This window comes from Spirochaeta cellobiosiphila DSM 17781, from assembly GCF_000426705.1.
GTDB classification, from domain to species: Bacteria; Spirochaetota; Spirochaetia; order DSM-17781; family DSM-17781; genus Spirochaeta_E; species Spirochaeta_E cellobiosiphila.
The window spans coordinates 172,219-229,889 of sequence record NZ_KE384556.1 but is presented as its reverse complement, the minus strand read 5'-3'; the positions used below and the strand labels follow the sequence as shown (position 1 = coordinate 229,889).

Sequence of the window (57,671 nt, the reverse complement as noted above, 5' to 3'; positions counted from 1 at the left end):
TTGAGATTGTCCATCCCACACTTCCAGTTGACTACTGGCTTTTAAAATTTCACTGGGACCTCTTTTGGTTCCCCCACCGTAGCTTACGGATTTTTCAAAGGGGACAGGGATAACATGGAAGAGGGCTTCTTCAGCGGGCGTATTTTTTATTTCTGAACTTAGGAAATGGGGATATTTGTTAAACATTAACTTAGTCTTCCTTTAAAATCTTGGTACCCAAACTTTTTAATGAGGGTGAATTCTTTATTCTCAGGTTTGTACACACCTATGGAGGGGAGTTTTACACCATTGAAAGTGGTTGTTTTAACCATTGAATAGTGGCCCATATCGGTAAACACGATTCGATCCCCTCTCCTAAGGGGCTGATCAAAACTGTAATCTCCTATAACGTCTCCAGCCAGGCAACTCTGTCCTCCTAAACGGTAGGTATAGCTTTTCTGCCCTGGCTCACCACTATCCCATATATCTGGTCTGTAGGGCATCTCCAGAACATCCGGCATATGAGTCGTGGCGCTAGTGTCCAGTATGGCAATGTCCATTCCATTATTCATCACATCCAGAACAGAAGTCACAAGTATTCCCGTGTTAAGGGCTACCGCTTCTCCAGGCTCAAGGTAAATATCTACCCCATAACGATTACGGAAATCCTTAATGAGTTGTATGAGTTTATCCACTTTGTAATCTGCTCTGGTAATATGATGACCTCCACCAAAATTAACCCACTTCATTTCTTTTAAGTAAGAACCGAAGTTTGCTTCAACAACCTTCAGGGTTTCCTCAAGGGCATCAACATTTTGTTCACATAAGGTATGAAAGTGAAGTCCTTCAATGCCTTCTATGTCTGTACCCTCAAGTTGGGATAAGGTTGTCCCTAAACGGCTATGAGGGCCACAGGGATCATAGATGGGAACTTCGCCTGTAGAATATTCTGGATTAATGCGTAGTCCTATCGAGCCTCTAAAGTCATTTTTCTCTATGACCGGTTTAAAATACTGGTATTGTCCTGGTGTATTAAACACAATGTGATTGGATAATCCTAAAATCTCCTTAAAGTCTTCATCACTATAAGCAGGGGCATAAGTGTGAACCTCTTTATTAAACTCTTGTCTTCCCAGAAGAGCTTCATGAAGGCCTGAAGCACATACTCCTGCCAGGTATTCCCTTAGCATGGGGTATAAACTCCACATGGCAAAACCCTTTTGGGCCAAGAGGATCTTGGCTCCTGATTCCTCTTGGACTCGCTTTAGTAACTCCAGGTTTTGTCTTAATCTTGCTTGGTCGATGACAAAACAGGGAGAAGGAACTGTATTTAGAGGAAAATCTATAAAACTTCTATCTTCCATGGTAATCCATATTTATTTAGGTCATCCATAAAGGGATCGGGATTCATTTGTTCCATATTGAACACACCTTTACCGGTCCATTTACCTTCTAACAACATCTTGGCCCCTATCATAGCTGGTACACCTGTTGTATAGCTAATGGCTTGAGAATTCACTTCTTCATAAGCTTTCTCGTGGCTACAGATATTATAGATATAAATCTTTTTCTTTTGTCCGTCTTTGATTCCTTCCATAATATTACCTATACAGGTATTCCCTTTTGTTTTAGGTCCGAGACTACTTGGTTCTGGAAGGACTGCTTTAAGAAATTGAAGAGGGATGATCTTTTGTCCCTGATACAAGACAGGATCGATTCTTGTCATACCTACGTTTTGCAGTACTTCAAGGTGATTGAGATAATTCTGGCTAAAGCTCATCCAAAACTGGGCCTTCCTTATCGTAGGAAAATGTTTAACTAAGGATTCCAATTCTTCATGGTACATCCTATATATTTCATAAGTTCCTACTCCTTCCGGACAGGTGTAACTCTTATGTTCACTCATAGGTTCTGTTGTTTTAAAAGCTCCTTCTTCCCAGTGGCGACATTCTGCTGTTACTTCACGTATGTTTATTTCAGGATTGAAGTTAGTAGCAAAAGGCTGACCATGATCCCCTCCATTTACATCCACAATATCCAGGCTATGAATTTCGTCAAAGTAGTGTTTTGCACCATAAGCTGTGTATACATTGGTGACGCCTGGATCGAAGCCGCTTCCCAACAGGGCAATCAGTCCGGCTTTTTCAAACTTTTCCTGATAGGCCCATTGCCAGCTATATTCAAATTTAGCTTCCTCTTTAGGTTCATAATTGGCTGTATCCATATAGTTAACACCTGTTTTAAGACAGGCATCCATAATGGTAAGATCCTGGTAGGGGAGGGCAACGTTTATAATAAGATCCGGTTTATGTTTTTTAATCAGAGCTACCAGTTCATCAACATTATCTGCATCTACTTGATCAGTGGTAATCGGATAATTGATTTCACCTGCAATCTGATCACATTTGGATTTTGTTCGACTGGCTAATACTATCTGTTCAAAAACTTCTGGAACTTGAGCGCATTTGTGAGCAACAACTCTTCCCACGCCTCCGGCTCCAATAATAACTACTTTACCCATAGATACCTCCTCTTATGGTCTTACTTATTATGTTTAACTATTATAAGTAAAAGTATATTGACAATATGTACAACATCTATTTATCTTAGATCAAGCTGTTTTGAGTTTACCCCCCAGTAAACTGTTACTCAGCTAACTTTGTGAAGAGTTATAAGGGGGATTTATCAATTATGATTATCAGAATGGGATTACTGCACATCTAACAACCTATCAGGTTTAACAGACTTCGGGCTCCGCCCAGTGTGTTAATTGTCTTTTGAGTACCTACGTGCTCAATTATCACGTTTTTTAGCAATCTAATATGGATTGCACGATTGAACTATACATACTTAAATACTGAGGATTAAAAGTCATGGTACATCTATTTTCTCTGCCTGAGAATACTTTGGCGGGAATGTGGAGGATCCTCAAAGGTTACCGGTTGGCATTTTTGACAGCAATGCTGTGCTCACTTGCCGCCATAATAGCCCAAACTAGTGGGCAATTTCTCATTAAAACCTTTGTAGATTCTGCATTGGACAAAGTCCAATTCTATCAATTGGCCGGGTATGCCCTTGGGTATATCGGAATTGCAGTTATTCAGGGAGTTTCCAGTTTTGGAACTGGTAAACTTATAGCCTATAGTGCCGAAGGCAGCATTCGTATTGTACGTAATGCTCTCTATGATCATCTCCAAAAGCTGTCATTTACTTATCATGACAACAATAAAACAGGAGAACTGATCCAAAGAGCAACGAGTGATGTTGATTCGGTACGTAAATTTTTTGGTGAACAGATACCTCAGATTCTGAGAGTAATCTTACAGACCTCTATCAACTTCGGGGCCATCCTTATACTGGATAAGAAGTTAGGTTTGATATCTGTTGCATTTGTTCCCATTATCCTGGCCTTGTCCTGGATCTTCTTTGGAAGAATCCATAAAGCCTTTATGGCATTTCAGGACCAGGAAGGGGCTGTTAGCGCTGTTCTTCAGGAAAATCTATCTGGAGTTCGTGTCGTTAGAGCCTTTGCCCGTAAAGATCATGAGATACAGAAGTTCCATAAAGAAAATGAAACCCAGTATCTTCTTGGTAAAACATTCAATATGAGTCATGCCATCTATTGGCCTTTCAGTCATATTGTATGCTCCTTGCAGACTTTATTAGGTCTAGGTTACGGAGCGTGGCTAGCTTATCAGGGGGAGATAAGCTTAGGAACCTTTATTGCTTATATGGGTATCGTTGATCTTGTCATATGGCCTTTTCAACATCTCGGTCGTCAGATAGCGCAGTTATCAACTTCCGCCGTATCCTATAAGAGAATCAAATCCATATTGGACAATCGTCCAGAAGATTTGTTCAGTGGACGTGAAGAGGGAACTGTTAAAGGGCATATCATCTTTAACAAAGTAGGGTTTCACTATGAAGAAGAACCAGTCCTTAAGAATATCGATCTTGATATAGCACCGGGAATGACTGTGGCTATCATGGGAGAAGCTGGTTCGGGTAAGACTTCCTTGGTGAATCTATTACCCAGGTTTTACAACTACAATGAAGGACAAATCCTTTTAGATGGTATTCCGTTGGAAGAATATAGCCGTCACTTTTTGAGGCGTCATATAGGAATGGTAGAACAGGAGCCTTTTTTGTTCAGTGCTTCCATTCATGAAAATATCGCCTATGGTGTATCAAGGGATGTGTCACGTGATGAGGTGATTAAAGCAGCAAAATTAGCCTGTATTCATCATAATATTGAGGCTTTCCCTGAAGGATACGATACCATGGTGGGGGAACGTGGGGTAACCCTCTCGGGTGGCCAAAAACAGCGAATAGCTATAGCTAGAACGATTTTAAAGAATCCTTCTGTGCTAATTCTAGATGATTCCACATCTGCCGTAGATGCAGAAACGGAAGAACTAATAAGAGGAGCTATTAAGGATTTAAGGGCTGGACGGACTTCTTTCATCATTGCTCACAGACTGCAATCTCTTAGGACTGCAGATCTGATATTAGTAATGAAGGAAGGACGGATCATACAACAGGGAACTCATGAAGAACTTATAGATCAAAAAGGTTTTTACCAGGATGTCTATAATCTTCAGAATGAGATCGAAGTTGAACTGCAAAAGGAGATGCAGTAATGGATTACGAACAGAATGAATCAGTAAGGAATCAGTCCATGGGTACACTCCTTAAAAAGATTTTTAAGGAATCTGGACAATATCCTTTTTTATTATCGAGTTTTATAATTTTTATTAGTGTGACAGCCTTGTTGGAAGCCTTAGGACCTATGGTCTTAAGGTGGACCATTGATCATGGTGTCGTTGCTGGTAGTGTTGATAACATCAAAATGGGTCTGATCTATTTTGGTGGACTACAGCTTTTACTATCTATTAGTATCTTTATGTTTATATGGGCTGCAGGCCTTTTGGGGGAAAGACTTCAGTACATATTACGAAAGAAGACCTTTAACAAGCTGCAGGATTTGAGTTTTTCCTTCTTTGATAAACATCAAGTAGGGAGAATCATGAGCCGGGTCACTAGTGATACTTTACGAATTAGTGATTTAGCAACATGGCACTTATTGGATACCCTTTGGGGGTCTCTTCATATAGTGACATCATTGATCTTTATGCTTCTTATTAATTGGAAGTTGGCTCTTATTATATTTGCGTCTATGCCTTTCCTTGTATGGATTGCTATGAAGTTTAAAGGTCATATTATCAGAGAGTTCCGAAAGGTTCGTTCTTTGAATAGTCGTATGACCGGAGCTTATAATGAGACCATATCAGGGGTCAAGATCATCAAATCCCTTGTAAGGGAAGATGAAAACCTAAAAGATTTCAGTGCTGTAAGTTCCGATATGAATAAAGCAGCATATCGAGCTTCTTGGCTATCAGCCATGTTCTTGCCTGCTGTCCAATTGATGACAGCTGTAGCCCTGGGGGCTGTCTTCCTTGTAGGAGGACATGAAATCCAAGTGGGGGGCTTGTCCTTGGGAAGTCTCCAAGCTTTCATCGGATACATTACTTTTATGATGTATCCCATACAGGATATCGCCCGGGTATTTAGTGAAATGCAAAGAGGATTGGCCAGTGCAGAGAGGGTCTTTGATCTTATTGAACAAGAACCTTCTATTAAGGATTTGACCAATGATTCCTTGCCTCCTATCGAGGGAAGTATTGAGTTTGATAACGTAGGATTTCATTATTCCCCTGATAAACCTATCCTTGAGAACTTCAACCTCAAGGTGAAACCTGGGGAGACTATTGCCCTGGTAGGGCCAACAGGGGGAGGCAAAAGCACCATTGTTAACTTAGTAGGGCGCTTCTATGAACCAACCTCTGGTATATTGAAGATTGATGGACGGGATTATAAGGACTATACACAGCTTAGTTTGCAATCTCAGTTAGGTATTGTTCTGCAAACACCTCATCTGTTTTCAGGGACCATAGAAGACAACATAAGGTATGGAAGACTTGATGCCACTCGAGAGGAAATCGAAGAGGCGGCGCGTCTCGCTTGTGCTCATGATTTTATTCAGCAATTCCCTAAAGGATATGAAGAAGACGTGGGTGAAGGGGGGAATCTCCTGTCTGTAGGACAAAAACAGTTGATATCCCTGGCAAGAGCGATTCTGGCAAGACCTAAAATCATCATTCTCGATGAAGCTACTAGTTCCGTGGATACCTTGACCGAAGCTAATATTCAGGAAGGTATGGATAATCTTATGGCAGGTACAACAAGTTTTGTTGTTGCTCACCGCCTTAGTACCATTCGAAAAGCCAATCGGATATTGGTTGTTGAGAAAGGCCAAATTATAGAAGCAGGAACTCACAAAGAGCTTCTTAAGGCTGGAGGTCATTATCATGATCTTTATATTAGACAATACCGGGTGGATAGGATGTCTACTGTTATCTAATCTTAAATAAACGTAAAAAGGCTGCCCCTGACAGAGGCAGCCTTAAGCGTGTTTTGGCTCATGGTCTTAACAAGACTATGAGTTATATAACATCACCTCACACATAGCGATAACTATGACAAACTCAACAGCCGGGCGGAGAAGGCCAGCTTTAAACGTGAGGCGATATATACCTAGTTCTATTATAGTCCCCCATACCCTCAACCACTAGGGCAAGTTGAACTATTTCTCAATATAGCGTATGAATTGCACATAGTGTGTAAAGTTACGCCATAGTGAAGTATATACTACACTTTTATAAAGTTTTGACTAGTCATTTTAGATATTTTTATCGAATAACTCTTAAGAATTTCTTTCTCAAGAGTCATTGTTTATTTACTTTTCTCCAGGTAATCCTTAGTGAACATACTAGGGTCAAAGTTTTCATCGTAAATGATTTTTAATTGGGATATAACCGTCATATGCCCAGTGTTGTGATTCACAATATTACTATCAATAGCCGTCCAATAGCCTGATATCTGTTCGAGATTATTAACGCTAAAGGTCTTTAAAAGGTTATTCTCTTTATCATAGAATTCTCTATACACAGGATAAAAGGACCTTTTATCATACCAGGTCATAACCAGGGAGTAGGGACTTGTGATCTGGTCTATAGGTATTTCCTTAACAACATAGCAAGTCCAGTCTTGATGAACTTCCTCGCGCATTAATTCATAAGTTTTACTGTTCAATTCCTGGTCTTCCCAGTCATAGTAAGAATAATCTGTTCCCATAAAAGATTTTCCCCGAGTGCTTTTATCAAGAGCACTTACTCTTTCAATGATAGGTTGAAACAGCCACAGATCATCCAGACCCGGTTTTGGTATTTGAAGAAATTTTGTGTTTGCCAGACTTATAGGAGTATGAAAAATCATCAGAGTTGAAGCACCGGATTTCGAGTTTTGTACCCACTTTTCCAGGGTCGTAGATTCTACACTGGCATCTGGCTTTATGATTTCCATCTGGAGAGCCTCATAACTAGATATTCGCGGTCCTGCTTTAAGGGATTGTCTTGCAATTTCCTCTCCATTGAGAGCAAATAAAGGCCCCTTCAAACAAATAAGTCCTATGAGGAAGACACTCTTGATATATTGATACATGTATATGAGCTCCTAAAATGTTTATGAGTTCCATCATAAATCAATCTCCTTGTTGGGCCTAGTATAGAAGAATGAGAACTAGCCCTTCGCCTTGACAGAACTCTCCTTCCAAGGTTATAGCTAGTAGGATGGGAATAGCCGAAAGAAAGCAAAGAGACAAAGAACGACGAATACAAGAGATCATTAATGCCGCAAGATATCTCTTTAGTACTAAGGGCCTTCATAACACCACTATGATGGACATCGCAGAACAGGCAGAATTGAGTCGTCGAACACTTTATCATTACTTTGCCAGTAAAGAAGATATCTCCTATGTTATTATGCTCCAATCCTATCAGCTTATGAAAAACCTAATATTGAAATCCTGGGAGGGGTATAACAGAACAGCCTATGAGAAAATGGAATTTCTCAAAGGGGCATTAGTAGACTTCTATCATAAGCATTTTGATGAATTTACCTTTACCCTTTTTCTGGACTTTTCTATTGACGAAGAGGTTCCTCCCACAGAAGAGGCCAGCAAGTGTTATCAAATAATCGACAGTTTGGTATCAGATATAGCGCGCATACTCAAAGAAGGTGTTGAGGATGGATCCCTACGCCCTCTAGGGGAGCCAGAACATGTAGCCCTAACTATATTAACCATGTTGCAAGGAACCATGCAGAAAATTGCCCTCATGAAGGATTGGGTAAAAGAGCGTTATATTAAAAGTAATGATATTATGATCAACACCATGTTTGATATCTATCTTTCAGCCATTAAAGCATAATATATATATTCTTTTCTTTGAAAATCCCTATCTCCTCTATTAGTCTTTTACTTAGATATCTATAGCAAAGGCCCTTGTCACAGGAGAAAGAAATGAAAATAAGATCCAAGTTTATCATCCTCGGAGGTGTCCCCTTAGCTGCCATTATTCTGCTTTTTCTGATGGGGGTCTTAGGGTTCCGGGATATACAAAGTAGTGTTGTACAAGCCAATTCTATTCAACAAGATCAAACCATGATGGTTGATTCTGATAGAGATGGATACCAGGCTCTCTTAGCCTTAACAGAAGCTATCAAAGATGAAAATCGTGATAAAATATCACAATATAAAGCGGATTATCTGGAAAATAGTGAACAAACACTAAAGCGTATTCAGGAACCTGGACAGAGATTCTCGCCGGATATGCTGACTGGACTAAATGATTTCCTTGAACACTATAGCTTATGGGATAACCTTAGTAAGGAAGTCTTAACACTGGTAGAAGAAACGGCCCAAAGCAATACTGAGCGGGAAAAAGCTATGGCTTCTTCCTCTCAAGCCTTCCTGACCATGCGGGATGTGATAGACAGGGTAGGAGAGACACTGGATAATCAATTGGATACAGCTCTTCTTAGACAAGCTTCAAACCTCATCATCAATGGAGATCGGGATGCTTATCAAGCTTATCTAGCCCAAATTCAAACAGATGCTATAAGTACGGATCAAGAATTGAAGGAGTTGGAAAAAGTCTGGATGAGCAACTCCGCTCAAACCAAAGAACGGATAACAGAAGGTTTTCGTCTGGTGGGATTAGCTAATTCCATAGAGATGTCAACCTTTAATGATCAGTATGACTTGTGGCAGTCCGAAGGCCTTAGGTCTTTTCAATTACTGGAATCCACTTTGAACAAGAATCAAAAGATAGCTTCTCTCTTAATAGATGTACAAGAAAGCTTCTCATTACTTCACGATACAGTTGATCAGCTTAGAGGCTATCAGGATACTAGGGTTGAGGAAGTATTAGCCGGTTTATATAAGAATATTGCCGGTACCTCCACCTTATATCTTTTTATCTCTTTACTTGCTTTGGGTATCACAGTCTCATTGGTTTTCATCACATCCCAGAACATAATCAAGGCCGCAGTTAAAAGCATGGAGTTTGCTGATTCTATTGCCGAGGGAGATCTGGATGTCGAACTTCATATCACTCAAAAAGACGAGTTAGGCCAACTGGCCAACTCCTTAACCCAAATGATCAAGGAACTAAAGTATAAATCCCAAATTCTGGATCAAATAGCAGAAGGAGATTTACGTTCCCATGTCGAGTTAGCCTCAGAACGGGATGCTCTGGGGCAATCTTTGAGCTTTATGAGTGATTCCCTCAATAAACTTATGAAAAACATCCGGACAGTTGCGTCTCAAGTAAGTTCCGGAGCGAATCAGATAGCACAGGCCAGTCAAAACTTAAGCCAGGGCGCTACTGAGCAAGCTAGTGCCTTAGAGGATATCAATGGATCTGTTCATGAATTAGAAAGTCATGCAATAGAAAATGTCTCAAATGCAGAGCAAGCCCGATCCAAAGCCTCTGGGGCTTCCCATAATGCAGTAAATGGGAAGGAACATATGGCAGGATTAATCGCTGTTATGACCAAAATCAATGAATCTGCTGATGCCATCGATGGCGTTGTAAAGATCGTTGACGACATCGCTTTTCAAATCAATCTATTGGCCCTCAATGCCAATGTGGAGGCTGCTCGTGCCGGTAAATATGGAAAAGGTTTTGGTGTTGTCGCTGATGAGGTTGGTCGTCTAGCAGAAAGAAGTGCCCAGTCTGTAAAAGAAATCTCTGAGATGGTCAGACAAACTGTAGAAAAAATCAAACAAGGGGATGAAGCCGCCCAAATCACAGCCAAACATCTGGATTCCATTGTTGATGACACTCTCTTCATGTCAGATCTCATGGATCGTATTGTTGAAATGAGTAAAGATCAATCAGAAAAGATTAGGGATATCACTAAGGGTATCAGTCAGATAGATCAAGTAACCCAGGGGAATACAGCCAGTGCAGAAGAATCGGCCGCTGCCTCTGAAGAGTTGGCGTCTCAAGCTGAGGAACTAACCAATGTTGTTAAGCAGTTTCAGCTACGCACCAATCAACAGGAACAGCTTTTATTGGCACAGTCAAAATACTAGTTATTAACCTTTAAGCAGGGATAACATACGTTTAAGAGGTTCTGCCGCACCCCACAATAATTGATCTCCTACTGTGAATGTTGACAGGAACTCAGGCCCCATATTCATTTTACGTAATCGTCCTACAGGAACTTCCAGGGTTCCTGATACGGCTGTGGGTGTTAGATATTTAAGAGAATCTTCTTTAGTGTTAGGAATCACCTTTGACCAAGGATTAGCTTCCTCTATAATAGATTCGATCTCATCAAGGGGATAATCCTTCCTTAGCTTCAGGGTTATCGCCTGAGAATGGCATCGCATGGAGCCAATACGGGCACATATCCCGTCTACAGGGATAATAGGACTTCGTCCCAGAATCTTATTCGTTTCTGCCTGCCCTTTCCATTCTTCCTTACTTTGGCCATTTTCCATTTCCTTGTCGATCCAGGGGAGGACACTTCCCGCTAAAGGGGCACCAAATTGTTCTATTGGAAAATCCTTACTGCGCATAGTCTGGGTAATGACCTTATCTAGTTCCAAAATGGCACTGGAAGGATCCAGAAGATCACCTGCCACCTGGCCAAGGGTCTTCATTTGGCTGATAAGTTCCTTCATGTTCCTGGCTCCTGCACCACTGGCCGCTTGATAGGTCATACTAGTGACCCATTCAATCATGTCCTTTTGGAACAATCCCCCCAAGCCCATAAGCATCAAACTTACGGTGCAATTCCCGCCAATATAGTCTTTAACGCCCTTTTGAAGGCCTTCTTTAATCACATTTAAATTAACAGGATCTAAAATAATGAGGGAATTATCCTTCATTCTTAGGGTAGATGCCGCATCAATCCAATATCCCTGCCAGCCTGACTGACGAAGTTGGGGATGAACTTTTTCCGTATAACTTCCCCCCTGGCAGACCACCAAAACATCCATCTTTGCTAAAGCTTCAATACTATGAGCATCAATCAAGGTATCAGGTCCTGTTTGTCCATATTCGGGAGCTTTTTGCCCTGTTTGAGATGTGGTAAAGAAATAACTCTCTATACCTTCAAAATCCCTCTCTTCCTGCATTCTATTCATAAGAACAGAACCGACCATTCCTCGCCAGCCTATGAACCCAACCTTCAGCATACCTTTATCCTCTTTAGCATTAGTTTAAACATACAAGTATACCATGTGGCCAAAATTGTAAAGAGGGGCTAAAGTTAGGGAAAAAGATAATGACATTTTTACGATTATTTTCTAATCTAGTTCCTTTGCAAAATTAGCCCCATATGGAGAGACCAATGAAAATCGGAATCGGACTTGATTTTGGTAATTCTAATTCAACCTTAGCCCTCTATGATGGCAAGGATATTACTTATATACCCTTAGATGGGGATAAAAGCGTTATGCCTTCAGCCTTATATCTAAGCCGAGAATATGTACCCACTGTCGGATCCAAAGCTTTATCAACCTACTTAGATGACAACAGAGGCCGTCGGATTCAATTAAAAAAGAAGAATATCGGTATCATACAAGTACACATGGGAGAGATGGACCGGGATCATTTTGAAGAAAGGGAACGGACCATCACTACAGATATCCATGCCTATGTGGATGCCAATCAGCCGGGAAGGCTCTTTGCCAGTTTAAAGGGATACCTGGGAATGAAAGGGGAACAACGTTTTCAAGTCTTCGAAAAGAACTTCCGTCTGGAAGCCCTTCTTACTCTCATATTCAATTATATACAGGAATGTACAGAACATCAGATTCATGAAGCTACAAGCTTTACTGTAGGACGACCCGTTGTCTATGCCGGTGATCATGAAGATAGTAATACCACTGCCATAGAACGTATGAACTATGCCTGGTCTAATGTGCGGGAAGGAAAACAGGAATATGTTTATGAACCGCTGGGCGCTGCCGCCAGCTACTTCCATACTAATAAAGTCAAAGAAGGGGAAAGGGTATTCGTCTTTGATTTTGGAGGAGGGACTTTAGACCTCTGTGTACTCCAAATGGATCAGGACAAACCTAGAGTTTTAGGATCCGCTGGTTTGCCTAAAGCAGGGGATTATATTGATCATGAACTCTTCAAAACCATCGTATTCCCCCATATTGGACAGGGGCTGGAACTGCGCTTGTCAAAGGGAAGTGACAAGATGTATCCCTTTCCCTTTGGTGAATACACCGATAATATTCTCAACTGGCAAAGCACTCACCTTTTGACACTCCCCAAGTATATGGAGCCGATCAATGAAGGGGCCATGACCACACCGGAAGCTGTGGAACCTTTGACCCGTTTAACCAAATTGATCAGGAATAATGGATCCTTTTCCCTGTTAAAGCGAATAGAGCAAGCCAAAGTGGCCTTATCTAAACAGGACTCTGTTCAGTTGGAGATGGAAGAGATTGATCTGAACATAACCCTGACCAAGGAGGACTTTAAGAAAATTCTGGAACCACTAAGTAACGAGATACAGACTCTCATAGTGGATTTCCTAAAGGATGTAAATGTAAGGGCAGATCAGATCGATCGTGTGGTCTGTACAGGCGGATCAAGTCAAATCCCTATGATACAAGACCTTCTGGATTCAAATTTTCCTGGCAAGATAGAATCCTATTCCCCCTTCAATAGTATAGCTTCCGGCTTGGCTATTATGGATTACAACAGGAAAAGCTCTTAACGTTTTCCTGAGTAGATTTCCAATTCAAGCTCCTGGGTATGCAGACTAATCCCTTTATTCCAGAGAGCTTGTTTATTCCCTAACTCGGGATTATTGAAGGCATCCTCCCGGATGTGCTTATAGGTTTTGTAGGCCTTTTCTGTCTTTTTGTAGATTTCCCTGACCCTAACAGGAAGGATGAATTCAATCTTATCTTCTAGTATCTCCTCTAAAGAGGCTCGGAAATGCTGGCCAAGCATGAGATATTTGGGCAGAATTTCCCTGGTGTATTCCCGAACCGTTCCATCAAAGGTCTCAATACTATCCATGATTTCCGCTATCTCCTGTAATTGTTCGATAGCCAGTATGAATTGCTTCCTGGACATAAATAAGAGCATAGCCTCTTCGCATTTATAGATGAGGTCGGTATATTTGAATTTTAATCCTGATCGGGGATCTGTATAGTTAAAAGGACCTTGCGCGCGGACAGTACGGGATATTAGACTCAAAAGGGAGATGAAGATCTTGCCTTCCCATTGTTCCTTCTTGAGTGAAAGCAGGAGTTCATCAATGGATTCCTTTAACTTCCGTTTATACTGACCTTCTTCTGATAGTACCATTTCATAGACCCATACTCTGGTTCCTTTAAAGCTGACCTGACCGGCATTCCAGAAGAAGATATCCGAACTCCATTCTGGTTTGTGACCAGCTTCTATTTCTTTCTTTAAAGCCATATGAACATGGCTGGACAGTAAAATATTCGTTGTATGGGGAGCTTGCTTGTTAGCCCTGGTCTGGAGACGGGCTGCGGAGTTTAAAAGATGACCTGATACATCCCCATCGGCTGTGATAATAAGGGGAGTATACTTTTGGCCCCCAGTTACTCCGGCGGATATAGCCAGCTTGGGGAGAACTAACCTCTGACCCATACGAGCCTCTGAAAGGGATTTTGGATTAATGACTTTTTTCTTCTGAAAATAATCGGCGATATCCAGAACTGTTTTCAAAACAGAACCTGCCCGTGATCCAATAAGGATGATTTCATCACCCCGGGCTCTTTGGGTTATCACATCATTCGTCTGAGCTATTTTACTAATATCATGTTGAATTACTTCATCAAGTAATTTGAGTAGACTAATGTTCTTTCCCGCCTTCTGACAAAAACTGGTGTATCCATGAATGTCAATAAGACCGCAGAATAAACTGGTTATGGTCATGTTTCGTTTAAGCATTCCTGTTCCGGGATATTCCTTTGAGGGAATGACCAGCATCTGCCACATACGTGGATAATGAACAGGATCTAGTTCCTTGAAAAATCCCCAACTATGACTTTTGAGTATCGCAAATGCCTTTTGAGCGGCAAAAGTACGTCTCTTATCATGGGGGAGAGTGGCAATATGGTTTTCTATCTGCTTAAAGTTTTCTACTTTTCCTGATATAATCAGATCACAAAGGTAGGTAAAGAGTTCGTAAGCACTGGTTTTAACTGTATACATGGCTAAGGATTTCATTCATGTCACCTCTTCTTCGTTGAGACCTAGTATAAACGATTTCAACTCTCTTGGCTAACCTTCCTTTAGGAATTACAATAATACCCTGGAAAGGAGCAGAAATGAGGATCGGATGCGTTAGAGAAATCAAAACTCATGAATACCGTGTAGGATTAACTCCCTCCTGTGTTAAGGATTATATCCGACATGGACATCAGGTCTTAATGGAGGCTGGTGCTGGTAGGGGAGCTGGATATACTGATCAGGAATACATTGAAGCAGGAGCTTCCATTGCAGAAGCAAGGGAAAATGTTTTTCATAATAGCGATATGATTATTAAAGTCAAAGAACCCCAGGCTGATGAGATCGCCATGTTGGAAAAAGGACAGATTCTGTTTACTTACCTTCACTTGGCGGCAGATCTTGAGCAGACTCAAGGACTCATTAACTCAGGAGCTAAGGCTATCGCCTATGAGACTATCGAAGGGCCTGATGGATCCCTTCCCTGTCTACGGCCTATGAGTGAGATCGCTGGAAGACTTAGTGTTCAGGAAGGGGCTAAGTACCTGGAAAAACATTTTGGAGGACGAGGGGTTCTCTTGGGTGGTGTCCCTGGTGTCCCTAGAGGTGATATCGTTATCTTAGGTGGTGGTGTGGTAGGGACAAATGCCGCTCAGATTGCCATGGGTCTCGGAGCTAATGTTACCATACTGGACATTAATGCCAAACGTTTGGCCTATCTGGATCAATTATATTTTGGTCGTATTAATACCCTGTATTCCACAGAAGCAACCATTGAAGAAATGATTCAAAAGGCTGATGTCCTGATTGGGGCTGTATTGATTCCCGGAGCGAAAGCTCCCCGTCTTGTGACAAAGGATCAGTTAAAGCTCATGAAAAAAGGGGCTGTTATCGTTGATGTGGACGTCGATCAAGGGGGCTGTATTGAAACAGCAAAACCAACCACACATGATGAACCTACTTATAAAGTGGAAAACATCATTCATTACTGTGTAACGAATATGCCAGGTGGTGTCGCCCGAACTGCTACTCAGGCTTTAACTTCTTCTACCTTACATTATGGTTTAGAGATAGCTGATAAGGGATTTGAAAAAGCCCTATTGGATAATCCCGGATTAATGAAGGGGCTTAATATCTATAAGGGACAGGTTACTTATCCTGATGTAGCTGAAGTCTTTGACTTACCTTATGTGGATCCTTATACGGTCATCAAATAGTAATATTCCATCCCTGAGTCCTTCAGGGATGGCCTTTGAGGTCTCTAATAGGCCCTTTTTCCCCTCAAAAGCAAAAAAAATCACATTTTTTTAATTTTTTTTCAAAAAACTTCTCGATATTCCGGAAACAGGTGAGAAGGAGATAGTAAGGAGATTAAAATGAGAAAAATCAATTACTATCTAGAACCTAACAACCTGCAAAACAAAGAACTTAAGAAGTATGTTGCCCGTGTCATTGCCAAGGACAGTCTAAGCCAGGAAGATATCCTCAATATCATGGCTTCGAAGAACACCACCGTATCCCGGCAAGATATTATGGTTGTGTTAGACCTATTAACGGAAGTCATCAAAGCTGAGCTCTTGGTTGGTAATCGTATTAATATGGATTTGTTCAAAGCTTCTACCAGTATTGGTGGCGGTTTCCCTGAAGAGAACAGTGAATTTGATCCTGATGAGCATAAGGTGCGGGTGAATTTGAATCCGTCCAAGGAGCTGAAGAGCTATATCCTTAAGGGCGCTTCTTTTCAAAAGTGCCATCCTAATCAGAAGTATCCCAAGATCAATCTTATCTATAACTTTGAAGCCAACAACTATGGTCCCGACTACAGTCCTGGCCAGGTGATAGAACTACAAGGAAGAAGTTTTGACTTGTCCGATGATGTTCAGTTAGTGCTTACGAATGAAACTGATGGTTCCTACTGGGATATTACAAAAGTCCTGCGACGAACTCCCACTATTATTCTCTGTACTCTTCCCCAAGATCTCCCCCTTGGGAATTATCACCTTAGCTTGACCTTTGGTAAGGACCTTGATCGGATTCAAACCTGCTTCAGTAATATCTTAAGTATCAAATTGTAAATTTGCTTGTAAGCAAATAAGAGAAATGCTTAGACCATTTGACTGATTTCCTTAGACCAACTTAGTGCTTTGGTCTAAGGAAAGTATTGGTTTGCTTACAAGCAAAGGAGCGCTTTGGTTGTAGTGATTATTTAGTAGGAGATGAACGTTCCATCATGGTAATAAGCCCAAAAGTTTGCTAAAAAGCTGTATCCTGTTCCAGAGTTCAGGTCTTCTAGTTCTAAGACTCTGTAATTTTCTCGACTAATATCTTCCGGTTTTACCCCTGAGGGCCAGTTCTTAATGACATTTTCAGGATGACTTATGGTACTAAGGGCGTAATATTTTATTGTTCTTGATTCCTTTCTTAGCTCTAATAAGGAAGTTTGAGCTCATAGCCCGTATCAGTTTCAAAAGCATAGCCATCGGTATTAAATCCACCGTAAGGAGAAGTAAAGTAGTTTAACTCCTCACTTGTAAGTTTGGGTATTTCTATGGCTCGAAAGTCATCTCTAACATGAGTTATCAGTATTGTATCTTCAGTCCAGCCATACCCCACTTTACTACCTGGATCATCGAATGTACTGACACCATAACGCAGGAGGGTATCCTTTCCTACTCTTAACATGTAAATAATCATAATGTCTTCGAACCTCTGTGTATTTCTCACTATTTCATACCAAAAGAAATCACCAATATGCATGGTAGGGATATCTGTATCATAATTCTTGATAGAAAAGGACATAGGATCCGTTTGTAAGTCTATTGGTTGCCCTTTAGGGGCAATGTAGAATTGCGTGTATTGCTCTGAAGGGGCAGTACCCCAAAAAGACTCTCTAGCTCTGTCATATATCTTATCTTGAACAACTAGTTGAACATAATATAGTCCTCTAGCTATAGATAATTTTTCTTTCCATACTTTTTCTGTTCCATGGAGTTTATCGCTTAAAACTTCCCTAGCTTCTCGTGGGGTTTGGTACCTCATAAAGGTATCTAGGCTAATTGGCATTAAGTTCCAACGGTAACGTAGTTCTTCTACGGTATCTGCATCATCCTTACTCCCTACAGCATCAATATGTATCTGTTTATCATTCCTATCTGGCAGCTTATGTATATTGAGTTTTGCTGTAGGTGGGGCACTGTTATCGAAGGGATTTCTGGTCACAATAAAACGTCCAATAGCAACTTTAACACCCTCTCTATATAAAGATATTCGATAGTAGCCTGAAGCTGGAGGTGTGTAATCAAAAGAGGAATAAGTAACAACTTCTTTCTCCACTTGAGATTCTTCTCCAAACTTTCCTATTGCAGCATTATAGTCTTGCTCATATTTGATATTCCATGTTAGTGGTTCATTGTTCGGGTTAAAGGTTCTTCCGTCAAAGGTTATGGATTCCTCAAATACAAGATGATTCGGTGTTTGAATGGCTACTTCAGGCTTATATAGGGTTAACTTCTTTATCTCTTTAGGTCTATTAGGATGGGAAGGTGTAGATGGAGTCGTTGGAGTCGTTGGAGTCTTTGGATTCATAAGATCACAGGATAATAAGAAAGTAGATATAAAGATTAATGCCATAGTTGTAATTGATTTAATTATATACATTATAAAAATAGTCCTTTAAATCCTTGGTTAGTAGGAAGTTTAATACACAAGGAATATAAAACCTATATATTTTTTATATAATTCTTTATTGTCTTTGTATATATGAAATAATATATTTAGAAGAGTGATGAGTATAATAAGGAGTGTTTTTATGAAAAATATTGGTTCATTAGACAGGTTAATTCGATTTGTTCTTGGCGCTGTATTCGTTGTAGTATCGATCATCATGCAAGTAAGCATGGGAGGTCTCTGGTTCCTGGGGGCTGTACTCGGGGCTGTATTTATTGTGACCGCTTTCTTTTCATTCTGCCCTCTGTATTTGCCTTTTCACATAAATACGCGACCTAAGGAATAAACTTTTGATAACCGGTAGCCTGTACACTGGCTACCGGCTGGACTCCTTTTGGTTATATATAACATTTAAATTAAAATGCCTTGTGATATTTCTCCCTGTTTTTTCTCACAACACATATCCTATTCTTAGTTCTTAAAGGACAAAGAAAAAAGAAAATCCTGACAGTACATATGGACCAAGCTTTATAAGCATTTTTTTGACAACAGACTTCCCATGAACTAGTCTTTTTTATAAGGGCTCCTCCAGGCGCCAAATATAAAAAGGAGAATTTTAATGAAAAGAATCTTAACTCTTATTCTGGCTTTAATGGTGTTCTTGATGATTCTAGGCACTACTAGCTGTCAGAAAAAAGATGACATGTCAAAAGGATCAGACAAGAAAGTTGTTACCATGGCTGGTCCCTTTACTGACAATGATGCTGTTAAGTTTGAGGAAAGTATCAAAGCCTTCGAAGAAGAAACAGGCATTGATATCCAATATGAAGGTTCAAAAGAATTTGAAGCCTCCATATCTGTGCGTATTGAAGGAGGGAATCCTCCTGATATAGCTGACTTTCCCCAACCGGGTCTACTGGAAAACTTTGTAAAGACAGGTAAGGTTATTGACTTAAGCAAGACTCTGGACATGACTAAAGTAAGAAATAATTACATTCAGAGCTGGCTTGATATGGGAACTATGACAGGTCCTGATGGTCCCATTATGGCGGGGTTATGGGCCAGAGTTAATCTTAAAGGAATAGTGTGGTATAACAAAAAAGCTTTTGATGCTGCAGGATATAAAGTGCCTACTACATGGGCCGAGCTAGAGTCTTTGATGGAACAAATCAAGAGTGACGGAGACGCTCCCTGGGCCATCGGTATAGAATCCGGCGCCGCTACTGGCTGGACTGCCACCGATTGGACAGAACAGTTAATGCTTAGAACCACATCCTTGGAAAATTATGACAGATGGTTAACTGGGGATTTGAAGTTTGATTCCCCTGAAGTCAGAACAGCGATTCAGACCTGGTCTGATATATGGTTCCCTGAAGGAAATGTGTATGGTGGTAGAAAGTCTATTCCAACCACATCTTTTGGTGATTCTGCCAAAGTATTATTCGAAGAACCACCTAAAGCCTGGTTGCATGATCAAGGGAACTTCATTGTGTCATTCTTCCCTGAAGGCTTACAGCCCGGGGTAGATTACGACTTCTTTAATCTTCCTCCTGTTAATGATACTTATGGGGCTCCATTGCTTGTTGGTGGGGATATTTACGCTATGTTTAATGACCGTCCTGAAGTAAGACAAGTGATGCAGTATTTTGCTTCGGCCCAATCTATTAAAACATGGCTTGCCTCTGGTGGGGTTCTGGCTCCTCAGAAGGATGTTGATCCTAATTGGCTGACTAATCCTGTTGATAGAAGATTACAGGAATTGCTTAAGAATGCCAAAGCCTTGCGCTTTGATGGTTCTGACTTAATGCCTGGAGCCGTAGGTGCCGGTTCTTTCTGGAAAGAAATGACAGGTTATGTCTCAGGTTCCAGAACTTTGGATCAAGCTGTTAAGGCTATTGATGCTTCGTGGCCGAATTAGGTTAATTGTTATTCCTAGGGGGCTTTTGCCCCCTTTTTTCGCTTTTTAACAAGGGAGGTCTTTGTTGAAATCAATATCAATTCAAAAATATTTTTTTCTACTATTAGAAGTAATAGTAGCCTTGGCTATCCTTATATTGGGATATGTATTTCTCAAATCATGGGAAGGGTCCAAATTATTTATGGTTATAGTGGCCATCATATGGGGTGTTGGATCTGTGGCTATATTGTTCTATGTTCTTAACAGCATTGCTGAGACATTACCCCGTAAGACACGTTCTATTGTCTTACCGGTTGTTTTTGCAGGTCCCGCTTTACTTCTTTTATTATGGTTTCTCATTCTTCCCACCATTAGAACCTTTAGTTTAAGTTTCTTTAATGATACGGGAAGACAATTTATCGGTTTGACAAATTATGGGAATGTCTTTACTGACGGTGTGTTCTGGGAAAGCTTTCGCAATAATATATATTGGCTTGTTTTTGGTACATCCGGTAGCGTGGGGATCGGCCTTCTCATTGCTGTATTGGCTGATAAGAGCCGGTTTGAGAATATCTATAAAGCATTGATCTTCTTACCTATGGCCATTTCTTTTGTTGGAGCTGGTGTTATCTGGAAGTTTATTTATGCCTATAAAGGGGAAGGGGCTAATATCGTAGAGATAGGACTTCTTAATGCCATTATCACTGGACTTGGTTTTAAAGCCCAGGCTTGGTTACAGCTTCCTTTTTGGAACAATCTCCTGCTTATCATTATCATGGTTTGGCTTCAAACTGGGTACGCCATGGTCATTCTATCATCGGCAATAAAAGGTATCCCTTCTTCTTTGATAGAAGCTGCCAAGGTTGATGGTGCGACTGAGTTCCAGGTCTTTAGGCATATTATGATTCCAGAAATCATGGGGACTCTTATCACTGTATCTACCACCATTGTTATCTTTAGTCTTAAACTTTTTGATATTGTTAGGGTTATGACAGGTGGTAACTTTGGTACAAATGTTATAGCCAATGAGTTTTATTTGAGACAATTTACCCAGGGAAGAACGGGAGAGGCTTCAGCTTTGGCCATATTACTTTTGGTTGCTGTTGTACCAGTCCTTCTCTATAACCTGAGACAATTCCAGGGAAGGAAGGCTTTCAAATGAGTGAACCCACTAAATTTAAACGAAAACAAAAGTTAAAAAGAACAGCCCGTAATGTGTGGGTTAATATCGTTCTTATTTTTATCACTCTTCTTTGGACCATCCCGACTTTAGGTATCTTTGTGACTTCCTTTCGACGTTCTGAAGATATTTTTTCTTCCGGTTGGTGGTCCATTCTTCCTCACCGGGATTGGGTGAAAACAGAAGAACTAACCCTGTCTGAAGATATCGATGTGGATGGAACCTTCATTATTGAAGATATTGAGGGAGACTTTGAGAGTTTTCGTGAAGGTATTGTCAGTGAAGATGGTACGCAGTATCGATGGTATGGTAATAAGAGAACCTTGCGTGTTGATAAATTTGAAAGGGAATGGGTCGGCTTTGGTGCCAATCTGACTTTATCTAATTATAGGGATGTTTTGGCCAGTGGTAAGATACAGTTTACCGATGGTAACGGTCGTACTATCACAAGGGATGGGAGTAATTTCTATGATGCTGTTTTGAATTCTCTCGCAGTAGCCATACCTTCCACGGTTATTCCGATTCTTATAGCTGCTTTTGCGGCTTATGCTTTTGCCTGGATGGACTTTCCTGGGCGTAAACCGTTGTTTGTCATTGTTGTGGCCTTATTGGTTGTTCCCTTGCAGATAGCCCTTATTCCTATTCTTCAAGATTATACTAGTTTGGATTTGAATGGATCTTTTCTGGGAATGTGGTTGGCTCATACGGGTTTTGGATTGCCATTAGCTGTGTATCTTTTGTTTAATTATATATCCACTCTTCCAAGGGATATCTTTGAATCAGCCTTTTTAGATGGGGCTACTCCTTTTAATATCTTTGCCCGTTTGGTGATTCCCTTATCCGTTCCTGCTTTAGCTAGCTTTGCTATATTCCAATTTTTATGGGTTTGGAATGATTATTTGATAGCCTTAATATTTCTTGGAGACAAGAATAGGGTAGTCACTTCTGCTCTGGCCGCTATGGTTGGGGAAAAAGGACAGGATTGGCACCTTTTAACTTCAGGTGCCTTCCTGAGTATGATCCTGCCTCTAGTCGTCTTCTTCTCTCTCCAACGATTCTTCGTCAGAGGACTCATGGCTGGTTCCATTAAGGGATAAGCTATAGCTTTGAAGACTGCCAAATGTCTTGGATAATTGAGGATGGTGAGTTATGGATGCCTTTTGGGATTCTGTAACTTCACCGATTATCCTATTGATTCTGTCATTAAGATCGGGGTGGGTGCTTAGCCAACTTGGCCCAGTGTAATGGTCTTGTTCCTTAAGCTTGGTAAAGAGATCTGCCATGGCCTGGGGGGATATTCCTTCTTTCCTAAGGAGCTCTACACCTCTTTCATCGGCTTCCGTCTCAAAATCTCTACTGTATTTTAGCGTTCTGAAGGAGTCTGCATTTTGGAGTATGACTGCCGTTGTTCCGCTATAATCATTGATCAGTAAGGAAATGATAAGGTAGTTGGATAACATCCGGAAGATCAAACGGGCACTATGCTTCTTTTCTATATGTGAATATTCATGCGCTAAGAGAGCCGCTAATTCCTCTGGAGTGTCTAAAGTAACGAGCAAATCCTTATAGACCACAATGTGTCCTCCCATAATAGCGAAGGCATTCATTTCTTCTTTGTTAGATAGATAAAGATTTACAGGATGCTCTCCCCAATCTAAATCATCCCAGAATTTTTGAAGTTTTTGTGATCCTGTCTCATCAATAGCCAAGTCTTTTGACATATTTTTGAAGATGAGATCCCCCATTTGTTTTTCTTGTTCATAGGGAAGGATTCTTGCAATACCATCCGCCATGAGGGGAACGCCATAGATATAAACTCCAACTAAGACTCCGATTGTTAACACAAATCCCAGAATGATCTTTGTATAATTGGTGAAGAACCATTTATAGATCTTACGGGAGAGGCTTCCTGATTCCAGTTTTTGATCGATTTCACCTTTGAAGAAGGGATCTTCTACTGATATATGGACCTTGGGGTATTGTCCACACAGGAGGGATACTCTCTTTTCCCCTGGCATCTCTTCACGGAAGACATCAGTATAAGGCCAAGTTAGCTTACGGGTATAACGGTCCTCTTCATATTCCAGGACTAATTGTGTTTCTCCCACTGTTACTTGGCCTAGTTGTTGTTTAGAGGTTTTCCCATCATTAAAGCGGCATGAGTACCAAGGCATTAGAACAGTCCGTCACCGATATCAAAGGCATCCAAAAAGCCTTCCCCAGTAGCATCAGAATAATCTTCTTCTGTTTGTCTAATAATGTCAGGATCAAAGTCCCCTTCGACTATGAGATTCTCTAAATACATCTTGATGATTCTAATAACAGCCCAAGGATAGCCTAATCCGAGAGTGAATAAAATAGTAAAATAATTAGCAACACCGACCATGAATATTTCTCCTGCTGAGAAATGGGGAATCATGATCAGTTTAGTCTCATCCTGATAGGCTACTACATGGCCAAAGTGATAATTCATTAGGTGTTTTTGATACCAAAATGTATAAATGCCAAAGGTAATAAAGGTGAGTAAGATTCCTTTCAAATGGATTTTAAATAATTCACCCCCTGTCCCAGTCCACTCAACTTTTATATTGCCAAATCGGATATGAGAGATGATGTATTTCTGTAAATTGGCCTGTAACCAAGGGAAATATATACCAAGAGTTATAATCGTTAGACCTACATTTTTAAGATAAAGTTTGAGTAGTGTTTTCTTGTCGCCTCTATATCCAAAATGGATACCATTCCAGGATGTTCTGGACATTCGGTATTTCATTCCGCCATGAATAGCTAAGGGGATCACAGTAATAAACCCAAGTGTCCATATGATCGATCCCAGGGCTATGATAGTGTTATCTTCTAAGAACACTCCTACTAAATACACTAAGTATATAACTACCAGTACCGCCAGAAACTTTAGGAATCCTTTGAATATTTCAATTCCTTCTCCGTGATATCTGAATCGCCCATTGGCAAATTCCGTGTTGGAATAGATGTATTTTAAACGCTTGGATTTGGCCCAGGCCGCATAAATACCTAAGGTTAAAACGGTTAGGACCATATTGATAACATAAATACCAAATAATTCTTTTCCATTTCCTTGGAATCTTAAAACGCTTCTTTTTTCCATTATGTCTCCTTTCATTAATTATAGTAATACATTATGGTCAATTGTAGACATCCTATGCTTATATGAAAGGATTAGTGGCCATTTGTCAATTGTAATGGTATTTTATTCTAATATAAAGGTATGAACCTTACCTGAGGAGGAACCTTGGATACAATGACAATCGGCGGAGGCTGTTTTTGGTGTGTTGAAGCAGTATTCGAACGTCAGAAGGGTGTTATAGAAGCAATATCTGGTTATTCTGGAGGATATAAAGATAATCCTACTTATCAAGAAGTTTGTACAGGCGATACTGGTCATGCGGAAGTTGTACAGATTCGTTTTGATCCTGAAGTGATCAGTTATGATAAGTTGCTCCAGTTATTCTGGATCGCTCATGATCCTACCACTTTAAACCGTCAAGGAGCAGATGTAGGCACTCAGTACCGCTCTGTGATTTTTTATCACAATGATGAACAGCGGGTGAAAGCAGAAGCCTCACTGGAGAATGCTCAGAAAGATTTTGCAGACCCTATTGTTACGGAGATCGCACCATTAGAGAATTTCTTTCCTGCTGAAGATTATCATCAGGAATATTTTGACAACAACCGTAATGCTAGTTTCTGTAGGGTGATTATAGCCCCCAAGCTGAAGAAGCTCGGTTTCGATTAAAATACCCATTCCCCCCGGATTTGCCTTTAGATGGCGATCCGGGGGCTTTTCTTAATTTGATATCAAAGTTTTCCATTATCTATATTATTTTTGACATTGTACTTGAGAACTTTTACACTATGGAAATGATTCCTGTTGAACGTGTTTATGTTGACCCATTAGTTATTCCCTTTGCAGAGGCTTATATCAAAGGGTTGACTGCCGATTGTGATAAGTTATTAAGTGATAAAAAGGATAAGGATGATGATCGTCTGCTTAATTGGGCGCATAAGGTAAAAGGGAATGGGGGTATATTCGGGATTCAATATATCAGTGATCTTGGTAGGATTATTGAACATTACTTAAAGATGGGAGAAACTGATCAAGCTTTCCTCCATATTCAATTACTTAATAGTTATATACATTCCTTAGTTCTTCTCCCTGATAACCTGGAGGAAGAGGATCAACCCTGAGTGAACAATTCGTAGTTTCGGTAGAGAGTGCTTAACTCTAGCTTTGAATGGGTTTCTGTTTTCTTATAAATGCTAAGAATATGATGCTTTGCTGTCCCCGGTGATACACAGAGAGCTTCTGCTATGGTTGTTCCTGATTTCCCATCTAATAGATAGAATAACACTTCTGCTTCCCTTTTGCTTAATCCATAATGATCAGCAAAGCTCTCCCTGTTTTCTTTGGATTCGTGAATCAGTGTTCGGCTAAAATCAGGTCCATCATTGAGCTGACGCTTTGTTATTTTAAACAAATTGTCACCTATTTGGAGAACATCTCCACTGGTTAAGACGATTTCCCCCTGTGTTTGTTTGTTGTTCACAAAGGTTCCGTTTGTGCTGTCCATATCTTCAATGGATAGGGTGTCTTTCCATACACTTAACTGTGCATGAACGCGGCTAATCTTTGGTGATGACAGTGTTAAATCACAATCTTCACTTCTTCCAATTTTGTAGGGGCTTTTATCTATGGATATAATCAAGGACTCCCCATCATACATCTTCCCTTCTAGATACCATAGTAGATGTTCTGCCATGGGGTAAAATTAAAACCCTATCCTTTATTTTGTCAAGTTATGTAAAATTTTTGTCATATTCTATTTATTTCATTGAGAATATCTTACACTAATTATGGGAGAGGGGGACTAACGCGTTTCTATGTGTAAGTATTATGATATTTGTCTATTTATACACTGTAAACTACAGGGGAAGCCTGAACTTGCCGAAGAGGTAACTAAAGCCTTTTGTTTGACTGATCCGTTAGGATGTGCCAGATATAAAGTTGCTGATTCCTTGGGAAAGGAATCTGTATCCGCTAATCTCTATCCTTCAGAGACTGCGAGAGCAGAAGCAGAGATTGCAGCAAAACGTTAGACTTTATGGTCTACAGAGGATGAAAAAAACAATTTTATCATGACCATTAAAAAACGAGTTTACATAGGTATCCTTTTGATAGCGTTTAGTTTCTTATTCGCTTTGATCGTGCCTTTTCATGTTGTAAACACCTTAAGAAGCAATTATGACTCTGAAAAAAAGATGACCAGTCTTAATCAGGAACTGGAGTCTTTTACTTTTGACTTAATATTGGCATCCTATAAACCATCTGATTGGAAAACTTCTATCAAGCCTCTGGAAGATAAACAGGAATACATTAGGAGGCAGTTACAGGATTTTGAACTTGAATCACAGCATAACTCTGAATATACACGTCTTCTAGCCCTCTGGGATTATTTCCTTTCCTATTCTCAAAGCTGTTTTCAGATCATAAGGGATATTCAGAAGAATCCTTTATATGAAGATGCCTTAAAATCTGGTTCTATAGATTTAAAGGTCCTGGATCCTGAGGGGGTTCATGGAAGTCTATATTTTTCCTTCTATCAATTAAGAAAGAAAGCTGTTCAAACTGTTGAAGCTTTTAGACAATTTCGTGATGTGTTTTCCAATATATCAAATCGCTATGCCCGTGGATTCACTTATACCTATCGTACTTTGTTCACCGCTTTTGTGGCAATCTTTATTGGATTAATTCTTCTTTCCGGATTGTATCTGATGGATCAAGTCGCTTTAATTCTGTATTGGAAAGATATTATTTTGATAGACACAAAGAGAGTTGCAGAGGGTTTAAACTTTACCCCCCTGGAAACAGGTGTGAAGGAAGTTCAGGATTTCTATGACAACCTTATTAATATGACACAGACCTTATCTGATCAGAATCGCTTATTGGGCAAGCAATTCCGTGAATTAGTAGATAGTCAAAACCGATTATTAACCCAAGAAAAATTTAACAGTTTGGCTCAATTTATCCTTCGACTTAATCATGAACTCAATTCTCATTTGTCCGTGTCAAAAATGGCTTTAGATATCCTTCAACCTAGTTTAAATCAACATGATCGGGAAAGTTTCAATATAGCCAAGAATTCCATTAATGATTCCATCAAGGTTATGAATAAAATAAAAACCATTGCTTTAGAATTACCGGAAAGCAACCATACCCTGGACCTAAAAGAAACCATTAAATGGATTGTGGCAGATGTTATGTTTCGCTATAGTAATCCAGCTATTGAATGGGATTTTCACTTTCCCCAGGAAGAGGTATCTCTCTTCTCCCATAATGAAACAATGTATCGTATCCTGTCTCCTTTTATTGAAAATGTTATCGTTCATGCCTACGATAATGGCTCTGGCGAGGGAATCATAAGTGTCTTCTGCGAAGAATCCTTTATTCATATCAAAGTGGATGATCATGGAAAGGGAGGTAATCAAGATGAATTATTGCCATTATTTAAGCCTCTTTTGGAAAGAGATTGGTCTACAGGATTGTCCTTAGGTATATCTGTTGCCAATTCTGCTATTAATTATATATTTCATGGAGAACTGGCTATCTATACAGAACCTGATAGGGGTTTTTTTGTAGAAGTGATCATTCCGAAGAAATCTTTTGAATCTTAACTTTTACAAGAGGGGAATACTAATTTGAAATAGACTCCCTTTTTGCTTTCAATATCTATCGTACCTTCTAGTTGCTTTGATAACAGAGTAATGAGCTGTAATCCCAAAGTGTCTAATTGATTAGTATCAAATCCTTCCGGGAACCCAACTCCATTATCCCACAACTCTAAAGTTGTTTCCCCGCAGGTAGAATGAAGTCTGACTGAGATTACCCCTTGTTCTTGAGATTTGAAGGCATATTTTATAGCATTTGTAATGATTTCATTAACGATAAGTCCACAAGGGATAGCCGCATCTACTCCTAATATAAGTGGTTCTGCCTGTATATCCACATCAATATTCCCATATTGATCATAGCTATAAAGTAATTCATGGATAATCGTAATCAGGTAGTCCTTGAAATCTACTCCCGCCAAGTCTGGTGCTTGATAGAGCTTTTCATGGACAAGAGCCATTGATAATATACGACTCTTGCTTTCATGGAATAACTCTTTATCATTATCATTTTTGAGTTTGTCAGTCTGCATATTCAGAAGACTTGAGATAATTTGAAGGTTATTCTTTACCCTGTGATGTATCTCTTTCAGCATGATCTGCTTTTCTTTTAAGGACTTTTCCAGCTCACTGACTAGGTTGAGATTGTCCAAATTTAATTTTAAAGAGGAGGAGAATGTTTTGAGAATCTCCTGTTCTGTAGAGGTTAATACTTCACTTGTTTCAAAATAATAACATAGATAATCTGTGTCATTGACTGCAAGACGATCCCAATAGGTATTATCCTTGAAGAAGGGAAATGACATAGGTTGTGTTTGAGCTAATACCATTGGATTGGGAAGGGAGTCTTGTGCTACCTGGGGGACCCCATTGATGTAATGGATAACACTGGAGTGGACAATCCTATGACCTTCTTTTTCAGTTAGATACCTAAGGATCCCTTGATAGGAGATTTGTGAGAAATCTTCAAGAGTTTTACATTTGAGAAGATTGTTGCCTTCACTGATTATATAGGCTAGACCTTGCCGGCTCTTTTCGATTGTCAAAATGTCTCTATAAGACCTCAGGGCGCTTGTTATGGTTGTGAATAATTTTTGGGCTGTTAACTCTGTTTTTTCTCGATAATCGTTAATATCATACTCAATAATCACTTTTCGTTCTGGTGCAAAGCCCGGCTGCCCTGTTCTGAGTATGATCCGGATATGATGATTGTCCAACTGTTCCCGGATGTTCTTAACCACTTCCAGTCCAGTGTTTTCATGTTCCATGACCACGTCTAGCAGTATTAGCGCTGTGTCAGGATTCTTTTTGATCAAATCTATGGTCTCAGATCCACTGTACGCACTGAGAAATCGAATGGGTTTGTCTTCAAAGGTGAAATTCTTCAAGGCTAACTTTGTCACAGCATGGACTTCCGGTGTATCATCAGAAATCATAACCTTCCAAAAAGAGGAATCCGGTTGAGTAGGAAAGAGAGTCTCATCTGTATAAGTTAAGTTACCATTCACTTATACAGGTTAACCTGTATATTCTGTACTTCGCAAGGGATTTATTCAAAGTTGAACTTAGGTTATATTATTTGTATGTTAAAAGCAAATTATCATTCCCATAGTCATTATTGTGATGGACAGGGGGAATTAGAAGATTATATTGAATCGGCAATTCAAAGAGATTTTGATGCCATAGGATTTACTAGTCATGGTCCAGTCCCTTTTCATACAGATTGGACCATGCCAGAAGATAAACTTGGCTCTTATTTGAAGGAAATTGAAGAACTTCAGGTGAAGTATAAAGGTCAGATTGAGTTATACAAAGGGCTTGAGATCGATTACATTCCTGGAATCACAGGGCCGGCACTTTCAAAGTTTCAAGAATTGAATCTTGATGTTATAGTAGGTTCTGTTCACTACTTACCGGCAGATTCTCATCATTTATTGACGATAGATGGTCCACAAGAAGAAGTGGATTTTCTATACACACAGATTTTTAAAAAAGATAGTAAGGCCTTTGTTCAAAGCTATTATCAGAATATTGTCCAAATGGTTAAAGAAGGAGGATTCTCCATCATAGGCCATTTTGATCTGATCAAGAAACGTAATAAAAAAGGTCATTATTTTGATGAAACTCAGGATTGGTATGAGCAAATCGTTGCTGATACCCTCGTTCAGATAGGACAGTACAGAGAATCTCATGTTGCTATGGAAGTGAATACCGGGGGGATTAGCCGAGGTGCCGTAGATACTGTCTACCCAGATCCTAAATGGTTACCTGAAATGCGAAAAGCAGGAATCCCTGTCTTGGTAAACTCTGATGCACACCATCCTGATCATTTGGATTTCTACTTTACTGAAGGTTTAGACTTCATCCGCAAGGGAGGATATTCTTCTGTGCGCCTTTATTACAATAATAAGTGGCAGGATATGGATCTAGGCTAGAGTTCTTTTAACTTAAGTTCTGACAAAGTTCTCTGAATAAGTCACCCCGGTGAAACTCATTTTTGAACATTTCAAAGGAAGCACAGCCTGGACTGAGGACAAGAATGTCCGATGTCTCAGCTCTTTCCCATGCTTTATGTATAGCTTTTTCCAGATCATCAAAAGGTCCTTCGTAGGGAAGTTCCCAATTATTCAGTAGGGGAATGAGCTTGTTTGTCCCACTTCCTTTGAGAAGGATGATAGCTTTACAGTTCTCTAATCCCTCCTGTATGACAGAAAAATCCAGATCCTTATCTGTACCGCCTGTGATCGCTATCACTTTCTTATGGGGAAAGCTTAGAAAAGCGGCGTTCGCTGCTTCTGGAATAGTTGCCGCTGAATCGTTATAACATTTGATTCCCTCAGGCTGGGCCACAAGCTCTAAACGATGGGGTACCCCATCAAAGCCGGCGATCCTCTTGCGTATAGCCTCAGCTTCTATGCCAAATAATCTCAGACACAAAGCAGCACATAGTAAGTTGAGTCTCATATGATTACCAGGTAGTTGATGGGGAAGGTCTAGTAATATCTCATCCTTTTCTTCGATCAGACATCTCCCCTGTTCCTTCTCAATCCAAGCTACTGCTTTCAGGTGTTCAAGTTCTGATTGGGGACGCTTTTCTCCATATAAACCTAGATGACAAGGACTTTCCCTGATGAATTGATCTGAATATTCTCCTTTACTCTGAAAAACGCTGAAGGATTCAGGATTTTGTTCTTTGTAAATAAGCTTTTTGTCCTCAACGTATAAGTCCATCGAGCCATTATAGGTGTTAAGATGATCAGGATAAATATTGGTAATAACAGATACTTTGGGATGTAACAGACCACGGGATTTTAAATCTCCTAATTGCCAACTGGAGAGCTCCAGTATGACTGGCGTTGTATCATCTATACTATTAAGGAAGGTAAGGGGACTGACTGTAATATTTCCCCCTAATTGGGTACGAGGGTCTATTTGTTTTAGTACATGATAGATAGCACTAACTGTTGTGGATTTGCCCTTTGATCCTGTTACGGCAATAAGCGGGCCTTGATAGAATGTGAGAAAGGTGGAAATATCTGTCTCGACTCTTTTGGCCATAGCCAAATAGGGATTATTCATACGGACTGCAGGATTTTTGACAACAATATCAGCTTCTGTAAAGTCTGATTCCTTGTGTCCTCCCAATTCATATTTGATAGAAAGATCTGATAATTTGTTGATACTAGGTTCTAACTCTGCTGGGCTTTTAAAATCAGTGACCGTAACGAATGCTCCTTGTTCTGCAAAGAATCGGGCGGACGCTAATCCTCCTCCATGTAAGCCCAGGCCCATGATGGTTACTCTCTTATTCTGTAGATTCCAATCCTTCATCAATTAAAAATTCCCTCTGGCTGTTTTCGTTCAAATAGATTTTTACTTTAAGTGATCTATACAGATTATTCCAGTACTCAGGAAGGGCTTTCTTTAGTTTATAAAGTACAGGATTATCGTTGTTAAATCCTTTTGATTTCATTGATTTTTGTATTAGTTCCATATGAGGTTCCAGGTACTCTATTAAGTGGGATAAATAGGGTAGTAACTGTCTTCGTCTATCAGGAGTGGGATGAACGAGTGATAAGGCAATGGTTTGATAGATACATTGAAAAGGATAATAGGGATAGAATTTTACAGGGGAGGGAATCACTAACTTTGAGAAGAACTTAGTTAGCTCATTGTCAATCCATATTCCTTGTACAAAGTATCCTCCTCCTGTTTCTCCTATCCATGTATCTTTAATGAGCTTGATAATATCAAATCCTGAAACCTTGTTCCCTGTCTTATGAACTGTCTTGAGAGGTATGATATAAGCATCCAGAAATAGTTTATTTGTCAAATAAACAGATGTCTTATCATTTTCTTCCCTTGTTAATAGTTCCCCGAAGCCTGGATGATAATGTAGATCTATTTTGAGCAGGTAGAGAAATAGCTTTGTTCCTTGTCTATAAAGTTGAAAAAAGCAAGGTCGTAAGATATCTGTAGGATCAAAGAAATAGGTTAGGCCCTGGAAAATCGCCGGTTCTAAATCAACTAATTCTTTGATGATTGATCGCAATGTCTCCAGGTAGGTCTTACTTGGTATCTTCTGGGCTACGTCATGATGAATGGGAAAGGAAGGAACTTGATAATATTCATTTAAAAGAAGAAAAAAATCTTCATTATGTGTGTAGTGTTTGACTCCTCTCAAAGAGGATGTTTGAACCTCTTTGAGAGTATCATTGATTACTGGATCCGTATAATTAAGGGATATATCTGGTACTTTTTCACTCATAGTTCCTTAATAATAGAATTTGCTTTAAAGGTAAATCAATCAAAAATTGTCCGGTAAGGGAATCTCATCTCCAATAGTTTCGGTTAATTCACTAATAGCCCAGGCTTGCTTTCCTTTAGTGAGAACGAGAGTATCTTTTCTCATGTATCCTTCTACATGGACTTTCTCATCATCAAAGTCTCCTCCACCAGGACCCCATATTTCATAAGTAGCTTCAAAGGTATTTGGTTCTATTTCTTTGATCTTCAGATTAGCAACACCGAATAAAACATTTCCGTCTGGTAGAACAGGTCTGCCTTGGGTTACCCAGGTCTGGGCATCATAAAAATCATCCTTACCAGCTGCCGCCATCTGAGCTTTACTGCTGACAAACAAATATTGAAGCATTGTTGATAACTGACTTTTGACTCCCTTTGCCATGGTGTCATCATACAAAGTGGGATCAAGGGCATTAATGGCTTTATAATGAGCAATGACAACAGCCTTAGGAGTCATCCCTGCTGTCTGGGGAGGTTCCAGGGCTGACTTAATGATAGTTCCTGTGATACTCCCTAGAATAAGAACAACAATGGATATTATTACCATTGGTAGTTTATACTTGCGAAAGAATAATTTCCTACTCCAACGCTTTTCCCGTTGAATTTTACGTTGCTCTCCCTTAGTTCTGAGAACATGAGCTTTTTCCTCTTCAAGGGGAGTAACCAGTTCTTTACCCTTCAAACTATCTAGTAGTTCTTGCCATTCCAAAACAGTTGGTCTTACAGGGCCTGACAAACTCCTATCCACAAATTGGGCTAGTTGTGGGTCAACTCCTGGAACCAGGTAGGATAGGGGTACTAATTTGGATTCCCTCATTCGTGCTCTCAGATCTTCCAAATCTTTACCTGGGTAGGGGGACTCTCCACTAAGCAGTTCGTAAGCAAGGATACCTAAGGAAAAACTAAGGTTGTTTTCCTTCTCCAGATCAGGATGATTGTAAGGAGCCTTGTGTTTAAAATCAAATTCTTCAGTATTGGTAATCACCTCACTATAAGCGGGGGAAGGAAGTAGTATCCCTGTTGTTGTAGGATAATACATTCCCTGATTCCATATATCATTCAAATGGTGTGACTTGCTTTTGACCATTTGTAGAGAACAATAGAACTGAAGCTTATCCCCTATATTCCGGGGTTCTTCCCATTCTGTTAATTCCAAGTCAGCAAACTCAACCAGTATCTTGCCGTTCTCTTCTACTAATTTTGTTGGTTTGATTTTACTGGCTCCCTTATCTGTTATAAGGGTGAAGGGTTCTTTTGTTACTTGGGTTAAGCTTCTAGCCGCAAAACCGGATGCATCAACATTTGTTGGTAATCTCATCATCTAACTCCCATTATTAAGAACAGTCGGCTACCTAAAAGGTAACCATAACTTAGGTATAATCAAACCAAAAGGATTGATACCAGACTTCCAGTCCCCGTTTACTGTCACCTGTTGAACATGTCATATTAGTGCATGTCTTCCAGTGGCCACTGGGCAGAAGCTCTTTGACAAAGAGAAGGGGCCCAAGACCACAGGGTTGCTTTTTGCTTTTCCTGCTTATCTCCATAAGTGATTGATAATCACCCTTGGTAATCCATGCACTATTATTAAGAGCCCATTCCTCTGTTTGTCTATCATGAGGGCTTAGGTTTGACGATATAATATATAGAGTCTTTTCTGGTAGCTTTTGTTGAAGTTGCTTCTTTCCTTCTTTCACCAGCTTCATTGAGTCCTTACCCATCAATAAAGGAAGAACGGGCTTATCAGGAAAATACTCCCTAACAAATGGCAAGAGTATTTCCAGGGAGAATTCTTCCATATGATTCATCTTGTCCCTTGTGAATGGCTTCTTAAGTTGACTGGTTAATTCTGAGGCCACAGGTACTAAACCCAGGGGCGATTCAAAATTAACATAATCAGGATAGAAGATGTGATCTTCCGGTTCTCTATGGGTGGGGCCTATAAGAATGATCAGTTCCGGTTTCTGGTCTACAACGTGGCTGAAGGCCTCTTGCAGATGCTTTAAAACATGAGTATAGCCTCCATGGGGAACTATAATGGCCGAACTCTGCTCTAGGGCAGGGTCAAGGGATAATGCTTGTTTTAGCTCTTCTTCTTGGGAAGGATAAAAAAGACCATCCACAAGGGGATGTCTATCAGAACCTGGCTTGTACATGGGCCTAGTATGGTCTATTTGGTGCCTTGATTCAACCTATCTAATCGGCTTTGATCTTTCTTGATATGAAGGTTTTTTTCCTGTGTAGGAAGAACCGTTCCTAATTTGGCATTTTTAGCTCTTCTTAAGTATTTTACCTGAGTATAATAGAGATCTGCCTGGCCTGAGGCTTTTGCTTTTGAATATAGGAGAGCCAGGTTCCCTCCGTCTAAAAGTACTTCGAGAGGAATAGTTTTCCCTTTCTGATTTTTGATAAAAACATATCCCCCAGGGTAATCTCTGGTATGCATCCATAGATCATTACCCTTTACCCATTTTCTTAGAAGCTGGTCATTTTCTTTCGCTGTACGACCTACAAGTATATGATAGCCATGGGATGAGAAACTTAGTCCGGGTGTTTGGTTGTCTTCTTTATGTGTTTTTCTTTGGAAGGAGGACAGTTCTTTGAGTAATCCTGACAGGTCCTCCTGTTTTTCCAGATGATTAAGAACCTCTTCATAGTGATGAATCTGATTGTGGCAATTGTCTAGTTCTTCCTGTAGAAGCAGCAAACCTTGCCGACCTTTGCGGTATTTTTTATAGTAATTCTCTCCATTCTCCTGAGGACTTCGGCTGGGATCAAGGTGAATCGTTATATTGACTTCCGGGTCTTCATAGCTGGGAGCCACCAAAAAGGGATCCCCTGCTTTGAGCTTATAGAGGTTAGCCATGATGATATCCCCATAGGTTTTATACATTTCGTGATTTTGATAATCCCTTAAACGTTCACTATTCTTTTGAATACGGTTCTCCAGAACCATGATTCTTGTTTTTAACGCCTTGCGGGCCTGGTCTATTAGTTTGTTCTGGGTAAGTTCTTCATTCTTCTGCTGATAGAATTGATCCAGCTTGTCATTATAGTCTCCCTCTCCGGGTAGGTCCTTTAGGGTAAAGCTTTTCTTGCCGGGATCCTTAGGCGGGGGGAGGGTAAAAATTTCCCCTGAGTTTTCCCCTTTTCCAGGACGTCTATAATAACTGTCCAGGATCCTATTATTCTCATCAACGGCTATGACATTAGCCGCATTGGCCCATAAACGAATATAGAGTGTGGTCTGCCATTCTCCTTTGGTAATTACCAGACAGATAATTCGGTCTGTGAACCATTGTGACGCTTTAACAATACGTCCACCACCTACACGGGATCGAAGGAATTGAAGGAATCTCTGATTTTTTATTTGAGAAGGATAATTGCCACTGGTTCTATGAAACCGGATTTGACCAGGAGTAAAGGCTATCAAAAGCTTTTGAGCCTTTCCCGGTTTGTACACTTCCAATACAAGATGAGATAAGTCTGGTTGCTTTACTTTCTGTAAAAAAGAACCTTCCAGATCCAGTTCTTCCAGTACTTGGTTTATTTCTACCCAATTCATTAGCTTGCCACCTTATAGATAATAAAACAGACATACGCGATCAACAGGAAGACTCCATTCATAAAGGGAAGAAAAAAGGGATGTCTCTTCTTAAAACTTCTAAAAAGAGCCAGGCCAAAGAAGCTCAGTCCAGGCAGTATGATAAACAGAGCATGTAAGGCAAACCAGATATCAATCTTCAGGCTTGTTCTTCCTACCACTATGAGAAGTATATAGAGGGGGACTAAACCAAACTGACTAAAGCCTCTGGCCTGGGCTGCTCTCTGACTGGGCTTAATCCCATGATGATAGAATCGCCAACCGGACAGAACAAACCAGACATGAGAAATGACAAGAGCCGTAAGAAGCAGAAAATAAAGAATCGTAATGATTTGATTAAACAAAAGGATAGATCTCCCCAATAAGATGGAAGGATCCTGTTACTAAAACAGCCCCTTCCTTTCCTGCTAAATCTAATGCTTTTTCCAGCGCTTGTCTCGGTTCTCCTTCCACAATAACCTCATAATTATGATGAAAAAAAGCCTTCCCTAGCTGATGAGGATCCTGTGGCCGGAAGGTTCCTGCCCTTGTTACAATAATATGATCAAAACCTCTAGCTACCAAGGGTGCCAATTGGAGAGCATCCTTACCTTCTGATAGGCCGAAGACTAATACCTTTGGTTTCATTTCCTGAAAGCCGGAATGAAAGGCCTCTGATGCAAAGCCTAAACTATCTTCTGTATGGGAGCCATCAACGACAATATAGGGATGATGACTCTTAATCTCCATTCGTCCTGGCAGTCTGGTTCTCTGTATGATATCTAATGCTTGCTCAGGTAGTTCCCCTGTAATGTGAAGAGCTGTTAGGGCCAGGCAGGAGTTCTGGACTTGAACAGTATTAAGAGAGGCCAGGTTCAGATGCATTGTTGTACCATTCCATTGGATCTTTGCTTCCACACCTCCGGGAGATAAAGAAGTAGAGTCTATTGTCAGAAGATCCTTCAGTTCATATAGTCTAGAATGTCTTTGGGCTGTTATCTCTCTAAAAACGGGAATAACTTCCGGCTTTTCTGCTGATATTAGGCATGGTACCCCTTCCTTAATGATCCCCCCTTTCTCTCTAGCTATAAGATCAAGGCTATCTCCTAAATACTGGGTGTGTTCCAACTCTATAGGAGTAATAATAGAGAGGAGGGGCGTGACTACATTAGTTGCATCCAGACGTCCCCCCATACCAGTTTCCAGAACCAGATGAGTGCATCCTTGTTCGTGATAGATAATAAAGGCAGCTAATGTCAGGAGTTCAAAAGTGGTCGGCTCCCCACCAGGATAGTCCTTATGTTCTTCTATATATTTCTTTATCCGATGGATCGTCCTTATATAAATCTGATCCTCAAAAGCTTGTCCTGCCAGGGTAATTCTTTCTGTATAATTCACAATATGAGGGGATTGGTATAAGCCTGTTCTATGTCCTGCCCCTTGCAGGAGAGTGGCCAGGTAGAAAGAGGTAGAGCCTTTCCCTTTAGATCCTGCTATATGATAGATCTTCTTGTTTTCATGAGGATTACCAAAGTCTTGTAGAAGCTTTACCATCCTGTCCAGTCGGTACTCACGTTTTTCAGCAGTAGTCGTCTTTTCCAGATTAGTAAAGCTTTCCAGGTATTTAAAAGCATTAATTACAGTATTCATTTACGTTTCTTAAAAGCATTCCCGTGACTGGGAAATCCTTCATAATCACACAGGGTTGTAACAGGATCCTTTAATACTTGATAGCCTCCTGGTGTTGCAAAAACAACAGAGGAATATTTCATAAAGTCCCTCACAGAGACAGGACCATAGGTTTTTGCCTTACCCCCTGTTGGTAGAACTGCATTGGCACCGGTCGCATAATTGGCTCCTGAGAAAGGCAGGTTTGATCCTAAAAGGATTTCCCCGGCATTCCTTATGAGTTCAAGAGTTTCAAAGGGTTCATTGGTTTGCAGGGATAAGTGTTCAGGGGCAAACTCATTAATGACCTCTGCTCCCTCTTCTATAGAATCTGTTATTAGAATACCTCCATAACCACCTAATACATCGGAAGTGAACGTTTTACGAGGTTCAGGAAGATCCTTTATAAGAGTCCTCAAATTGTCTTTAACTGCTGTTGCTAATTCCTTGGAGTCTGTTACAAGTAAGGCTTGACTATCCGATCCGTGTTCTGCTTCAACAAGCAGGTCTAGTGACAAATTCCAGGGATTTGCCGAATCATCTGCCAGAACCATCGATTCTGATGGTCCCGCAGGCAGCCCCACATCAATAAAGGAGTAAACTAAACGTTTGGCGGCAGTTACATACATGCTTCCGGGGCCGGTTAATTTTACAACTGGCTTAATACTTTCTGTTCCATAAGTAAGGGCTCCAATCGCCTGAGCTCCCCCTACACGGTATACCTCATGGACACCACACTTTTGACAGGCATAAAGAACAGCTGGATCTACTTTGCCTTCAGGTCCGGGAGGTGTGACGACAACCACTCTGGGAACCTGGGCTATTTGAGCTGGAACGGCCAGCATATAAAGCATACTGGGAAAGCTCCCCCTTCCTGAAGGGACATAGAGTCCAACAGAATCAATGGGCGTGGCCCTTTCACCAGCCAGTAACCCTGGCTTTAAACTAAGCATTTCCATGGCCTTTGGCCTTTGGATTTCATGAAATGTTTGTGTGTGATCTATGGCAAAGTCCAATGCCTCTTTGACTGCCTGAGATAGGGATGCATTGGCTTGAATAAACTCTTCTGGTTGTACTTGCAAAGGTAGATGGTCAATGGAAATCTTATCAAACTCATTAGTATAAGAATAAAGGGCTTTGTCTCCTTCTTCTTTAACTCTATCAAGAATCTTTTGGACAGCAGGAATGACTCCCTGAATGTTTGTTTCTGATCTGGATAATAATTTTTGTTTTTCCTGGGGATCAAGGTCCTTCCAGTATCGTAGGGATATTTCCATCTAATGCCTCCTGTGCAAATATCATGCAAGATGATCTAAAATGTATTATGATAGACCTTGCAAGGTCAACGGCGGGTACGTATATAAATGAAGAGAACAATCCCTGATAAAGCCCAATTACTCATTGGAGCCAGCGCCCAAGGAATACAAGCCTGGCAATGTGAATATGATTATTGGTTTACCTATCTGATCAAAGAACTAAATAGCAGTCCTCTCGATATTATCTACAAAGGTAGTACCGTCCTTTGTAAGATTATGGACCTCGTTCCCCGCCTTCCTCGGGATTTGGATATTCTCATCCTCCCTTCCTCTGATAGCTACAGAAGTGATCTTCTGGACGAGAGTCAACAGCGAAAGAAATATTTTACTCAGCTAAAGGAACTTCTTGCCTTTCCTGAATTATCAGATCCTGTTATGGTGCTCGAGGATAGTCAGTATAGACAAGTCCAATATCAGTTCCGTTATCCCTCTTATTTTCAAGGGGCTGATGGGGGAGTCCTGACTCTGGAACTAAGCTTATACCAGGGAGAACCTTGGGAGAAGTATTCTCTAAAGGGACCATTCGATATCGAAGCTATGTCTATTGCCTGTTACAACCATGAACAATCTTTCCTGGATAAGATTAATATTATCAGCCACAGGTATCACCTACTAGCTCAAGGACACAAATGGCCTAGTCCTTTTATTCACCATTATTATGATTTATGGTTTCTTTTACAGAACCCAGTCTACCGCAAACTCCTGGATCAACCTTCTGCACGTTCTTATCTAGACAGTTTATTCAAAGGGAAATACCCTCTGGAGCTCAATAAGAATCCTGCCTTTATGTTGTGGCCTTTTGACTTAATGGATAAAGCCGTTACTTGGTGGCAAGAAGCCTCTCCTCTGTATTTACATGAGATACCTGACTTTTGGGAGCTTATTGGACAGATTTCTCAATGGTTGGGTCCCGCTTCCCAACTGGACTAATATGGATAACAATCATATTCTATAACTATGAATCTACATGAACTAGAACTATTCCTGCATCTATCCCGAACTCTTCATTTTGCCTCTACGAGCCGGGCTTGCCATATAAGCCCCAGCGCTCTAAGCCGGACTATTCAGCGTTTAGAAGAGGAGGTGGGACAGGCCCTTCTCATACGAGACAACCGCACCGCCAAGTTAACAGAAGCAGGAACACAGTTCCGGGACTATGCCCAGACTGTAGTGGAAGATTGGAAGAATCTAAAATACAGGCTAGATAGTGATGAGGACATACTCAAAGGGGATGTCTCCCTTTACTGTACAGTAACAGCCTGTTACAGCATACTACCTGATATTCTGGCTCAATTCCGTTCTCATTACCCTCAGGTTCATATCAATCTGGAAACAGGAGGCGCCTCCTCAGCTCTTCTCAAAACCGCTGCTGGTGAAGTGGATCTATCCATTGCTCCCCTTCCCAAAAAGCTCCCTGAATCTGTTGAAGTTAGAAAAATCATGGAAACCCCTCTTTTATTTATAGCTCCACAGGTGGAATGGCCCTATGAGGACCTGCTTACAACGGATCCCCTGCCATGGGACAGGATTCCCATGATCCTATCAGAGAAGGGGGTAGCCAGACGCCAGACAGATGATTGGTTTAAATCTCAAGGAATAGAACCGAACATTTACGCCCAGGTGGGAGGAAATGAAGCCATTCTGGCTATGGTAGCCTTAGGTTTAGGAGTAGGGGTGGTTCCGCAATTGGTCATTGATAATAGCCCTATGAACACAAAGGTTCGCGTACTTGGAACGTCACCGGAATTAGATTGTTTTGAAGTGGGATTGTGTGTTAACAAAAGCAAACTAAAAAATCCCGCAGTTAAAGCCTTTTGGGAGTTGTAAAATTAAAAATATGGAGTATTATATAGCAAAAATAGGAGAAATAGATGGTTAAAAGATTTTCACTCATGCTAGTAATTGTAAGTCTCGTCTTCATATCATGTAATATGAACTCAGGATCAAGCGATTCCGAAAGCGATAAAGAAGCTGTTATATCAAAGACCAATGAGGCATTGAGCACTATTGATAAATTGGTAGATAGTATCAAAAACTCATCAGATGGAGAAAATGTAAACTATAAAGGGACTATTGAGCAGCTGGACAAACAAGCGGATGAGATCCTCTCAATGGATAATGATAATTATACGGGAAATACCATAAAATCAGTAACACTTGTTGCCCAATTGTATTCAAATGAAAATGTAAAGTCTTGGATTGATGAGTTTTCGGTTACATCAGATTTGGACTTAGAAGACTATAGTGCTAGCGAAATGAGTTCTGGTGTTAGTCGTGCTATCATATCACCAGCAAACGATCAGGAGGAGATTGAAGATTCTATTCTTCCTGCGGTTAATAAAGCCTTAAATCACTTAAATATTGCATGTGATAATATTAATGAAAACACTATTACGGTTAGTTCTTTTCAAATAGATAAAGGAGACTTGCTAGCTTATAGTGGAGTGTTAAAGATAGCTAAAGCTATTATTCAAGCTTCTTTAGTATTAGATTTTAATGCTGTGAATCCAAATGATAAATCAAAAGCTTTGAAATATGAAGATTTAGAAAATTTTGAAAAAATAAATATCTACTTAGCTAACTATAATGATGATACATCAAACTTCTTGGGTTTTTATAATGCAAATTACTTACTTAAGACACGATTAACCTTACTGGAGTCAATTAAAGATTTGAAAGAGGCTGTAAAATATATTAATAATGAGACTGACGATCAGGTTGATGACCTAATTACTCCAGAGATATTATCATCACTAAATGCACTTCTTGATGAGAATAAAAATGCTTTATCAATTCATGATATAGGAGATATAGGTTCAATCGATAAGCTTTTGAATGTGTGTACAGGTCTTGTAGATGGTTCAACAACAGTTAGAATAGGTGGTGATATGAAATTAAAACCGGGAAAAGTATTTGATTTGAAGTCAACACTTTCCAATGGTTTAAGAGACTTTAAGTTGGCTTGGGACTCAGGTAAAGAATCTTTTGTTGCCCCTAGTAATAGTTTTGATTATACATTCGGTGGAATTGTTCAAAGTGGTTTCTTGTCTTCTGATCAATATGTCAGTGCTTTTACTGAACTTATAATACCTTCAACAAATGATAGTCAAACTGAGTAATATTGAATAGTTATTAGACAATAAATCTTGTTGTATATTAAAGCGGAGAATGGATTATGCTCAAATTAGAAATAATTATTCTCTGCTTAATAGCTTTCAGTCCCTGTATATTTAGCGATGACTACATACCTACTGAAACTTTTTTCGTTCAACAAGATATTGTAATACCTTATATTGATAGCCAAGATAACTATTCGTTTATCACATCCAACCAACTAAACTTTTCAATAAATAATAAAAATTGGTTCTCAACTTTTTTTTATAATTGGAATGAAATTGCAGTAACTGAGAATGACTTAATTAAGAACGTTGATTCTACTAAGATTAAATATACTGATGAAAGTATTGGTATATTACTTGGATATACCCTTAATACGGGCATAACCCTTTACGCAGGTGTTGACTTAGATAGTAATTTTTCATTCGGTTCTTCATTCGAGTATAAGGACACTTTTTTTGGTTTTAAGCTAGTTGATTCCATTCAAAATTATAGTTTAGAAATAGATTATCCGGATGATAATTCTTTTGATTTGTCTGGAAGACTGTCAAGAAGAAGTTTTGAATCTAATATCAGCAATGACAAATTTACAATAGAGAATAAAATTTTGTGGGGAGATTTGGAAATTGATGAACCATCATGGAGATCTGGTACAGAATATTGGGCCATCCTATCAGATTTACGAATAGGTGAGACAAATAAATTTATTGGTAGTTTTAAAACATTAAACATAGAAGGTAGTGCTAGTTATAAAGGTTCTAAATATGTAAATTGGGGTGATCACAATCAAATTACATACATACATATTCAACAAACTCATAAATTTAATTCTTTTTTTTGTTTTGGCCCCTTATTAGATGCTCTTATGTTTAATTCGAATGATGATCTATTAATCTCTTCTGTTCCATTTCATCCTCTTGCTGCTTTGTATAGTTTTAAAATAAAAAAACTAAATTGGTCTGGCATTACTATGTTGGGTATCAAAAACTATACTTCGATAATGAATCATATAGAGTTGGAATTAAGTCTATCAACAAGTTTAAGAAATGATGTATTTAGATATGAAAATACAGAATGGGATTATTATCCATTAATTTATCACTACAGAGAGAATAACATTAGTCTTCTTCGTAGCTTTGATTCATTATTTCAGCTTGGCATTGCTTACAATGTAAATAAACACTTTTCCATAAAATATAATCAATTAGTCCCTTTTAGCTTTAGTAATGTAATGTCAACTGTATTTCCTAAAGGATCCTCTTCAAATAATAATGATACCAACACAAACACAAGCTCTGAGATTAAAGACACTGATAGATTTGTTTTTGGTGGAGCAAAGATTAGTGTTTCTTATAGTTACTAAAAAACCGACTCCTGAAGAAGTCGGTCTTGACTGTTTTGGCAGATATATTTATCTGGTAAAAAGCCCTCTTATCGAGAGTAGAATTCAACGACAGACTGTTCATTAGCAACAGTTGGGATATCCTCTCTGAAAGGATCTCTTACAACAGTACCTTTGATGTCGTCTTCTGAGAATTCCAACCAGGAAGGAAGAGATCTAGACACTTTAGTCATGAACTCTCTAGCCATCTTCTGGGTAGATTCTTTTTTCTTCATCTCAATAACATCGCCTGTTCTAACAAGAGCACTAGGAATAGTGTGTCTCTTACCATTGAATACAACGTGACCATGGCTTACCATCTGTCGAGCCTGGCTTCTAGTAGAAGCTAAACCTAATCGGTAAACTACATTGTCCAATCTTTTTTCAAGAAGAATAAGCATGTTGTGACCAGTCTGACCAGGAAGTTTCTTAGCCTTTTTGAATAGGTTAACAAATTGCTTTTCACTTAAACCATAAGCGAATTTAAGCTTCTGCTTTTCCTTGAGCTGTCTACCGTATTCGGAGATTTTCGCTCTTCTTTTCGTCTGTGTACCTGGGGCAGATGGTTTCTTTTTGAGAAGCTTATCATATTTCGCTTGCTCAAAAATATTTGTCCCCAGACGTCGAACTATTTTACCTTTAGCTCTGGTTTTTCGGTTCATTTGAACTCCTCATGACTATGAAGATTATAAATTCATAGCCGACAAATATTTGATGAAGATTCAAGATAGAGAATTTACCATCCTTTGTCAATCTTAAGCTCCCCGGGTCTGATAAAAAGTGAGCTCAAAACAGGCTCCCTTTTCCCGGTTAAGGACACGAATGCTTCCTTCATAGGCTTCTACAATATTTTTTACCATAGATAAGCCCAATCCTGTCGCCCCCTGAGTATCCTTACGACTACTATAAAACCGCTGAAAGATTTTATGCTCTTCTCCTGAAGGAATCCCCGGGCCTTCGTCTGTAATGGTTATTCTGAGACCGTTAGGATTCTTGGTAAATTCCACATAAATCTTACCTCCTTCAGGAGAATAACTTAGGGCATTCCCTAATAGGTTGGAAAATATCCTATGAATCAAGTCCTCCTGACCATAGAGGAGGTAATCCTCATTCTCCTGTTTTGACAGGACCAACTGACAATCAGGACGAATCAAATTGTAACTGGGCCATAGTTCTTCCAGAAATTGGTCCAGTCTGATAGGAGTCCTTTGTTCTGTTTCAAGTATTTTATCAACTCTGCTATAATCCTGAAGGGCTTCAGTCAACCGGGTAAGGCGCTTCAGATTCTGTTCAATCAATCCCTGAAGTTTGACCTGATTATCACCAGTGGTTTGGGGTAATAACTCAACAGCCGATTTGATACCTGCCAGAGGATTTTTAAACTCATGGTTCACGTCTGCACCAAAGGATTCTACAAATTGTACATGCTTCTCTAAACGATTCCTTAAATCTTCCAGGGACCTGGATAGCTTGCCCACTTCATCCTTTAACAAGAATTGAGAGAACTTACCCCGGATGGAACCACGGGCTGGAATAATAGAAGCCGCCTCGTGGGTTAACTTAGTCAAAGGTTTTGTGATCGTTAAGGCTGAGATGGCCGTCAAAAGAAAGGCCACAAGACTACTCAAGAGAATGATCTTAAAAAGGTCCAGCCGTAATTCATAAAGATTTTGAAGGATACGGTAGGTAGATTGGCTGGCTAAGACCACAGCGGCAACCTGATCTCCTTCCCAAATAGGCAAAGCTGTATATAAGGTAACCGATTGCTGGCCCCCCCCACTCAAACGGGTTACAGCCCCATATTGGCCTTCCAATGCAGTTCGTATCTCCCAACCATCATATAAACCGGTTGAGGAATAATAGCTTTCTGTGTCGACAGGCAAAGGAGCTGTGAAGATGCGGCGATAGATTTTGATAGGCATAAGGGCTAAACGATAGAGAAAGCTATCCCTGCTGTCATCTTCTTCCTCGTCTATACTGCTATATTTCCGTCCCTTAGTCAGAGGAGTATGTTTTGGTTCGTATAAGGTACTGCTATCAACAATGAGTTTTTTAGATAGAGATATGATACGAAGCCTGGTTTCTGTGGCCCCTTCCAAATTGGTCAGTATCTGTTTTGCCCTGTCAGGCAGAGTCTTCCCTGTATCTTTTAGGCTAGCGCCAATAAGTCTAGCCTGCTGTACCATGGATTTCTCCTGTACTTCTAAAAGCTGCTTTTCATAAAGATCCAAATAAATAAAGGAAGCAATGGGAAGGAACACAAGGAGCAGATTAAAGAGAAGGATACGTTGGCTTAGACTGCTAAGGGGTGTTCTTAAAGCGGTAACCCAGACCATAAACCGTTTGAATCTGTTCACTATCCCCTCCTGCCTGTTCAATTTTACGTCTGATCCGTTTGATATGGGTATCGATGGTACGGGAACTAACAAAAGTATCCATCCCGTAGATGAGTTCCATTAATTGATCCCTTGTCCACACACGGGAGGGTTCCAGGGCTAACTTATGAAGGAGATTGAATTCTGTGACTGTTAAATCCAATAGATCAGCATTCCAAAAAGCCTGATAGGAGGTTTTATCCAGGGTAAGATCACCTCTTTTAAGCTTTTCCTCTGTGTTAGCTGTTTGATCAATACGTCTTAAAAGTACTTTAACCCGCACCATGAGCTCCCTTAAACTAAAAGGCTTACATAGATAATCATCTCCCCCAAGCTCAAGTCCCAATATTCTGTCGATTTCTTCTGTTTTACTAGATAGAAAAAGAACAGGCACTCCCTGGTCAATAGAACGAAGGCGACGGCATAATTCCAGACCATCCATATAGGGCATGGATACATCCAGAATGATAAGATCAGGTCTTTTCTCACAAAAGACCTGCCAGGCCAGTTTTCCATTCTCATAGGTTTGGACCTCAAAGCCTTCCTGTTCCAAAGCCATCTTCAAGGTTTCTCTAAGACTTAATTCATCATCAACAACGGCTACTGTCATGGTGGTATCATAATTCAAAACGGATAAACCCTCCATCCACTGCTAACAAACTTCACAATATTGCCACAATTTGGTCAAGCTCCTGACATTTGGACCCATTAGCTTTGGATTATCAAAAGTCCTTAAAGGAGTATCCCATGACAATCGAGGATAAAACAAAAAAACATTTAGGTTTACTGATAAAAGCATCCATTTTATTAGTGTTGGCTTTGTTAATTCTCATTCCTATTTACAATGTGAAGAGATTATTAAGAGAACGGGAAGAAAGAGCCTCTCGTACTACATCACAAGTTATCAATCAATGGGGGGGGCGCCAGTATATCATGGGTCCCGTTTTAGCCGTCCCTTTTCGTTTCACAAGAGATATAGAAGAGGATAAGAAGATCGTTACCAAAATCTACAAAGGGGTAAAATACTTTCTTCCCAGTGAGTTGGTTTTGGATACAGACACAGAGTCTGTAGAACGACATAAGGGAATATTTACCATCCCCCTGTACAAAAGCCAGTTAGGGATTCATGGGCACTTTGATAAGCTAAGCTTTCAAGAAAACAGGGGTGATAACCTTCAAATCCTATGGGATCAAGCCAAAATCAATATTGAAGTAGCCAGTACTATAGGATTGTCCCAAACCTTAAAGCTTCAATGGAATGGCTCCACTACAGAGTTTTTCCGGGATTTATCCGGTAATGATATTATGTCTGATCCGCTGGGTGCCCCCTTAGGGGCGAATCCTAGGGAAGGTGGTGATTTTAGTATCGACTTAAATCTGAAAGGGGGAGAATCCCTGGAATTCTATCCCTTAGGTAAGGAAGTAAAACTCAGTCTCAATTCGGATTGGTCTAGTCCTCAATTTACAGGTACCTTCTTACCTGATGATTATGTCATCAATGAAAAAGGAACAACAGCCTCTTGGTCCATGGGGGCTTATAACGTTAACTTTCCCCAAAGCTGGTATGCCGGGGATATTGATAAGAATCTTGTCTACGAAAGCAGATTTGGAGTAGAGTTTACCGAGGTCATTGATCAGTATTTCCAGGTGCATAGGGCTTTAAAATATGCTTTCCTATTCGTTTTTATGCCTTTTATCGCCCTCTTCCTCATGGAGATTATCTTCAAACATCCCTTACATACTGTTCAGTATCTCTTTATTGGTTTAGGAACGGCTTTTTTCTTTCTCCTACTTCTGACTTTGTCAGAGCATCTTGATTTCTGGTTATCCTATGGCTTGTCCGGATTAGGCACATCCCTTTTAATTTACTTTTATGGAAGGGCTATTTTACCAAACCAAGCCTCCCAATTGAGTCTGTTAGGCTTATTGATACTGTTATATGCCTATCTATTCTTATCGCTCCAATCAGAAGATTATGCTCTACTCATAGGGTCTTTAGGTTTATTCGGCCTCTTTAGTGCGGTTATGATAGGAACCAGAAAGTTAGATTGGAATGAAGTAGGTATGTATGCTCAACCCCATAAGAGAAAGGACGAAACTGAAGAAGAGGAATAGAATATCCCTTCCTGCCCAGGGGGCTTCGTTAAGCGTTCGATGATCGCTATAGGATCGGGTCAGAAAGGCATCGCCCAGATGATCCGCTAAAACAAAGGTTCTAATCATCAAAGGAGCTAAGGAATAACGGATCATACTAAAGGGGGAGGCTTTATAACCTCTCAACAAGGCTCCCTCTCTTTGCTTTCTATATTCCTGTTCTAATAAGGGAATGGCCCTAATGGACAAGGATATTAATGTACTTATTCTCGTTTTTATAACAGCAGGAAGGAACCAAAGAAGTTGGATGACTCCTTTCTGCATATCCTCTGGAGAGGTGGTTTTAACAAGCCATTGTCCCCACAATAGCAATTGAAGAAAGGTGCAAACATTATCCAATCCCTGATTCAGGACGGGATAGTTTAGTACCCTTTTAGCCCAAAAGGGAGCCATAGCCAAAAGCAGCGCCAGTATTATGGTCGTTTTGCTTAACAGCTTTGTTCTGATCTTCATTATCCTGCTCAGAAGGGTCATGAGAAGTAAGAGAATGGCTGTTTCAACACCCTGCAATTGATAATACCCGAAGGACAGGATAATTAAGCCCATGATTTTGGGAGCCGCCTGTATGCGATGGAGTAGGGTCGTCCCTGTCTGATAGGAGAACATGTTTAATCCAACCAAGATAGACTCTCTTTGGGTCTGATATGGTAATCATAGGGAGGATGAATATCCCATTGTCTGAGATCAGGAAGGGTTTCAAGGGGCTCATCATAAACAAGCCTACCCTGATGAAGAATGATGAGCCTATCTGACAGGGCCAGGAACTTTTCCAGATCATGACTGATGATAAGGATCGTTCTTCCTTCTTCCTTTAATTGTTGCAGAATCCTTAGCAGTTCTCCTACTCCCGAATAGTCCAAGCCCGTGAAGGGTTCGTCCAGGATAATGACTTCAGGATCCATTACAAGAACCGATGCAAGGGTTAGTCTTTTCTTTTCTCCCCCGGAGAGAAACTGGGTATTTCTGTCTTTTTTATGGGAAAGTCCTACCTGGTGAAGCGCTTTTTCTACCTTTTTAGGAATGACTTCTTTTTTTTCCTTCCTGTTACGAAGACCAAAAGCCACTTCCTCCTCCAGAAAGGGGGCTACAATCTGATGATCCGGGTTCTGGAACACAATACCGATAGCTTGTCTTACGGTCTTAATGTCCTTATGAATGTTTTGATTTTTGTAGGTAATATATCCTTCTGTAGGAAGTTCCAGACCAACCAAGTGCCTCATTAAGAGGGTCTTGCCAGAGCCATTGGCTCCGGACAAGGTAATGAACTGGCCTTCCGCCAGAGATAGAGTAATATCTTTAAGACCCCAATGGGAGTTCTCAAATTGATGACTGAGTTTATGAATGTTTATGATGTTTGGCATGACGTGATACTTTCGGTAATAAACTTCCCAGGGAAACATAGAGGATCTGAGCTAAGAGGGCCGCCAATAGGGCTTTGACTACATCTCCTGCCATATAGGGAATCATCGACTCGGCCGCTTTCTCTAGATCATTCATTCCTGTGACATTATTCAGCCAGGGAATCCCAATAGCATAAAGACTGACAGCTCCCAGAATCATGGCAATCAAATCTCTCAAGAAAGATCTTTTTGTCCCGATCACCACAAGCCCAACCACAAATGGTGCTAAGAGGTAGCCGAACAGGAAGCCTCCTGTAGGTCCCAGGAAACGGGCTACACCTGATGTGGCCCCTGCAAAGACAGGTAAGCCAATAATACCTAAAAGCAGGTATAATCCCATACTAACCACCCCCCAAAGGGGCCCTAAAAGTAAGCCGCTCATGAGGACAAACATGTTAGCCAGTACGAAGGGAACAGGCCCAACAGGTACGGTTATATAAGAACCTACAGCTGTCAAAGCGGCAAACAGGGCCGCTAAAATAGACAGTTTTAATGAATCATTTCGTTTCATGATCCCTCCTTTATAACTAAAGAGCCCCCCAGGAGCTCTCTTGTGTCGCCATTTATATCTATAAGAGCCTGTCCCAGGGGACCAACCCCCAGGAAGCGGCCTTCATAACTCATTCTATCTACATAAAGGACTTCTTTGTTCATATGGGAACAACGTTGATTCCATAAGTCGGGAATAGGTCCCTTCTCCAGTTGGGATTCATAGATTAACCATCGCTCATTAAAGCTGTTATATAATTCCTTGCGAGAGGGGAGGTTCCCATGATCTTTAAGGCAAGTCGCTCCTGGGGTCTCTGAGGGGGCATATTGTCTATTGATTCCTATGCCAATATTGCTGAAGAGGATTTGATCCCCCCTTATATAGTGGTCAACTAGAATACCTCCCAGTTTTAAACCCTCCAGATGAAAATCATTAGGCCATTTGAGCCCGATCGATAGGTCCATCAGCTGTTCGATCCCTTCTGCCATAGCCAGGGAAGCTCCCATGAGGATGAGATTGGCTTTATGCGCGGCCAGAGGGATTCTGTTGATTTGGGTCAAGTATAGGTTCCCTTCTGGACTCTCCCAATGCTTGTCCCGCCGGCCAATGCCCTCTTCCTGAATCTCTGCAAACACAACACTGTGATGAGGATGACCTTTTATGGCCAGATCTCTGGCTATATTCATGGTTGTACTGATCTGGGAGAAAGTATGAACCTTGTCTTCTTCCCCGGGAAAATCGTAACTGCTTAAGGTATCTTTTTGTTCTTCCAGATAATAACCCTTCTTGGAGGAACGAATAGGATAGCCCATTTCCTTGAGGGACTTGATGTGTTTCCAGGCCGCCACCCGGCTAATCCCCAGCTGTTCTGCCAGGGTTTCACCGGATAAAGCTTCCTTGCTTTCTTGTAGGATTTGCAGGATAAGTGTTTTGTTGTTAACCATTATTGTTTTAGAGGTTAACGAATTCGTTTTGGACTGTCAATCCTCTTTGGCTTTTGTCACCCCTGTCTCTGGATCAACATCCTCTTTCAAGGTTTTATAGACAGATATTGCCTTAGTCAAATCCTGAATATTGCTACTGGATTCCATGTTTTTATCTCTGATTTGTACCATGGACTCATGAATTTCTCTAACCCCTTGTTCTATCTCTCTTAGCCCTAAACCAGCTTCCTGGGTAATTCCTTCTAGCTGAGTTATTCCGTTTTTGATTGTCATGCTCTGTGTTTCAATGGAATTGGTTTCCTCTGTGATCCCTTCAATGATGTTCTGGCTGGTAGTCGCAGTCTGCAGGATGTTGCGACTTCCAGAGTATAATTCCTTCATATTGGAATTGATCTCTTCCAGGGCCTGGGTAAAGATGGACATTTCTTCATAAATAGACTGAAAGCTATCTGTACTTATCTGACTAAATTCAAGGGCCTGTTTGATCTTGGTTGTCACATTTCTAAGGGAATCATCAATCATGGAAGCATTTTCTGTAGTAGACTCGGCCAGGGTTCTGATTTCCTCTGCTACCACAGCAAAACCTTTACCTGCTTCTCCTGCATGGGCTGATTCGATAGCAGCATTCATACTGAGTACATTCGTTTGCTGGGCTATTGCATCAATGATGGTAATGATCTCCAGCATATTATCGATTTCCTGATTGATATTTTTAATAGACATAAAAGTATGTTCTATCTTTTCTCCCCCTTCTCTGACGGTCTCCCGTAGAATGAGGGCACCCTGTTTACGTTCTTCTGTCAATTTGGACACAGACTGAATGGAGGCATTCATTTCTTCAACAGCACTGGATGTATCCTGAATGGCTTCCTTTTGCTGTATTGTTTGTTTGCTTAAGCCCTCTACGTTATCTACAATGTAAGACAAACTGCCTGTTGTTTCCGATACGGTTCTGGTAATGACTTGAAAGTTCTTGTTCAGTGTTTCTATGTTCTTGGATATCTGTTCAATGGCCACAGTAGACTCATGACTGGCGGAAGATATCTCCGAACTTTCCTCACTAATGCTGACCCCTGTACCCTGGACGTGGCTGAAGAAATCATTAAGATCAATGATTATCTGGTTCAAGTATTGTCCTAATTGAGAGATTTCATCTCTACCATTAATAATGGTTGTGTGGCTTAGGTCCTGATCCGCCACCTTCTGTACGGCTTCACTCATGTCTTTAACACGTTTCGTAATACGTGATGAAAAGAGGAAGGTAAAGATGAATATGATCCCAATGACCACTACACTAATGATGTTTGCCAAAAGAGAATCTCTCTTTTGGGTTTCTTCAATCTCATGGGTGATCCTATTGCTAAGGGCACTGATATTGGCGATGGATCCATCCAGGGATTGATTCAATGAGGCTACATCTGAAGCTAATTTGTTTAAAAACTCCTGACTCTCCCAATTGTTCTGTTTTCCTAACAGGACCAATCCATATAAGGAATGGTCTGCCATATAATCAACAGCCTCTGTGCCCCCTATTTTTAGTAATTCACTATTAAGATTATCTATCTTTTTTTCATAAGGGATCCATGTGGAATTGATTTTATCCAGGACCTCTCCCAGTTCTGAGGATAAGCCATTGAGCTGAATTCCCAGTTGGAGTGCTTTAATTCCATTAGCCACATTTTGTCTACTCTCCTCAAAGCGCCCCTTCGTAAGGGCCAATCCTTTGTCGGAGTAATTCATTATTAGTAGAGATTGTTGAAGCTCTTTCCAGGTGATGAGAGATTCTAATGTTTTAAGCTGGATATCATGTATGGCATTGGTCTGATCTCTGCTTACTTTGTTGATAAGCATCATGAAAACAAATCCGCCAATCACTAACAACAATACTAAGAGAAACTTTAGTCTTATCTTCATATATATAATTATGCATAAGTGGGTCAGCAATAACAAGATTGATAAATTGACTAATTAACAAAATCTCCATTACACTAGATTTATGAATATGCGATTGACCACTCCCGGGGACTATCCCTGGATCATCAACTGTGTCGCTTCCCGGGAATTTTGTGTGCAATGGAGTGGTACTAATTATACCTATCCCCTTACTATAGGTCAGTTGGAAGAGGCCGTCACAAAAGGTCAAACCACAGAGGAGGCGCATTTCTACACTCTTGAAGAAGAGGGGAAGCCTGTAGGGCATATCAAGTTAAGGATCGACAGGGATAATCAAATGGTTCACCTGGGCACAGTTCTGGTTGATCCTCATAAAAGAGGTCAAGGTATCGGAACTCTTCTCGTTAAAAAGGCTTTGGTCATCGCCTTTGGTCAGTATAAGGCTCATCGGGTAGAACTGGGTGTTTTTGCCTTTAATAAGGGAGCCTTGCGTGCCTATGAAAAGGCAGGATTCCAGGTCGAAGGACTCCTTCGTGATATTAAAAAAATGGGGGACCAGTTCTGGTCATTATACCTTATGAGCATTCTTGAAGATGAATATAAGGCTGAAAGGGAATAAATGCTTAGACCAAATGGGCAAAATGCTTAGACCAAATATCTGGTTTGCTTACAAGCATTTCTAGAGAATCTACAAACCATTAACAATATTAAGAGGGCGTTGTCCTTTCTGAACCCGTATTATATTGGACCATACACCCTGGTGTGCTCTTTTAAAGACACTAGTAGTGGTTCCTCCAATATGGGGGGACAAGAGCAATTTGTAATCGAAAGCTTCTCCTAAGTTCAGAAGAGGATTGTCATCCTGTACCGGTTCAGGGGCTAATGTATCCAGTCCTGCTCCTCCGATGTGTCCTTCTATCAATGCTTCACAGAGATCTTCCTGCTGAACCAATTCTCCCCGTGCTGTATTGATCAACAGAGCTCCCTTCTTCATTTTATAAAGGAAATCCTTATTCACCATTTGATTGGTTGTTTTGTTCGCGGGTAGGTGTAGACTGACAATATCCGATTCCTGCAGTAGCTCATCAAGCTCTTTATATTCAGCCCCGTAGTGATCTAAGTCCTCTGGCTTATGTCTGGAGTAGCATAGTATAGAGCATCCAAAGGCCTTGAGGAGCAGGGCTGTTTTCCTGGCAATGGCACCAAAACCAATGAGGCCTACTACAGAATCTCCTAACTCAGGTATTCCTTCCATAATGAAGCGTCCCTTCGTCTGGATTTGCTGACCATTTTTTACCAAGTGATCCCCTTCTTTAAGGCGTCGCTGAAGGGCCAATATGAGTAAGATTGTCTGTTCTGCGACAGCTTTGGCATTAACCCCTGCATTATTACAAAGGTAGACTCCCTGTTTAGCGGCGGCTTCTCCGTCTATTCCATTATATCCCACACCCTCTGCATGGATGATCTTGAGTTTGTTCAAGCCCTGAATGAGTTTTGCCGGAACCTGGGCGATGGAATCTGCGAAGAGGGCCTGGGCTTCCCTTGCCGTACTAAGGATCTCATCAATGGGATCTGTTATGTCTTTGAATATAAGTTCGAAATCCTTAGGAAGGGTTGTGAGGTCATAGTATTTTCTAACCCTGTCTTCGGATGTCATAATGAGTATCTTCATTGTAAGCTCCTTACTGCTGGGGGTATCGTCCTATTCTAGGGGAAAAATCCTTCCCATGAAAGGAAAATAATGTAAAACTCAGAAGCGGAGGTTTATTGTGAAAATTTCTCTTATGGCAGCGGTTTCTGAAAATGGAATCATAGGTTCTGATCTGGATATCCCCTGGAAAGTGAAGGGGGAGCAGTTGCTTTTTAAAGCCATTACCTACAATCAGTGGATTGTGGTAGGACGTAAAACATTTGAATCAATGGGTAAACTCCCTAATCGCCATTATGCTGTGATAAGTAGAACAGTAACTTCCTCTGAAGAAGCTGATGTTATCTTTTTCCCATCTATTGAAGAGGCGATTACAGAACTGGAAACTAAAACTGATCATGTGATTGTCTCCGGTGGAGGACAGATCTACCAGGCTTTTCTTCCCTATGCTGATACGATTCACAGGTCAATCGTTCATACCCGGGTGGAGGGGAATGTGGGCTTTCCTGATATTCCTGATTGTTTCCACAGGGTCTTTGAACAGAAGTTTCATTCTAATATCGATTATACTTATCAAATCTGGATCAAATAAGGACTTGCGAACTAAAGGGGTTGGGGATAATCTTTAAGCATCAATATAAAAAGGATGGTAAAGAAGTATGAGCTTAGATAGATATGGAACTTTGAAGGGTAAGGTTATTGAGTATAAGTTGGGTACTGGTGACAATCCCCATTTTCAAATTCTCATTAATGATGAGACTGATCTCCATCGTATTGCTGTCAATGTGAAATCTCAAGCTACCCCATCGGAAGTCCTTTATATTATTGACGATGATTTTAATCATCCGATTATCGAGGTCATTAAAGATTTTAATTATGGCTTTCACCCTCTTGACCGGGGACTTGATTATATTAGGGGTAATCTTTTTGATCCCGAAAAGATTGTCCCCCTTCCTTTTAATATTCCGGGACCTGACAATGATTTGAATGAGAAAATCCAGAATCTTGTTAATAAGGTTCAATCAGAGGAAGGGGATGTGTATGCTTTCGGCCAGAAGTGGGGGCCGGAGAAAGACAAACGGGATAAGTATTTTGGATTCAAACCGGGTAACGGCATCCATGATATTCATATGAATCAAGGTAACTTTGGTCGGTGGATGTCTGATAATGGTGTTTATCAGGATGGGGGATTGCTTTTTTACCTACCCCAGTCCCATAAATGGGCCGCTGTATTCTTAGCCTTTCAATCACAAACTTGGCATACTGATGAGATTAGTGGCAATCCTTTGGCAGATAATGAATACCATGATCAGTTCAGCTTTGGTTCTGTTAAAATTATGGCTGCCTTGATTAATCCTTTAGGGGCGGATCAGGGAAAGGAAAGAATACTCCTGTTCAACCCCACAGCCCAATCTATAAATCTGAATGGTTGGTCTTTATTGGATCAATCAAAAAATAAATACTACCTGGCACATGAGTCCCTGGCCTCCGGTGCTGTATTGGACATCACACTTCCGGCAGATTCTATCTATCTGGGGAATTCCGGGGGACTCATCACTTTATTGAACAAGGAAGGAATCAAGATTCATGGTGTCAAATACGCCAGGAATGATATTCCTTCCAGTGGATCTTATCTGGTTTTTTGATGGGCATAATCTTCTGGATCAATAGATCTACGGTAGAGAGTGCCTAAGCCTTTGGCTGATATGGTAAGAATGTCATCGTAGGAGCCTTTCTGAATGTTTTTATAAATCTGGACTGGCTCTTCACTATCTATAATGGCTCCACTGCCGAAGTAGGCCTTAAGAGGGGTCAGTCTTAAATCGATGGACTGATCATTTTTGACGATGGCTGTCCATTGTCCATGTTGACTCAGGAGGGATGTTTCTTCTATTTCATAACTCTCAGGATAGTAGTATTCATAAGTTCCATCAGGATAGATGTAGTATCTTTTCCCCATACCATCAGAAGTCATTGTTGGCGCTACATAATAAAATCCAACCAGAAAGCGGGCTTTCACTGGTATCCTGCTATACCCTTTGATCCAATCATTGGTTTTTGTATCAAGGGCTCTAAGGTTTTCTAAGTCCTTATCTTCCAGCGCATGGTCATAATGATCATAACCTGCTTCAAAGGCTCGGTAGAGGTATTCACGAGCCTGGATCACATAACGCTGGACATCCTCCTCATTACTCATGTAAAGGGACACACTGCAACTGGCATTGTACCAGGCATAATCAGACCTATAGTAATGAGAATCTCCTGCACTAATATAGGGATAAATAGCATCCCCATAGCGACCGGTATCATATAATACATCTCCTAATAGATAATAAACATCAGGATGGGAATCACTCATAAGTAGATCCACAAGCAGATTTTCAGCCTTTTGATATTGTCTGTTATTGTAAAAATCAAGAGCCTTTTTATAGCTATCAATACCAGGGTAATCCGATTTCATCGGGGAAGAATAGGATTGTGCCCATTTGATAGCCTCTGTGGAAAAGGGGAAATCAAACTTTGGATTAGCTTGAGAATAGAGGGAATACATAGTTAGGAATGTTAGTACATATAAGGAAAATAGTTTTTTCATTTCTTTAGAGCTCCTACTAATAAACATTATTAATAGAACAGATTATACAACGCTCTTAGGATTCTCATCAACATTGACTAAGAATGACCTAAAGGCTAATATTTATTTCATTATGAGTGATAGAACATTTAAAGCTTATCTCGTTGAAGAACAGGCGGGACAGTATAAGGGAACGTTAGTGGAACGTTCTCTTTCCGATCTTCCAGAGGGAGATCTTCTTATCAAAGTCCACTATTCTTC

At 40.4% G+C, this 57,671-nt stretch carries 54 protein-coding genes (2 of these 54 only partly in view); 25 read left to right on the top strand and 29 right to left on the bottom strand.

Annotation, left to right across the window (positions count from 1 at the left end):
* The 3 genes in view from speB to K345_RS0113695 are tightly spaced (each overlapping or abutting the next) and all read right to left on the bottom strand, a layout consistent with a single transcriptional unit that may run on beyond the window.
* Positions 1–186, bottom strand: the 5' portion of a protein-coding gene (gene speB / locus K345_RS0113705; protein ID WP_028974651.1) for an agmatinase. Its footprint begins 675 nt before the window's first position; only the first 186 of its 861 coding nucleotides appear in the window; it begins with the start codon at positions 184–186; its stop codon lies off the left edge, out of view.
* Positions 186–1,343 (bottom strand): carboxynorspermidine decarboxylase, encoded by a 1,158-nt coding sequence (gene nspC, locus K345_RS0113700; RefSeq protein ID WP_053228313.1) that lies wholly within the window; start codon positions 1,341–1,343, stop codon positions 186–188. The genes speB and nspC overlap by 1 nt, the downstream gene beginning before the upstream one ends.
* Entirely contained in the window at positions 1,322–2,500 is a 1,179-nt protein-coding gene (locus K345_RS0113695) for a saccharopine dehydrogenase family protein (protein WP_028974649.1), read from the bottom strand. Before K345_RS0113695 ends, nspC begins: the two co-directional genes overlap by 22 nt.
* Before the next feature lie 352 nt (positions 2,501–2,852).
* On the opposite strand from K345_RS0113695, the gene K345_RS0113690 reads away from it, so the two are divergent.
* Both K345_RS0113690 and K345_RS0113685 read left to right on the top strand, forming a co-directional pair.
* Positions 2,853–4,619 carry an ABC transporter ATP-binding protein gene (locus K345_RS0113690; RefSeq protein WP_028974648.1) on the top strand — a complete coding sequence of 589 codons (1,767 nt, stop codon included), beginning with the start codon at positions 2,853–2,855 and terminating at the stop codon, positions 4,617–4,619.
* Positions 4,619–6,400, top strand: a complete 1,782-nt coding sequence (locus tag K345_RS0113685) for an ABC transporter ATP-binding protein (protein ID WP_028974647.1) — start codon at positions 4,619–4,621, stop codon at positions 6,398–6,400. Before K345_RS0113690 ends, K345_RS0113685 begins: the two co-directional genes overlap by 1 nt.
* Positions 6,401–6,771: 371 nt before the next feature.
* Here the strand turns inward: K345_RS0113685 and K345_RS0113680 are convergent, their stop codons facing one another.
* The gene (locus K345_RS0113680; protein ID WP_028974646.1) at positions 6,772–7,539 is read right to left on the bottom strand and encodes an outer membrane lipoprotein-sorting protein; all 768 of its coding nucleotides are present in this window, start codon (positions 7,537–7,539) and stop codon (positions 6,772–6,774) included.
* Between the two features lie 128 nt (positions 7,540–7,667).
* Between K345_RS0113680 and K345_RS0113675 the strand changes: the two genes are divergently transcribed.
* Positions 7,668–8,306, top strand: a complete 639-nt coding sequence (locus K345_RS0113675; RefSeq protein WP_028974645.1) for a TetR/AcrR family transcriptional regulator — start codon at positions 7,668–7,670, stop codon at positions 8,304–8,306.
* A 92-nt stretch (positions 8,307–8,398) separates the two neighbouring features.
* Positions 8,399–10,477, top strand: coding sequence for a HAMP domain-containing methyl-accepting chemotaxis protein (locus tag K345_RS22450; protein WP_053228312.1), 2,079 nt, complete (start codon positions 8,399–8,401; stop codon positions 10,475–10,477).
* A 3-nt stretch (positions 10,478–10,480) separates the two neighbouring features.
* Here K345_RS22450 and asd read toward each other — a convergent pair whose 3' ends face one another.
* A complete protein-coding gene (gene asd / locus K345_RS0113660) occupies positions 10,481–11,587 on the bottom strand; it encodes an aspartate-semialdehyde dehydrogenase (protein ID WP_028974644.1) in 1,107 nt (368 codons plus the stop codon).
* 155 nt (positions 11,588–11,742) lie between these two features.
* On the opposite strand from asd, the gene K345_RS0113655 reads away from it, so the two are divergent.
* Positions 11,743–13,125: an Hsp70 family protein gene (locus K345_RS0113655; RefSeq protein WP_028974643.1), complete on the top strand. Its 1,383-nt coding sequence runs from the start codon at positions 11,743–11,745 to the stop codon at positions 13,123–13,125.
* Here K345_RS0113655 and K345_RS0113650 read toward each other — a convergent pair.
* The gene (locus tag K345_RS0113650) at positions 13,122–14,615 is read right to left on the bottom strand and encodes a hypothetical protein (RefSeq protein WP_028974642.1); all 1,494 of its coding nucleotides are present in this window, start codon (positions 14,613–14,615) and stop codon (positions 13,122–13,124) included. The genes K345_RS0113655 and K345_RS0113650 overlap by 4 nt on opposite strands.
* Positions 14,616–14,716: 101 nt before the next feature.
* Between K345_RS0113650 and ald the strand changes: the two genes are divergently transcribed.
* Entirely contained in the window at positions 14,717–15,832 is a 1,116-nt protein-coding gene (gene ald, locus K345_RS0113645; protein ID WP_028974641.1) for an alanine dehydrogenase, read from the top strand.
* A 159-nt stretch (positions 15,833–15,991) separates the two neighbouring features.
* Positions 15,992–16,690, top strand: a complete 699-nt coding sequence (locus K345_RS0113640) for an HU family DNA-binding protein (RefSeq protein ID WP_028974640.1) — start codon at positions 15,992–15,994, stop codon at positions 16,688–16,690.
* Positions 16,691–17,042: 352 nt separating this feature from the next.
* Here K345_RS0113640 and K345_RS0113635 read toward each other — a convergent pair whose 3' ends face one another.
* Entirely contained in the window at positions 17,043–18,245 is a 1,203-nt protein-coding gene (locus tag K345_RS0113635) for a hypothetical protein (protein ID WP_211227895.1), read from the bottom strand.
* A gap of 178 nt (positions 18,246–18,423) precedes the next feature.
* Here K345_RS0113635 and K345_RS0113630 point away from each other — a divergent pair, with 178 nt between their 5' ends.
* The 4 genes from K345_RS0113630 to K345_RS23595 all read left to right on the top strand — a co-directional run bounded on the left by K345_RS0113630 (position 18,424) and on the right by K345_RS23595 (position 22,455).
* Positions 18,424–18,627 carry a YgaP family membrane protein gene (locus tag K345_RS0113630; RefSeq protein WP_028974638.1) on the top strand — a complete coding sequence of 68 codons (204 nt, stop codon included), beginning with the start codon at positions 18,424–18,426 and terminating at the stop codon, positions 18,625–18,627.
* A gap of 273 nt (positions 18,628–18,900) precedes the next feature.
* On the top strand, positions 18,901–20,199 hold the full coding sequence (locus K345_RS0113625) for an ABC transporter substrate-binding protein (RefSeq protein WP_053228311.1): 1,299 nt from the start codon (positions 18,901–18,903) through the stop codon (positions 20,197–20,199).
* Positions 20,200–20,263: 64 nt separating this feature from the next.
* Complete coding sequence (locus K345_RS0113620) at positions 20,264–21,340, top strand: carbohydrate ABC transporter permease (protein WP_211227894.1); 1,077 nt, start codon at positions 20,264–20,266, stop codon at positions 21,338–21,340.
* Positions 21,337–22,455 (top strand): carbohydrate ABC transporter permease, encoded by a 1,119-nt coding sequence (locus tag K345_RS23595; protein ID WP_028974635.1) that lies wholly within the window; start codon positions 21,337–21,339, stop codon positions 22,453–22,455. The genes K345_RS0113620 and K345_RS23595 overlap by 4 nt, the downstream gene beginning before the upstream one ends.
* On the opposite strand, the gene K345_RS0113610 is transcribed toward K345_RS23595, so the two are convergent.
* Together K345_RS0113610 and K345_RS0113605 are read right to left on the bottom strand one after the other, a co-directional pair.
* Positions 22,387–23,532, bottom strand: coding sequence for a M48 family metallopeptidase (locus K345_RS0113610; RefSeq protein WP_028974634.1), 1,146 nt, complete (start codon positions 23,530–23,532; stop codon positions 22,387–22,389). The genes K345_RS23595 and K345_RS0113610 overlap by 69 nt on opposite strands.
* Positions 23,532–24,485 carry a YjgN family protein gene (locus K345_RS0113605; RefSeq protein WP_053228310.1) on the bottom strand — a complete coding sequence of 318 codons (954 nt, stop codon included), beginning with the start codon at positions 24,483–24,485 and terminating at the stop codon, positions 23,532–23,534. Before K345_RS0113605 ends, K345_RS0113610 begins: the two co-directional genes overlap by 1 nt.
* Before the next feature lie 153 nt (positions 24,486–24,638).
* Here K345_RS0113605 and msrA point away from each other — a divergent pair, with 153 nt between their 5' ends.
* Positions 24,639–25,133, top strand: a complete 495-nt coding sequence (msrA, locus tag K345_RS0113600; protein WP_037572576.1) for a peptide-methionine (S)-S-oxide reductase MsrA — start codon at positions 24,639–24,641, stop codon at positions 25,131–25,133.
* A gap of 56 nt (positions 25,134–25,189) precedes the next feature.
* Positions 25,190–25,585 (top strand): Hpt domain-containing protein, encoded by a 396-nt coding sequence (locus K345_RS0113595; protein WP_211227893.1) that lies wholly within the window; start codon positions 25,190–25,192, stop codon positions 25,583–25,585.
* On the opposite strand, the gene K345_RS22445 is transcribed toward K345_RS0113595, so the two are convergent.
* The gene (locus K345_RS22445; protein WP_053228309.1) at positions 25,576–26,157 is read right to left on the bottom strand and encodes an FHA domain-containing protein; all 582 of its coding nucleotides are present in this window, start codon (positions 26,155–26,157) and stop codon (positions 25,576–25,578) included. The two genes, K345_RS0113595 and K345_RS22445, sit on opposite strands and share 10 nt — an antisense overlap.
* 121 nt (positions 26,158–26,278) lie before the next feature.
* Between K345_RS22445 and K345_RS21110 the strand changes: the two genes are divergently transcribed.
* Together K345_RS21110 and K345_RS0113580 are read left to right on the top strand one after the other, a co-directional pair.
* Positions 26,279–26,494, top strand: coding sequence for a hypothetical protein (locus K345_RS21110; RefSeq protein ID WP_037572457.1), 216 nt, complete (start codon positions 26,279–26,281; stop codon positions 26,492–26,494).
* A 39-nt stretch (positions 26,495–26,533) separates the two neighbouring features.
* Positions 26,534–28,069 carry a sensor histidine kinase gene (locus K345_RS0113580; protein ID WP_028974630.1) on the top strand — a complete coding sequence of 512 codons (1,536 nt, stop codon included), beginning with the start codon at positions 26,534–26,536 and terminating at the stop codon, positions 28,067–28,069.
* Here the strand turns inward: K345_RS0113580 and K345_RS22440 are convergent.
* Entirely contained in the window at positions 28,066–29,571 is a 1,506-nt protein-coding gene (locus K345_RS22440; RefSeq protein WP_053228308.1) for a histidine kinase dimerization/phosphoacceptor domain -containing protein, read from the bottom strand. The genes K345_RS0113580 and K345_RS22440 overlap by 4 nt on opposite strands.
* Before the next feature lie 75 nt (positions 29,572–29,646).
* Between K345_RS22440 and K345_RS0113570 the strand changes: the two genes are divergently transcribed.
* Positions 29,647–30,498, top strand: coding sequence for a histidinol-phosphatase (locus tag K345_RS0113570; protein ID WP_028974629.1), 852 nt, complete (start codon positions 29,647–29,649; stop codon positions 30,496–30,498).
* A gap of 7 nt (positions 30,499–30,505) precedes the next feature.
* Here K345_RS0113570 and murD read toward each other — a convergent pair whose 3' ends face one another.
* Genes murD through hisD form a run of 8 tightly spaced genes read right to left on the bottom strand, consistent with a single transcriptional unit; the run spans position 30,506 to position 39,397 of the window.
* Positions 30,506–31,894: a UDP-N-acetylmuramoyl-L-alanine--D-glutamate ligase gene (gene murD / locus K345_RS0113565; RefSeq protein WP_028974628.1), complete on the bottom strand. Its 1,389-nt coding sequence runs from the start codon at positions 31,892–31,894 to the stop codon at positions 30,506–30,508.
* Complete coding sequence (locus K345_RS0113560; protein WP_028974627.1) at positions 31,869–32,831, bottom strand: hypothetical protein; 963 nt, start codon at positions 32,829–32,831, stop codon at positions 31,869–31,871. Before K345_RS0113560 ends, murD begins: the two co-directional genes overlap by 26 nt.
* 39 nt (positions 32,832–32,870) lie before the next feature.
* Positions 32,871–34,187, bottom strand: a complete 1,317-nt coding sequence (locus K345_RS0113555) for a hypothetical protein (protein WP_028974626.1) — start codon at positions 34,185–34,187, stop codon at positions 32,871–32,873.
* A 52-nt stretch (positions 34,188–34,239) separates the two neighbouring features.
* Positions 34,240–35,025, bottom strand: a complete 786-nt coding sequence (gene amrB / locus K345_RS0113550) for an AmmeMemoRadiSam system protein B (protein ID WP_028974625.1) — start codon at positions 35,023–35,025, stop codon at positions 34,240–34,242.
* 14 nt (positions 35,026–35,039) lie between these two features.
* Positions 35,040–36,434 carry an NFACT RNA binding domain-containing protein gene (locus tag K345_RS0113545; RefSeq protein WP_028974624.1) on the bottom strand — a complete coding sequence of 465 codons (1,395 nt, stop codon included), beginning with the start codon at positions 36,432–36,434 and terminating at the stop codon, positions 35,040–35,042.
* Positions 36,434–36,817: a hypothetical protein gene (locus K345_RS0113540; protein ID WP_028974623.1), complete on the bottom strand. Its 384-nt coding sequence runs from the start codon at positions 36,815–36,817 to the stop codon at positions 36,434–36,436. Before K345_RS0113540 ends, K345_RS0113545 begins: the two co-directional genes overlap by 1 nt.
* Positions 36,810–38,102, bottom strand: coding sequence for a bifunctional folylpolyglutamate synthase/dihydrofolate synthase (locus tag K345_RS21100; protein ID WP_053228307.1), 1,293 nt, complete (start codon positions 38,100–38,102; stop codon positions 36,810–36,812). Before K345_RS21100 ends, K345_RS0113540 begins: the two co-directional genes overlap by 8 nt.
* A complete protein-coding gene (gene hisD / locus K345_RS0113530; protein ID WP_028974622.1) occupies positions 38,099–39,397 on the bottom strand; it encodes a histidinol dehydrogenase in 1,299 nt (432 codons plus the stop codon). The genes K345_RS21100 and hisD overlap by 4 nt, the downstream gene beginning before the upstream one ends.
* An 87-nt stretch (positions 39,398–39,484) precedes the next feature.
* Between hisD and K345_RS0113525 the strand changes: the two genes are divergently transcribed.
* The 4 genes from K345_RS0113525 to K345_RS0113510 are packed head-to-tail and all read left to right on the top strand — an operon-like array spanning position 39,485 to position 43,916.
* Positions 39,485–40,366: a nucleotidyl transferase AbiEii/AbiGii toxin family protein gene (locus K345_RS0113525; protein ID WP_028974621.1), complete on the top strand. Its 882-nt coding sequence runs from the start codon at positions 39,485–39,487 to the stop codon at positions 40,364–40,366.
* 27 nt (positions 40,367–40,393) lie between these two features.
* Positions 40,394–41,263, top strand: coding sequence for an HTH-type transcriptional activator IlvY (gene ilvY / locus K345_RS0113520; RefSeq protein WP_028974620.1), 870 nt, complete (start codon positions 40,394–40,396; stop codon positions 41,261–41,263).
* 44 nt (positions 41,264–41,307) lie between these two features.
* Entirely contained in the window at positions 41,308–42,555 is a 1,248-nt protein-coding gene (locus tag K345_RS0113515) for a hypothetical protein (RefSeq protein WP_028974619.1), read from the top strand.
* A gap of 56 nt (positions 42,556–42,611) precedes the next feature.
* Complete coding sequence (locus tag K345_RS0113510; protein ID WP_028974618.1) at positions 42,612–43,916, top strand: hypothetical protein; 1,305 nt, start codon at positions 42,612–42,614, stop codon at positions 43,914–43,916.
* Between the two features lie 68 nt (positions 43,917–43,984).
* Here the strand turns inward: K345_RS0113510 and rpsD are convergent, their stop codons facing one another.
* From rpsD to K345_RS0113495, 3 genes are all read right to left on the bottom strand, one after another.
* Positions 43,985–44,596: a 30S ribosomal protein S4 gene (rpsD, locus tag K345_RS0113505; protein ID WP_028974617.1), complete on the bottom strand. Its 612-nt coding sequence runs from the start codon at positions 44,594–44,596 to the stop codon at positions 43,985–43,987.
* Positions 44,597–44,689: 93 nt separating this feature from the next.
* Positions 44,690–46,291 carry a HAMP domain-containing sensor histidine kinase gene (locus K345_RS0113500; protein WP_156888408.1) on the bottom strand — a complete coding sequence of 534 codons (1,602 nt, stop codon included), beginning with the start codon at positions 46,289–46,291 and terminating at the stop codon, positions 44,690–44,692.
* Positions 46,236–46,937: a response regulator transcription factor gene (locus K345_RS0113495; protein WP_028974615.1), complete on the bottom strand. Its 702-nt coding sequence runs from the start codon at positions 46,935–46,937 to the stop codon at positions 46,236–46,238. Before K345_RS0113495 ends, K345_RS0113500 begins: the two co-directional genes overlap by 56 nt.
* Before the next feature lie 119 nt (positions 46,938–47,056).
* On the opposite strand from K345_RS0113495, the gene creD reads away from it, so the two are divergent.
* A complete protein-coding gene (gene creD / locus K345_RS0113490) occupies positions 47,057–48,424 on the top strand; it encodes a cell envelope integrity protein CreD (RefSeq protein WP_028974614.1) in 1,368 nt (455 codons plus the stop codon).
* Here the strand turns inward: creD and K345_RS0113485 are convergent.
* From K345_RS0113485 to K345_RS0113465, 5 genes are read right to left on the bottom strand one after another with little or no spacing between them, the layout of a single operon-like run.
* On the bottom strand, positions 48,353–49,084 hold the full coding sequence (locus K345_RS0113485) for an energy-coupling factor transporter transmembrane component T (RefSeq protein ID WP_028974613.1): 732 nt from the start codon (positions 49,082–49,084) through the stop codon (positions 48,353–48,355). The genes creD and K345_RS0113485 overlap by 72 nt on opposite strands.
* The gene (locus K345_RS0113480; RefSeq protein WP_028974612.1) at positions 49,072–49,824 is read right to left on the bottom strand and encodes an energy-coupling factor ABC transporter ATP-binding protein; all 753 of its coding nucleotides are present in this window, start codon (positions 49,822–49,824) and stop codon (positions 49,072–49,074) included. Before K345_RS0113480 ends, K345_RS0113485 begins: the two co-directional genes overlap by 13 nt.
* Positions 49,799–50,374 (bottom strand): biotin transporter BioY, encoded by a 576-nt coding sequence (locus tag K345_RS21095; protein ID WP_083963776.1) that lies wholly within the window; start codon positions 50,372–50,374, stop codon positions 49,799–49,801. The genes K345_RS0113480 and K345_RS21095 overlap by 26 nt, the downstream gene beginning before the upstream one ends.
* Positions 50,371–51,297, bottom strand: a complete 927-nt coding sequence (locus K345_RS21090) for a biotin--[acetyl-CoA-carboxylase] ligase (RefSeq protein ID WP_053228306.1) — start codon at positions 51,295–51,297, stop codon at positions 50,371–50,373. The genes K345_RS21095 and K345_RS21090 overlap by 4 nt, the downstream gene beginning before the upstream one ends.
* 36 nt (positions 51,298–51,333) lie before the next feature.
* Positions 51,334–53,211, bottom strand: a complete 1,878-nt coding sequence (locus tag K345_RS0113465; RefSeq protein WP_156888407.1) for a methyl-accepting chemotaxis protein — start codon at positions 53,209–53,211, stop codon at positions 51,334–51,336.
* Between the two features lie 82 nt (positions 53,212–53,293).
* On the opposite strand from K345_RS0113465, the gene K345_RS0113460 reads away from it, so the two are divergent.
* The gene (locus K345_RS0113460; protein WP_028974610.1) at positions 53,294–53,809 is read left to right on the top strand and encodes a GNAT family N-acetyltransferase; all 516 of its coding nucleotides are present in this window, start codon (positions 53,294–53,296) and stop codon (positions 53,807–53,809) included.
* A 69-nt stretch (positions 53,810–53,878) separates the two neighbouring features.
* Here the strand turns inward: K345_RS0113460 and K345_RS0113455 are convergent, their stop codons facing one another.
* Positions 53,879–54,862 (bottom strand): 2-hydroxyacid dehydrogenase, encoded by a 984-nt coding sequence (locus K345_RS0113455; RefSeq protein WP_028974609.1) that lies wholly within the window; start codon positions 54,860–54,862, stop codon positions 53,879–53,881.
* Positions 54,863–54,959: 97 nt separating this feature from the next.
* Here K345_RS0113455 and dfrA point away from each other — a divergent pair, with 97 nt between their 5' ends.
* Positions 54,960–55,430 (top strand): trimethoprim-resistant dihydrofolate reductase DfrA, encoded by a 471-nt coding sequence (gene dfrA, locus K345_RS0113450; RefSeq protein WP_028974608.1) that lies wholly within the window; start codon positions 54,960–54,962, stop codon positions 55,428–55,430.
* Between the two features lie 67 nt (positions 55,431–55,497).
* Positions 55,498–56,484, top strand: coding sequence for a DUF2278 family protein (locus K345_RS0113445; protein WP_028974607.1), 987 nt, complete (start codon positions 55,498–55,500; stop codon positions 56,482–56,484).
* Here the strand turns inward: K345_RS0113445 and K345_RS0113440 are convergent.
* Positions 56,469–57,431 (bottom strand): tetratricopeptide repeat protein, encoded by a 963-nt coding sequence (locus K345_RS0113440; RefSeq protein ID WP_028974606.1) that lies wholly within the window; start codon positions 57,429–57,431, stop codon positions 56,469–56,471. The genes K345_RS0113445 and K345_RS0113440 overlap by 16 nt on opposite strands.
* Positions 57,432–57,543: 112 nt before the next feature.
* Here K345_RS0113440 and K345_RS0113435 point away from each other — a divergent pair, with 112 nt between their 5' ends.
* A protein-coding gene (locus K345_RS0113435; RefSeq protein WP_028974605.1) for a YhdH/YhfP family quinone oxidoreductase crosses the window boundary here: on the top strand, positions 57,544–57,671 show its 5' portion. The gene runs 865 nt beyond the window's last position; 128 of the gene's 993 nt are visible here — the first part of the coding sequence; it begins with the start codon at positions 57,544–57,546; its stop codon lies beyond the right edge, outside the window.

What these genes read in the sequence shown, in the direction of transcription:
- nspC (WP_053228313.1), bottom strand. Translation starts at nt 1,343, where the DNA reads ATGGAAGATAGAAGTTTTATAGATTTTCCTCTAAATACAGTTCCTTCT.
- K345_RS0113695 (WP_028974649.1), bottom strand. Translation starts at nt 2,500, where the DNA reads ATGGGTAAAGTAGTTATTATTGGAGCCGGAGGCGTGGGAAGAGTTGTT.
- K345_RS0113690 (WP_028974648.1), top strand. Translation starts at nt 2,853, where the DNA reads ATGGTACATCTATTTTCTCTGCCTGAGAATACTTTGGCGGGAATGTGG.
- K345_RS0113685 (WP_028974647.1), top strand. Translation starts at nt 4,619, where the DNA reads ATGGATTACGAACAGAATGAATCAGTAAGGAATCAGTCCATGGGTACA.
- K345_RS0113680 (WP_028974646.1), bottom strand. Translation starts at nt 7,539, where the DNA reads ATGTATCAATATATCAAGAGTGTCTTCCTCATAGGACTTATTTGTTTG.
- K345_RS0113675 (WP_028974645.1), top strand. Translation starts at nt 7,668, where the DNA reads ATGGGAATAGCCGAAAGAAAGCAAAGAGACAAAGAACGACGAATACAA.
- K345_RS22450 (WP_053228312.1), top strand. Translation starts at nt 8,399, where the DNA reads ATGAAAATAAGATCCAAGTTTATCATCCTCGGAGGTGTCCCCTTAGCT.
- asd (WP_028974644.1), bottom strand. Translation starts at nt 11,587, where the DNA reads ATGCTGAAGGTTGGGTTCATAGGCTGGCGAGGAATGGTCGGTTCTGTT.
- K345_RS0113655 (WP_028974643.1), top strand. Translation starts at nt 11,743, where the DNA reads ATGAAAATCGGAATCGGACTTGATTTTGGTAATTCTAATTCAACCTTA.
- K345_RS0113650 (WP_028974642.1), bottom strand. Translation starts at nt 14,615, where the DNA reads ATGAAATCCTTAGCCATGTATACAGTTAAAACCAGTGCTTACGAACTC.
- ald (WP_028974641.1), top strand. Translation starts at nt 14,717, where the DNA reads ATGAGGATCGGATGCGTTAGAGAAATCAAAACTCATGAATACCGTGTA.
- K345_RS0113640 (WP_028974640.1), top strand. Translation starts at nt 15,992, where the DNA reads ATGAGAAAAATCAATTACTATCTAGAACCTAACAACCTGCAAAACAAA.
- K345_RS0113635 (WP_211227895.1), bottom strand. Translation starts at nt 18,245, where the DNA reads ATGGCATTAATCTTTATATCTACTTTCTTATTATCCTGTGATCTTATG.
- K345_RS0113630 (WP_028974638.1), top strand. Translation starts at nt 18,424, where the DNA reads ATGAAAAATATTGGTTCATTAGACAGGTTAATTCGATTTGTTCTTGGC.
- K345_RS0113625 (WP_053228311.1), top strand. Translation starts at nt 18,901, where the DNA reads ATGAAAAGAATCTTAACTCTTATTCTGGCTTTAATGGTGTTCTTGATG.
- K345_RS23595 (WP_028974635.1), top strand. Translation starts at nt 21,337, where the DNA reads ATGAGTGAACCCACTAAATTTAAACGAAAACAAAAGTTAAAAAGAACA.
- K345_RS0113610 (WP_028974634.1), bottom strand. Translation starts at nt 23,532, where the DNA reads ATGCCTTGGTACTCATGCCGCTTTAATGATGGGAAAACCTCTAAACAA.
- K345_RS0113605 (WP_053228310.1), bottom strand. Translation starts at nt 24,485, where the DNA reads ATGGAAAAAAGAAGCGTTTTAAGATTCCAAGGAAATGGAAAAGAATTA.
- msrA (WP_037572576.1), top strand. Translation starts at nt 24,639, where the DNA reads ATGACAATCGGCGGAGGCTGTTTTTGGTGTGTTGAAGCAGTATTCGAA.
- K345_RS22445 (WP_053228309.1), bottom strand. Translation starts at nt 26,157, where the DNA reads ATGGCAGAACATCTACTATGGTATCTAGAAGGGAAGATGTATGATGGG.
- K345_RS21110 (WP_037572457.1), top strand. Translation starts at nt 26,279, where the DNA reads ATGTGTAAGTATTATGATATTTGTCTATTTATACACTGTAAACTACAG.
- K345_RS0113580 (WP_028974630.1), top strand. Translation starts at nt 26,534, where the DNA reads ATGACCATTAAAAAACGAGTTTACATAGGTATCCTTTTGATAGCGTTT.
- K345_RS0113570 (WP_028974629.1), top strand. Translation starts at nt 29,647, where the DNA reads ATGTTAAAAGCAAATTATCATTCCCATAGTCATTATTGTGATGGACAG.
- murD (WP_028974628.1), bottom strand. Translation starts at nt 31,894, where the DNA reads ATGAAGGATTGGAATCTACAGAATAAGAGAGTAACCATCATGGGCCTG.
- K345_RS0113560 (WP_028974627.1), bottom strand. Translation starts at nt 32,831, where the DNA reads ATGAGTGAAAAAGTACCAGATATATCCCTTAATTATACGGATCCAGTA.
- K345_RS0113555 (WP_028974626.1), bottom strand. Translation starts at nt 34,187, where the DNA reads ATGAGATTACCAACAAATGTTGATGCATCCGGTTTTGCGGCTAGAAGC.
- amrB (WP_028974625.1), bottom strand. Translation starts at nt 35,025, where the DNA reads ATGTACAAGCCAGGTTCTGATAGACATCCCCTTGTGGATGGTCTTTTT.
- K345_RS0113545 (WP_028974624.1), bottom strand. Translation starts at nt 36,434, where the DNA reads ATGAATTGGGTAGAAATAAACCAAGTACTGGAAGAACTGGATCTGGAA.
- K345_RS21100 (WP_053228307.1), bottom strand. Translation starts at nt 38,102, where the DNA reads ATGAATACTGTAATTAATGCTTTTAAATACCTGGAAAGCTTTACTAAT.
- hisD (WP_028974622.1), bottom strand. Translation starts at nt 39,397, where the DNA reads ATGGAAATATCCCTACGATACTGGAAGGACCTTGATCCCCAGGAAAAA.
- K345_RS0113525 (WP_028974621.1), top strand. Translation starts at nt 39,485, where the DNA reads ATGAAGAGAACAATCCCTGATAAAGCCCAATTACTCATTGGAGCCAGC.
- ilvY (WP_028974620.1), top strand. Translation starts at nt 40,394, where the DNA reads ATGAATCTACATGAACTAGAACTATTCCTGCATCTATCCCGAACTCTT.
- K345_RS0113515 (WP_028974619.1), top strand. Translation starts at nt 41,308, where the DNA reads ATGGTTAAAAGATTTTCACTCATGCTAGTAATTGTAAGTCTCGTCTTC.
- K345_RS0113510 (WP_028974618.1), top strand. Translation starts at nt 42,612, where the DNA reads ATGCTCAAATTAGAAATAATTATTCTCTGCTTAATAGCTTTCAGTCCC.
- rpsD (WP_028974617.1), bottom strand. Translation starts at nt 44,596, where the DNA reads ATGAACCGAAAAACCAGAGCTAAAGGTAAAATAGTTCGACGTCTGGGG.
- creD (WP_028974614.1), top strand. Translation starts at nt 47,057, where the DNA reads ATGACAATCGAGGATAAAACAAAAAAACATTTAGGTTTACTGATAAAA.
- K345_RS0113480 (WP_028974612.1), bottom strand. Translation starts at nt 49,824, where the DNA reads ATGCCAAACATCATAAACATTCATAAACTCAGTCATCAATTTGAGAAC.
- K345_RS21095 (WP_083963776.1), bottom strand. Translation starts at nt 50,374, where the DNA reads ATGAAACGAAATGATTCATTAAAACTGTCTATTTTAGCGGCCCTGTTT.
- K345_RS21090 (WP_053228306.1), bottom strand. Translation starts at nt 51,297, where the DNA reads ATGGTTAACAACAAAACACTTATCCTGCAAATCCTACAAGAAAGCAAG.
- K345_RS0113465 (WP_156888407.1), bottom strand. Translation starts at nt 53,211, where the DNA reads ATGAAGATAAGACTAAAGTTTCTCTTAGTATTGTTGTTAGTGATTGGC.
- K345_RS0113460 (WP_028974610.1), top strand. Translation starts at nt 53,294, where the DNA reads ATGAATATGCGATTGACCACTCCCGGGGACTATCCCTGGATCATCAAC.
- K345_RS0113455 (WP_028974609.1), bottom strand. Translation starts at nt 54,862, where the DNA reads ATGAAGATACTCATTATGACATCCGAAGACAGGGTTAGAAAATACTAT.
- K345_RS0113445 (WP_028974607.1), top strand. Translation starts at nt 55,498, where the DNA reads ATGAGCTTAGATAGATATGGAACTTTGAAGGGTAAGGTTATTGAGTAT.
- K345_RS0113440 (WP_028974606.1), bottom strand. Translation starts at nt 57,431, where the DNA reads ATGAAAAAACTATTTTCCTTATATGTACTAACATTCCTAACTATGTAT.